The sequence below is a fragment of the Mesorhizobium sp. WSM4935 genome (assembly GCF_029625735.1).
Classification (GTDB): domain Bacteria; phylum Pseudomonadota; class Alphaproteobacteria; order Rhizobiales; family Rhizobiaceae; genus Mesorhizobium.
In genome coordinates this window covers 88,552-143,644 of record NZ_JARTVR010000015.1, presented here as the reverse complement: position 1 = coordinate 143,644, position 55,093 = coordinate 88,552, and the positions used below count along the sequence as shown (strand labels likewise).

At 63.7% G+C, this 55,093-nt stretch carries 57 protein-coding genes and 1 tRNA gene (2 of these 58 running past the window's edge); 36 read left to right on the top strand and 22 right to left on the bottom strand.

Features of this window, described 5'->3' with window-relative positions; translation table 11 throughout:
• From P9273_RS26700 to tkt, 4 genes are all read right to left on the bottom strand, one after another.
• Positions 1–818, bottom strand: the 5' portion of a protein-coding gene (locus P9273_RS26700; RefSeq protein WP_278051452.1) for a phosphoglycerate kinase. Its footprint begins 379 nt before the window's first position; the window shows 818 of its 1,197 coding nt (coding positions 1–818); the start codon lies at positions 816–818; the stop codon falls past the left edge of the window.
• Between the two features lie 103 nt (positions 819–921).
• Positions 922–2,811, bottom strand: a complete 1,890-nt coding sequence (locus P9273_RS26695) for a potassium/proton antiporter (protein ID WP_278051451.1) — start codon at positions 2,809–2,811, stop codon at positions 922–924.
• 157 nt (positions 2,812–2,968) lie between these two features.
• Positions 2,969–3,979, bottom strand: coding sequence for a type I glyceraldehyde-3-phosphate dehydrogenase (gap, locus tag P9273_RS26690; protein ID WP_278051450.1), 1,011 nt, complete (start codon positions 3,977–3,979; stop codon positions 2,969–2,971).
• A 155-nt stretch (positions 3,980–4,134) separates the two neighbouring features.
• Positions 4,135–6,126 (bottom strand): transketolase, encoded by a 1,992-nt coding sequence (gene tkt / locus P9273_RS26685; protein ID WP_040998789.1) that lies wholly within the window; start codon positions 6,124–6,126, stop codon positions 4,135–4,137.
• Positions 6,127–6,388: 262 nt separating this feature from the next.
• On the opposite strand from tkt, the gene P9273_RS26680 reads away from it, so the two are divergent.
• From P9273_RS26680 to P9273_RS26670, 3 genes are all read left to right on the top strand, one after another.
• Entirely contained in the window at positions 6,389–6,661 is a 273-nt protein-coding gene (locus P9273_RS26680; protein WP_023763725.1) for a DUF4164 domain-containing protein, read from the top strand.
• A 4-nt stretch (positions 6,662–6,665) separates the two neighbouring features.
• A complete protein-coding gene (locus P9273_RS26675; RefSeq protein WP_040998786.1) occupies positions 6,666–7,031 on the top strand; it encodes a cell division protein ZapA in 366 nt (121 codons plus the stop codon).
• A 177-nt stretch (positions 7,032–7,208) separates the two neighbouring features.
• Complete coding sequence (locus tag P9273_RS26670; RefSeq protein ID WP_278051449.1) at positions 7,209–7,868, top strand: peroxiredoxin; 660 nt, start codon at positions 7,209–7,211, stop codon at positions 7,866–7,868.
• Positions 7,869–7,991: 123 nt separating this feature from the next.
• On the opposite strand, the gene rpoH is transcribed toward P9273_RS26670, so the two are convergent.
• Together rpoH and P9273_RS26660 are read right to left on the bottom strand one after the other, a co-directional pair.
• Positions 7,992–8,903 carry an RNA polymerase sigma factor RpoH gene (gene rpoH / locus P9273_RS26665; RefSeq protein WP_040998783.1) on the bottom strand — a complete coding sequence of 304 codons (912 nt, stop codon included), beginning with the start codon at positions 8,901–8,903 and terminating at the stop codon, positions 7,992–7,994.
• A 215-nt stretch (positions 8,904–9,118) separates the two neighbouring features.
• Complete coding sequence (locus P9273_RS26660; RefSeq protein WP_278051448.1) at positions 9,119–10,183, bottom strand: RluA family pseudouridine synthase; 1,065 nt, start codon at positions 10,181–10,183, stop codon at positions 9,119–9,121.
• Positions 10,184–10,209: 26 nt separating this feature from the next.
• Between P9273_RS26660 and P9273_RS26655 the strand changes: the two genes are divergently transcribed.
• From P9273_RS26655 to P9273_RS26630, 6 genes are all read left to right on the top strand, one after another.
• The gene (locus P9273_RS26655) at positions 10,210–10,593 is read left to right on the top strand and encodes a fimbrial protein (RefSeq protein WP_278051447.1); all 384 of its coding nucleotides are present in this window, start codon (positions 10,210–10,212) and stop codon (positions 10,591–10,593) included.
• Positions 10,590–10,997, top strand: coding sequence for a VOC family protein (locus tag P9273_RS26650; RefSeq protein WP_278051446.1), 408 nt, complete (start codon positions 10,590–10,592; stop codon positions 10,995–10,997). The genes P9273_RS26655 and P9273_RS26650 overlap by 4 nt, the downstream gene beginning before the upstream one ends.
• A 90-nt stretch (positions 10,998–11,087) precedes the next feature.
• Positions 11,088–11,162: transfer RNA gene (locus P9273_RS26645), tRNA-Glu, on the top strand.
• Between the two features lie 216 nt (positions 11,163–11,378).
• Positions 11,379–11,960 carry a VOC family protein gene (locus P9273_RS26640; protein ID WP_278051445.1) on the top strand — a complete coding sequence of 194 codons (582 nt, stop codon included), beginning with the start codon at positions 11,379–11,381 and terminating at the stop codon, positions 11,958–11,960.
• A 22-nt stretch (positions 11,961–11,982) separates the two neighbouring features.
• Positions 11,983–12,888 (top strand): glutathione S-transferase family protein, encoded by a 906-nt coding sequence (locus tag P9273_RS26635; protein ID WP_278051444.1) that lies wholly within the window; start codon positions 11,983–11,985, stop codon positions 12,886–12,888.
• Between the two features lie 259 nt (positions 12,889–13,147).
• On the top strand, positions 13,148–13,513 hold the full coding sequence (locus tag P9273_RS26630; RefSeq protein WP_278051443.1) for a hypothetical protein: 366 nt from the start codon (positions 13,148–13,150) through the stop codon (positions 13,511–13,513).
• Positions 13,514–13,613: 100 nt separating this feature from the next.
• Here the strand turns inward: P9273_RS26630 and P9273_RS26625 are convergent, their stop codons facing one another.
• A complete protein-coding gene (locus P9273_RS26625; RefSeq protein ID WP_278051442.1) occupies positions 13,614–13,829 on the bottom strand; it encodes a hypothetical protein in 216 nt (71 codons plus the stop codon).
• Positions 13,830–14,165: 336 nt separating this feature from the next.
• Here P9273_RS26625 and P9273_RS26620 point away from each other — a divergent pair, with 336 nt between their 5' ends.
• Positions 14,166–15,032: a DUF2865 domain-containing protein gene (locus tag P9273_RS26620; protein ID WP_278051441.1), complete on the top strand. Its 867-nt coding sequence runs from the start codon at positions 14,166–14,168 to the stop codon at positions 15,030–15,032.
• Positions 15,033–15,112: 80 nt separating this feature from the next.
• Here P9273_RS26620 and P9273_RS26615 read toward each other — a convergent pair whose 3' ends face one another.
• Positions 15,113–15,460, bottom strand: a complete 348-nt coding sequence (locus P9273_RS26615; protein ID WP_278051440.1) for a hypothetical protein — start codon at positions 15,458–15,460, stop codon at positions 15,113–15,115.
• A gap of 197 nt (positions 15,461–15,657) precedes the next feature.
• On the opposite strand from P9273_RS26615, the gene P9273_RS26610 reads away from it, so the two are divergent.
• From P9273_RS26610 to phoB, 7 genes are all read left to right on the top strand, one after another.
• A complete protein-coding gene (locus P9273_RS26610) occupies positions 15,658–19,005 on the top strand; it encodes a response regulator (RefSeq protein WP_278051439.1) in 3,348 nt (1,115 codons plus the stop codon).
• 493 nt (positions 19,006–19,498) lie between these two features.
• A complete protein-coding gene (gene pstS / locus P9273_RS26605; RefSeq protein WP_278051438.1) occupies positions 19,499–20,557 on the top strand; it encodes a phosphate ABC transporter substrate-binding protein PstS in 1,059 nt (352 codons plus the stop codon).
• Positions 20,558–20,620: 63 nt separating this feature from the next.
• Positions 20,621–21,607: a phosphate ABC transporter permease subunit PstC gene (gene pstC / locus P9273_RS26600; RefSeq protein WP_278051437.1), complete on the top strand. Its 987-nt coding sequence runs from the start codon at positions 20,621–20,623 to the stop codon at positions 21,605–21,607.
• Positions 21,608–21,610: 3 nt separating this feature from the next.
• Complete coding sequence (gene pstA, locus P9273_RS26595; RefSeq protein WP_278051436.1) at positions 21,611–22,462, top strand: phosphate ABC transporter permease PstA; 852 nt, start codon at positions 21,611–21,613, stop codon at positions 22,460–22,462.
• Positions 22,459–23,262 (top strand): phosphate ABC transporter ATP-binding protein PstB, encoded by an 804-nt coding sequence (pstB, locus tag P9273_RS26590; protein WP_201412077.1) that lies wholly within the window; start codon positions 22,459–22,461, stop codon positions 23,260–23,262. Before pstA ends, pstB begins: the two co-directional genes overlap by 4 nt.
• Positions 23,263–23,282: 20 nt before the next feature.
• Positions 23,283–23,990, top strand: a complete 708-nt coding sequence (gene phoU, locus P9273_RS26585; protein ID WP_278051435.1) for a phosphate signaling complex protein PhoU — start codon at positions 23,283–23,285, stop codon at positions 23,988–23,990.
• A gap of 16 nt (positions 23,991–24,006) precedes the next feature.
• Positions 24,007–24,696 carry a phosphate regulon transcriptional regulator PhoB gene (gene phoB, locus P9273_RS26580; RefSeq protein WP_010911896.1) on the top strand — a complete coding sequence of 230 codons (690 nt, stop codon included), beginning with the start codon at positions 24,007–24,009 and terminating at the stop codon, positions 24,694–24,696.
• A 168-nt stretch (positions 24,697–24,864) separates the two neighbouring features.
• Here the strand turns inward: phoB and P9273_RS26575 are convergent, their stop codons facing one another.
• On the bottom strand, positions 24,865–26,109 hold the full coding sequence (locus P9273_RS26575; protein ID WP_278051434.1) for an ROK family protein: 1,245 nt from the start codon (positions 26,107–26,109) through the stop codon (positions 24,865–24,867).
• A 368-nt stretch (positions 26,110–26,477) separates the two neighbouring features.
• Between P9273_RS26575 and xylF the strand changes: the two genes are divergently transcribed.
• The 4 genes from xylF to P9273_RS26555 all read left to right on the top strand — a co-directional run bounded on the left by xylF (position 26,478) and on the right by P9273_RS26555 (position 31,663).
• A complete protein-coding gene (xylF, locus tag P9273_RS26570) occupies positions 26,478–27,518 on the top strand; it encodes a D-xylose ABC transporter substrate-binding protein (RefSeq protein WP_278051433.1) in 1,041 nt (346 codons plus the stop codon).
• 219 nt (positions 27,519–27,737) lie between these two features.
• On the top strand, positions 27,738–29,090 hold the full coding sequence (locus P9273_RS26565) for a sugar ABC transporter permease (RefSeq protein ID WP_278051432.1): 1,353 nt from the start codon (positions 27,738–27,740) through the stop codon (positions 29,088–29,090).
• An 18-nt stretch (positions 29,091–29,108) separates the two neighbouring features.
• The gene (locus P9273_RS26560) at positions 29,109–29,909 is read left to right on the top strand and encodes an ATP-binding cassette domain-containing protein (protein ID WP_278051431.1); all 801 of its coding nucleotides are present in this window, start codon (positions 29,109–29,111) and stop codon (positions 29,907–29,909) included.
• A gap of 131 nt (positions 29,910–30,040) precedes the next feature.
• Complete coding sequence (locus P9273_RS26555) at positions 30,041–31,663, top strand: CHASE domain-containing protein (RefSeq protein WP_278051430.1); 1,623 nt, start codon at positions 30,041–30,043, stop codon at positions 31,661–31,663.
• Between the two features lie 93 nt (positions 31,664–31,756).
• Here P9273_RS26555 and P9273_RS26550 read toward each other — a convergent pair whose 3' ends face one another.
• The 6 genes from P9273_RS26550 to P9273_RS26525 form a co-directional block, all read right to left on the bottom strand.
• Complete coding sequence (locus P9273_RS26550) at positions 31,757–32,002, bottom strand: YMGG-like glycine zipper-containing protein (RefSeq protein WP_027166589.1); 246 nt, start codon at positions 32,000–32,002, stop codon at positions 31,757–31,759.
• 83 nt (positions 32,003–32,085) lie between these two features.
• A complete protein-coding gene (locus P9273_RS26545) occupies positions 32,086–32,412 on the bottom strand; it encodes a hypothetical protein (RefSeq protein ID WP_040998749.1) in 327 nt (108 codons plus the stop codon).
• A 112-nt stretch (positions 32,413–32,524) separates the two neighbouring features.
• The gene (locus tag P9273_RS26540; protein WP_278051429.1) at positions 32,525–32,692 is read right to left on the bottom strand and encodes a hypothetical protein; all 168 of its coding nucleotides are present in this window, start codon (positions 32,690–32,692) and stop codon (positions 32,525–32,527) included.
• Between the two features lie 191 nt (positions 32,693–32,883).
• Positions 32,884–33,915, bottom strand: coding sequence for a sensor histidine kinase (locus P9273_RS26535; RefSeq protein WP_040998748.1), 1,032 nt, complete (start codon positions 33,913–33,915; stop codon positions 32,884–32,886).
• Positions 33,916–34,083: 168 nt separating this feature from the next.
• Positions 34,084–34,248: a DUF1328 domain-containing protein gene (locus tag P9273_RS26530; RefSeq protein ID WP_040998746.1), complete on the bottom strand. Its 165-nt coding sequence runs from the start codon at positions 34,246–34,248 to the stop codon at positions 34,084–34,086.
• Positions 34,249–34,416: 168 nt separating this feature from the next.
• Positions 34,417–35,211: a response regulator gene (locus P9273_RS26525; protein ID WP_040998744.1), complete on the bottom strand. Its 795-nt coding sequence runs from the start codon at positions 35,209–35,211 to the stop codon at positions 34,417–34,419.
• Positions 35,212–35,430: 219 nt separating this feature from the next.
• On the opposite strand from P9273_RS26525, the gene P9273_RS26520 reads away from it, so the two are divergent.
• Positions 35,431–35,634: a NepR family anti-sigma factor gene (locus P9273_RS26520; RefSeq protein ID WP_040998743.1), complete on the top strand. Its 204-nt coding sequence runs from the start codon at positions 35,431–35,433 to the stop codon at positions 35,632–35,634.
• Between the two features lie 3 nt (positions 35,635–35,637).
• Positions 35,638–36,189, top strand: coding sequence for an RNA polymerase sigma factor (locus P9273_RS26515; protein WP_040985057.1), 552 nt, complete (start codon positions 35,638–35,640; stop codon positions 36,187–36,189).
• Between the two features lie 34 nt (positions 36,190–36,223).
• On the opposite strand, the gene P9273_RS26510 is transcribed toward P9273_RS26515, so the two are convergent.
• Entirely contained in the window at positions 36,224–36,604 is a 381-nt protein-coding gene (locus P9273_RS26510) for a response regulator (protein WP_040998740.1), read from the bottom strand.
• A 165-nt stretch (positions 36,605–36,769) separates the two neighbouring features.
• On the opposite strand from P9273_RS26510, the gene P9273_RS26505 reads away from it, so the two are divergent.
• The 4 genes from P9273_RS26505 (at position 36,770) to P9273_RS26490 (ending at position 38,825) form a co-directional block, all read left to right on the top strand.
• Entirely contained in the window at positions 36,770–37,531 is a 762-nt protein-coding gene (locus tag P9273_RS26505) for a Crp/Fnr family transcriptional regulator (RefSeq protein ID WP_278051427.1), read from the top strand.
• A gap of 76 nt (positions 37,532–37,607) precedes the next feature.
• The gene (locus P9273_RS26500) at positions 37,608–37,934 is read left to right on the top strand and encodes a DUF883 family protein (protein WP_278051426.1); all 327 of its coding nucleotides are present in this window, start codon (positions 37,608–37,610) and stop codon (positions 37,932–37,934) included.
• 6 nt (positions 37,935–37,940) lie between these two features.
• Positions 37,941–38,405 (top strand): phage holin family protein, encoded by a 465-nt coding sequence (locus tag P9273_RS26495; RefSeq protein ID WP_278051425.1) that lies wholly within the window; start codon positions 37,941–37,943, stop codon positions 38,403–38,405.
• A 198-nt stretch (positions 38,406–38,603) separates the two neighbouring features.
• Positions 38,604–38,825: a hypothetical protein gene (locus tag P9273_RS26490; RefSeq protein WP_040998731.1), complete on the top strand. Its 222-nt coding sequence runs from the start codon at positions 38,604–38,606 to the stop codon at positions 38,823–38,825.
• Positions 38,826–38,840: 15 nt separating this feature from the next.
• Here P9273_RS26490 and P9273_RS26485 read toward each other — a convergent pair whose 3' ends face one another.
• Positions 38,841–39,761: a diacylglycerol/lipid kinase family protein gene (locus tag P9273_RS26485; protein WP_278051424.1), complete on the bottom strand. Its 921-nt coding sequence runs from the start codon at positions 39,759–39,761 to the stop codon at positions 38,841–38,843.
• 245 nt (positions 39,762–40,006) lie between these two features.
• On the opposite strand from P9273_RS26485, the gene P9273_RS26480 reads away from it, so the two are divergent.
• A complete protein-coding gene (locus P9273_RS26480; protein WP_040998913.1) occupies positions 40,007–41,374 on the top strand; it encodes a PRC-barrel domain-containing protein in 1,368 nt (455 codons plus the stop codon).
• Between the two features lie 137 nt (positions 41,375–41,511).
• Here the strand turns inward: P9273_RS26480 and P9273_RS26475 are convergent, their stop codons facing one another.
• Positions 41,512–43,053, bottom strand: coding sequence for an alkaline phosphatase family protein (locus P9273_RS26475; protein ID WP_278051423.1), 1,542 nt, complete (start codon positions 43,051–43,053; stop codon positions 41,512–41,514).
• A gap of 226 nt (positions 43,054–43,279) precedes the next feature.
• On the opposite strand from P9273_RS26475, the gene P9273_RS26470 reads away from it, so the two are divergent.
• The 4 genes from P9273_RS26470 to P9273_RS26455 all read left to right on the top strand — a co-directional run bounded on the left by P9273_RS26470 (position 43,280) and on the right by P9273_RS26455 (position 46,341).
• On the top strand, positions 43,280–44,212 hold the full coding sequence (locus tag P9273_RS26470; RefSeq protein ID WP_278051422.1) for a VOC family protein: 933 nt from the start codon (positions 43,280–43,282) through the stop codon (positions 44,210–44,212).
• 3 nt (positions 44,213–44,215) lie between these two features.
• Positions 44,216–44,854: an alpha/beta hydrolase gene (locus P9273_RS26465; protein WP_278051421.1), complete on the top strand. Its 639-nt coding sequence runs from the start codon at positions 44,216–44,218 to the stop codon at positions 44,852–44,854.
• Positions 44,847–45,146 (top strand): GNAT family N-acetyltransferase, encoded by a 300-nt coding sequence (locus P9273_RS26460; protein WP_040998912.1) that lies wholly within the window; start codon positions 44,847–44,849, stop codon positions 45,144–45,146. Before P9273_RS26465 ends, P9273_RS26460 begins: the two co-directional genes overlap by 8 nt.
• Before the next feature lie 136 nt (positions 45,147–45,282).
• Positions 45,283–46,341: a dipeptidase gene (locus P9273_RS26455; RefSeq protein ID WP_278051420.1), complete on the top strand. Its 1,059-nt coding sequence runs from the start codon at positions 45,283–45,285 to the stop codon at positions 46,339–46,341.
• 151 nt (positions 46,342–46,492) lie between these two features.
• Here the strand turns inward: P9273_RS26455 and P9273_RS26450 are convergent, their stop codons facing one another.
• From P9273_RS26450 to P9273_RS26435, 4 genes are read right to left on the bottom strand one after another with little or no spacing between them, the layout of a single operon-like run.
• Complete coding sequence (locus tag P9273_RS26450) at positions 46,493–46,747, bottom strand: hypothetical protein (protein ID WP_278051419.1); 255 nt, start codon at positions 46,745–46,747, stop codon at positions 46,493–46,495.
• Between the two features lies 1 nt (position 46,748).
• Positions 46,749–47,987: an aminomethyltransferase family protein gene (locus tag P9273_RS26445; RefSeq protein WP_278051418.1), complete on the bottom strand. Its 1,239-nt coding sequence runs from the start codon at positions 47,985–47,987 to the stop codon at positions 46,749–46,751.
• 52 nt (positions 47,988–48,039) lie between these two features.
• The gene (locus P9273_RS26440; RefSeq protein WP_278051417.1) at positions 48,040–49,614 is read right to left on the bottom strand and encodes a phytoene desaturase family protein; all 1,575 of its coding nucleotides are present in this window, start codon (positions 49,612–49,614) and stop codon (positions 48,040–48,042) included.
• Positions 49,601–51,220 (bottom strand): phytoene desaturase family protein, encoded by a 1,620-nt coding sequence (locus P9273_RS26435; RefSeq protein ID WP_278051416.1) that lies wholly within the window; start codon positions 51,218–51,220, stop codon positions 49,601–49,603. The genes P9273_RS26440 and P9273_RS26435 overlap by 14 nt, the downstream gene beginning before the upstream one ends.
• A gap of 255 nt (positions 51,221–51,475) precedes the next feature.
• Here P9273_RS26435 and P9273_RS26430 point away from each other — a divergent pair, with 255 nt between their 5' ends.
• The 4 genes from P9273_RS26430 to P9273_RS26415 form a co-directional block, all read left to right on the top strand.
• Positions 51,476–52,270, top strand: a complete 795-nt coding sequence (locus tag P9273_RS26430; RefSeq protein ID WP_278051415.1) for a class I SAM-dependent methyltransferase — start codon at positions 51,476–51,478, stop codon at positions 52,268–52,270.
• Positions 52,271–52,276: 6 nt separating this feature from the next.
• The gene (betI, locus tag P9273_RS26425) at positions 52,277–52,963 is read left to right on the top strand and encodes a transcriptional regulator BetI (protein ID WP_278051414.1); all 687 of its coding nucleotides are present in this window, start codon (positions 52,277–52,279) and stop codon (positions 52,961–52,963) included.
• 80 nt (positions 52,964–53,043) lie between these two features.
• Complete coding sequence (locus P9273_RS26420; RefSeq protein ID WP_278051413.1) at positions 53,044–54,126, top strand: ABC transporter substrate-binding protein; 1,083 nt, start codon at positions 53,044–53,046, stop codon at positions 54,124–54,126.
• On the top strand, positions 54,123–55,093 hold the 5' portion of the coding sequence (locus P9273_RS26415) for a flavin monoamine oxidase family protein (protein ID WP_278051412.1). Its footprint extends 328 nt past the window's final position; 971 of the gene's 1,299 nt are visible here — the first part of the coding sequence; it begins with the start codon at positions 54,123–54,125; the stop codon falls past the right edge of the window. The genes P9273_RS26420 and P9273_RS26415 overlap by 4 nt, the downstream gene beginning before the upstream one ends.

Here is a 55,093-nt window from a genome sequence, read left to right as displayed (position 1 = left end):
TCCCTGGCGACCACGCCGTCGGCGGGCAGGATGATGGCGCAGCCGGCTTGCGCGGCCTCGATCATGATCTGTTTGGCGGTGCCGGCGAGGTCATGCTCGCAGAGCGACTTGCCGACATCGGTGCCGCGCGCGGCCAGGAAGGTGTTCGCCATGCCGCCGCCGATCACCAGCGCGTCGACCTTCTTCACGAGATTCGTCAAAAGGTCGATCTTGGTCGAGACCTTGGCGCCGCCGACGATGGCCACCACCGGCCGGACCGGATTGCCGAGGCCCTTTTCCAGCGCGTCGAGCTCGGCCTGCATGGTGCGGCCGGCATAGGCCGGCAAGTGGCGCGCCAGGCCTTCGGTCGAGGCATGCGCCCGATGCGCGGCCGAAAAGGCGTCGTTGACATAGATGTCGCCATTGGCGGCGAGCTTTTCGGTGAAGGCCGGCTCGTTCTTTTCCTCGGCTTTGTGGAAGCGGGTGTTCTCGAGCAGCAGCACGTCGCCGTCCTTCATGGCGGCGACGGCCTCGGCAGCCTTGTCGCCAATGCAGTCGGCGGCGAAGCCGACCGGACGGCCGAGCACTTCCGCCGTGGCGCGGGCGATCGGCTCCAGCGAGAACTCGTCCGAAGGTCCGTCCTTCGGCCGGCCGAAATGCGCCAGCAGGATAACCTTGGCGCCCTTTTTCGAGAGCTCGGCGATGGTCGGCGCGATGCGCTCGATACGGGTCGCGTCGGTGACCTTGCCGTCGGCGACAGGCACGTTGAGGTCGACGCGCACCAAGACGCGCTTGCCGCTGACGGCACCGATATCGTCGAGTGTCTTGAAGCCGGCCATGATCCGTTCCTTTCGCGAAAACGCGGCGACCTTACCCGGCGCGAACCACGATGCAAGCGCTGCGTTGACGGCGGGGGCGCAAAAATGATGTCGGCGTGAGACATCAGCCTTCGCCGGCTGTCTTCCGCCCGTCCGGTGCCGGCGCCGCAGTGTCGCTCGGCACGTCCTCGGCCGGCTGTTGTTCCGCGGGCTTGCGCCAGCTGCGGATCATGGCGGCTATACGATCCGCGATCTCGCCGGCGCTCAGGAAAACCGGCACGCGCGCCACCGGCGCGGTCGGCTCGAAGGACAGGCCGAGCCCGGTGATCCTGCCTTTCTCGTCGACGTCGCGCACGATGAGCTCGATCGGGCCGATCATCACACGGTCGGCATATTCGGGATGACCGCCGAGCCGCTCGGTAACGAGCGCGGCGACCGTGAGCTTCTGTTCGGCCTCGGTCAGGCCCGGCGCATAGGCTGCCTCGAGTTCCGCCGCCGGGCGGGCAGGATCGACGGCGAAGGCGCCAAAGAAATCGGCATCCTCCGGATCGACCACGGCGCGGCTGGCGAAAAGCTTGTCGAGCAGGCGCGGATAGCGGTCCGGCACGAAGATGTAGACCTGATCGCCGGCCGCCAGCCGGCCCATGTCCTGGAAGCGCATGGATCGGCCGTCACGCAGCACCAGCGACGGCCTTGCCCAGCGGGGAATGCGCTCGCCGCGCGCCACCGGGCTGCCGGGTGCTACGCGATAGGCAAGCAGCTCATGATGCGCCGAGCCCGGCAGTTCGAGCTCCACCTTGTCGAGCGGCCCGAGACGCGCGGGGACGATAAGGCCCAGGCGCCGCGCCAGCGGCCCGACCGTCCAGCCCTGCACCACCAGCGATACGAGCACGATGATGAAGGCGGCGTTGAAGATCAGCCGGCCATGCTCGAGCCCGCCGAGCAGCGGCGTGATGGCAAGCAGGATCGAAACCGCGCCGCGCAGGCCGACCCAGGAGACGAAGGCGACCTCGGGGCGCGGCAGGCGGAACGGCATCAGGCAGAGCCAGACGGCCAAAGGCCGCGCCACGAAGATCAGGAACAGACCGAGCAGGACCGCCGGCACCAGGATCTCGGGGAATTGCGAGGGCGTTGCGAACAGGCCGAGGATCAGGAACATGATGATCTGCGCCAGCCACGACATGCCGTCCTGGAAGCGCTTCAGGATGGTGACGGCGCGGATGTCCGAATTGCCGGCGATCAGCCCGGCAAGGTAGACGGCGAGGAAGCCGGAGCCGCCGATGGCGCCGGCCGCCGCGAACACCATCAGCGACAGCGTCAGCACGAAGATCGGCAGCAGGCCGTGGTCGAGGTTGAGCCGCTCGACGAGGCGCACGATGCCGAAGCCGCCGAGCACGCCAACAATGGCACCGACCCCCATATTGGCGAGGAAGCCGAGCAAAAGGTTGGTGACCAGCACATTGGCTTCTGGGTCGGCGTGCGCGGCGATGATCTCGACGAGCGTGATGGTGAGGAAGATTGCGATCGGGTCGTTGGTGCCGGATTCCACTTCGAGCGTCGAACGCACGCGCTCGCGCAGATGGATTTCCCCGGCGCGCAGCAGGAAGAACACGGCCGCCGCATCCGTCGAGGCGACAGCCGCGCCAAGCAGCGAGGATTCGAGCCAGTTGAGATCGAGCAGATAATAGGCGGCCACGCCAAAAATGCCGGTGGTCAGGATGACGCCGACCGTGGCCAGCGACAACGCCGGCCCGGCCGCCTGGCGCAGCGCGTTGAGCGGCGTGCCGAAACCGGAATCGAACAGGATGATGGCCAAGGCCAGTGAGCCGGCAAAATAAGCCAGCCGCGCATTGTCGAATTCGATGCCGAGACCGTCGACGCCGGTGGCAAGGCCGATGCAGAGGAAGAGGAGCAGCAAAGGAGCGCCGAAGCGGAAGGCGATCAGGCTCGAAAACGCGGCGGCGACGATGAGCGCCGTGCCGACCAGCGTCACGAGATAGATCGCATGCTCCATCCGCCAGTGCCCCTCAAGTCCCTCTCATTTGTCGATTTACGGGAGAGTGGGGCGAAGACATGACCAGTGCAAGGCAACAGCATGTTTTTTGGCTCAGCCGGCCAATAAAAAACGCCCGGCCAAGCCGGGCGTTTCAAAACCTGAAGCGAGCCTACAATCAGGCGATGGTCTTGCCGAAGGCGACGGCGGTGTCGCCCATGCGGTTCGAGAAGCCCCATTCGTTGTCGTACCAGGACAGGACCGAAACGAAGTTGCCGTCCATCACCTTGGTCTGGTCGAGCGCCACGATCGAGGAATGCGGATCGTGGTTGAAGTCGATCGACACGTTCGGGTGATGGGTGACCGACAGCACGCCCTTCAGCTTGCCCTTGGACGCGGCGATGACCGCTTCGTTGATCTCCTGCGCGGTGGTCGAGCGCTTGGCGATGAATTTGAAGTCGACGAGCGAGACGTTCGGGGTCGGCACGCGGATCGAGATGCCGTCGAGCTTGCCCTTGAGATCGGGCAGCACGAGGCCGATCGCCTTGGCGGCGCCCGTCGAGGTCGGGATCTGCGACAGCGCCGCGGCGCGGGCGCGGTAGAGGTCCTTGTGCATGGTGTCCAGCGTCGGCTGGTCGCCGGTATAGGAGTGGATCGTCGTCATCATGCCCTTCTCGATGCCTACGGTCTCGTGCAGCACGGCCGCCAGCGGCGCCAGGCAGTTGGTGGTGCAGGAGGCGTTGGAGATGACGATGTGGTCCTTGGTCAGCTTGTCGTGGTTGATGCCGTAGACGACGGTGAGGTCGGCGCCTTCGGCCGGGGCCGAGACGATGACGCGCTTGGCGCCGGCGGTCAGGTGCGCGGCGGCCTTGTCGCGGGCGGTGAAGATGCCCGTGCATTCGAGCGCGATGTCGACGCCGAGGTCCTTCCACGGCAGCTGGGTCGGATCCTTGATCGCAGTGACCTTGAACTTCTCCTTGCCGACCGAGATCTGGTCGCCGTCGACGGTCACCTCATGCGGGAAGCGGCCATGCACGCTGTCGAAGCGCAAGAGGTGCGCGTTGGTCTCGACCGGGCCGAGGTCGTTGACGGCGACAACCTCGATGTCCTTGCGGCCGGATTCATGGATGGCGCGCAGGATGTTGCGGCCGATCCGGCCAAATCCGTTGATGGCAACTCTGACGGTCATTGTTCTCTCCCTTGGGGGCTGGAAAGCGGATGGGTCCGCAGTTTCATAACGGCGGAAGGCGCAAGAATCCAGCCGCAGAAGGTCGCATCTAAATCGATTAGGTTGGTCCAGCCCGGCGGAGCCGTCGATCGGAGCTGCCGGGCCCGAGCCAATTCCTACTTGCCGTGCAGGCGGGCTTCGACCGCCTTGGCCGCGGCCTCGGCGGTGATGCCGAAATGCGGATAGAGCTGCTCGATCGAGCCGGAGGCGCCAAAACCGTGCATGCCGACGAAAATGCCGTCGGTGCCGATCAGGTGATCCCAGCCCTGGCGGATGCCGGCCTCGATCGCGACCTTCACCTTGGCGTTGCCGATGGTCTTCTTGCGATAATCGTCGCTCTGCCGGTCGAACAGTTCGAAGCAGGGCACCGAGACGACGCGGGTCGGATGGCCGTGCTTTTCCAGCAGGTCGCGCGCGCCGAGAGCCACCTCGACTTCTGAGCCGGTGGCGAAGATCGTCACCACGGCCTCGCCGCTGGCGGCGGCAAGCTCATAGGCGCCCTGGCTGGAAAGGTTCTTCGCCGAATGCTCGGTGCGCACGGTCGGCAGGTTCTGGCGGGTCAGCGCCAGGGTCGAGGGCGTCTTTTCCGATTCCAGCGCGATCTGCCAGCATTCGGCGGTTTCGACCGCGTCGGCCGGACGGAAGACATTGTGGTTCGGAATGGCGCGCAGCGCGGCCAGGTGCTCGACCGGCTGGTGGGTCGGGCCGTCCTCGCCGAGGCCGATCGAGTCATGCGTCATGACGAAGATCGAGCGGATGCCCATCAGCGAGGCAAGGCGCATCGAGGGGCGGGCATAGTCGGAGAAGCACAGGAAGGTGCCGCCATAGGCGATCAGGCCGCCATGCAGCGTGAGACCATTGATGGCGGCCGCCATGCCGTGCTCGCGGATGCCGTAATGGACATAACGCTGGCCGTAGTCGTCCGGGGTGATGTTCTTGGTCTGGCTGGTCTTGGTGTTGTTGGAGCCGGTGAGGTCGGCCGAGCCGCCGATCGTCTCCGGCACCGCGCCGTTGATGACCTCCAGCGCCATTTCCGACGACTTGCGGGTGGCGACCTTCGGCTTATCGGCCGACAGCTTCTTCTTGTAGTCGGCGATGATGGCGTCGAAATTGGAGGGCAGCTTGCCGGCGAGACGGCGCTCGAACTCGGCCTTGAGCTTCGGCTCGGCCTTGGCCAGGCGGCCTTCCCAGTCGGCGCGGGCCTCAGCGCCCTTCTGGCCCACGGCGCGCCAGGCGTCGAGGATGTCGGCCGGAATTTCGAAGGGCGGCGAGTCCCAGTTGAAGAATTTGCGTGCACCGGCGATTTCCTCGGCGCCCAGCGGCGAGCCATGCGCCTTGTTGGTGCCGGCCTTGGTCGGGGCGCCGAAGCCGATGGTGGTCTTGCAGGCGATCATCGTCGGCTTGTCGGAATGGCGCGCCGCCTCGATGGCGTAGGCGATCGCTTCCGGATCGGTGCCGTCGATGTGGCTGGCGTTCCAGCCGCTGGCCTGGAAGCGGGCGACCTGGTCGGTGTTGTCGGCAAGCGAGACCGGGCCGTCGATCGAGATGTTGTTGTTGTCCCAGAAGACGATCAGCTTGTTCAGCTTCAGATGACCGGCCAGCGCGATGGCTTCCTGGGAGACGCCTTCCATCAGGCAGCCGTCGCCGGCCAGCACATAGGTATAATGGTTGACGAGGTCGTTGCCGAAGGCGGCGTTCATGATGCGCTCGCCGAGCGCGAAGCCGACCGAATTGGCAAGGCCCTGGCCGAGCGGACCGGTGGTGGTCTCGATGCCGGCGGCATGGCCGTATTCGGGATGGCCGGCGGTCTTGGAGCCGAGCTGGCGGAAATTCTTGATCTGGTCGATCGTCATGTCCTCATAGCCGGTGAGGTAGAGGAGCGAATAGAGCAGCATCGAGCCGTGGCCGGCCGACAGGATGAAGCGGTCCCGGTCGGCCCAATGCGGCGCCTTGGCGTCGAATTTCAGAAAGCGGCTGAACAGAACCGTGGCGATGTCGGCGCAGCCCATGGGCAGGCCGGGGTGACCGGAGTTCGCCTTCTCGACGGCGTCCATGGAAAGGAAACGGATCGCGTTGGCCATCCGATCATGTTGTTCACGCGAGGTCATGCTTCCTCCGGAAGTGGGTTGGAGCCTGGGGAGAACCCTTGGAAAAGGATGCCGCGACACATAGCAGGCGCGGCCTTTTAGTCAACAAATCGGGGCGGATTTTGCCGGGCTTGTGATGGGATCGGGCGCCTTACATTAGCGATAGCGGGGGACAGTCGCGAGAGCTTTGTTGACGCGCCCTTCACCCGGTGCCTAATCTTTCCGAGGTAACGCGTTCTGAACGCGTGCGATTCGGTGATGGGCAGGGCATAGGACGAAGGCCATGACCGGGGAAACGACCCTCAAGGAAGTCATCGCCAGGCTGGGCAAGGCCATGGAAGGGCTGGAAAACGCCGTGGCGGCGAAGCTCGAGCATGAGCGCGATTATTCGGAAGCCGAGGCCGAGGTGCAGCGCATGAACGCCGACCGTTCGCGCCTGGCGCAGGAGCTCGACAATTCCGAAGCGCGCGCCGAGCGTCTGGAAGACGCCAACAAGGAAGTGTCGCGGCGGCTAGTGACTGCCATGGAAACCATCCGCGCGGTTCTGGACAGGTAGGGCAATGGCACAGGTCACCGTTTCGATCGACGGCAAGCAGTACCGGATGGCCTGCGACGAGGGCCAGGAAGAGCATCTGATCGACCTTGCCGAGCGTTTCGACCGCTATGTCTCGCACCTGAAGGATTCCTTCGGCGAGATCGGCGACCAGCGGCTTACCGTCATGGCGGGCATCATGGTGATGGACGAGCTCTCGGAGCTCACCAAGCGCGTCAAAGGCATGGAGAGCGAGGTGCTCACCTTGCGCAAGACGCGCGACGAGGCGCTTACCAAGGCCGACAAAAGCGACAGCGTGCTCACCACCGCGCTCGCGGCGCTCGCGCAACGCATGGAAGATCTCACGGCGACGCTGGCGATAAAGAAAGGCTGAGCGGCGCTCCCTTCTCTCAGATGCGGAATCCAGCCGCTTCTTGCCCGGCGGCGAAAAAAATCGCCTTGCAAGGCCTCGGCTGCGCCTCCAGACGTTTGACCGGCACCGCGATAGTGCTAGCTTAGGCCCGCGCCGGCCAGGCCGGCCACCGTTTCTCAAAAAGGGTAGGGATAGGCTATGAGTCTTCGTATCAACGATGTCGCGCCGGATTTCACGGCCGAGACCACGCAGGGCACCATCAACTTCCACGACTGGATCGGCGACGGCTGGGCGGTGCTGTTCAGCCACCCGAAGAACTTCACGCCGGTCTGCACCACCGAGCTAGGCACGATGGCCGGCCTGGAAGGCGAGTTCAAAAAGCGCAACGTCAAGATCATCGGCATCTCGGTCGATCCGGTATCGAGCCACGACAAGTGGCAGGCCGACATCAAGACTGCTACCGGCCAGACGGTGAACTATCCGCTGATCGGCGATAAGGACCTCAAGGTCGCCAAGCTTTACGAGATGCTTCCGGCGGGCGCCGGCGAGAGCTCGGAGGGCCGTACGCCGGCCGACAACGCCACGGTGCGTTCGGTCTATGTCATCGGCCCGGACAAGAAGATCAAGCTGGTGCTGACCTATCCGATGACGACGGGCCGCAACTTCGACGAGATCCTGCGCGTCATCGATTCCATCCAACTGACGGCCAAGCACCAGGTGGCGACGCCGGCGAACTGGAAGCAGGGCGAGGACGTCATCATCACTGCCGCGGTCTCCAACGAGGACGCAGTCAAGCGCTTCGGGGCGTATGAGACGGTGCTGCCGTACCTAAGGAAGACGAAGCAACCGACGGCCTGAGCTTTCCTTCTCCCCGTGTAGTAAGGGGGAGAAAGGGCTGGTCCGCTATTTTCGCAATCGCAGACGTTGCAAAACAAAAAGGCGGCGCCGAAACGCCGCCTTTATTCATTGATGCCTTGAGCTTTAAGCCGCGGGCTGCGCCTCGATGGTGCGCAGCGCCTGGGTCTGGCGCTTGGCGGCGGCCTTGACCGCGTCCTGCACCTTCTCGAAGGCGCGCACCTCGATCTGGCGCACGCGCTCGCGGCTGATGTCGAACTCTGCCGACAGCTCTTCCAGCGTCAGCGGCTCTTCGGCGAGGCGGCGCGCCTCGAAGATGCGCCGCTCGCGGTCGTTGAGGACCGACAGAGCGCCCGACAGCATGGCGCGCCGGTTTTCCAGCTCGTCCTGCTCGATCAGCATCTCTTCCTGGCTTTCGTGGTCGTCGACCAGCCAGTCCTGCCATTCGCCGGACTCGCCTTCGCTCGCCCGGATCGGGGCGTTGAGCGAAGCGTCGCCCGAAAGGCGGCGGTTCATCGAGATCACCTCAGCCTCGGAAACATTGAGGCGGGTGGCGATCTCGGCGATCTGGTCGGGCTTCAAGTCGCCTTCATCGAGCGCCTGGATCTTGCCCTTCACCTTGCGCAGGTTGAAGAACAGACGCTTCTGGTTGGCGGTGGTGCCCATCTTGACCAGGCTCCACGAGCGCAGGATATATTCCTGGATCGAGGCCTTGATCCACCACATGGCATAGGTGGCGAGCCGGAAACCACGCTCCGGCTCGAATTTCTTCACGGCCTGCATGAGGCCGACATTGCCTTCCGAGATCACCTCACCGATCGGCAGGCCGTAGCCGCGATAGCCCATGGCGATCTTGGCGACGAGCCGCAAATGGCTGGTGACGAGCTTGTGGGCAGCCGAAGTGTCCTGATGCTCGGCGTAGCGTTTCGCGAGCATGTACTCTTCCTGCGGCTGAAGCATCGGAAAGCGGCGGATTTCTTCCAGGTAACGGGCGAGACCGCCTTCACCGGAAACAATACTGGGTAATGATTGGGCCATGATAGCGCCCCCTCTCTTGGAGTGAATTGCCCCCGAAACTCGGCGGGCATGCGACGCGGATGCCAAAGGCTCACCCGCGACAACCTGTATATATAGGAACAAAACCAGAAAAGACAGGCATTTGTTCAACGCTAAACAGTCTGTCACGCTGAAGTGAACAACGCCAGTCAGGTTTTTTGATGGCTGGTTTGCAGCTTGTTCGTGGCGGGCAGGGTTCAAAGTTTGCGGAAGCCGCCGACGAGTTCCTCCATGTCTCCCGGTATCGGCGCTTCGAACCTCATCGTTAGATGGGTGGTCGGGTGCCGGAATTCAAGGAGCCAGGCGTGCAGGGCCTGTCGGGGAAAGGCGTTGACCTTGGTTTTCAAGGGTTCCGGCAGCCGGTTGGCCTTGGTGCGGAAGGCCTGCCCGTAATCCGGGTCGCCGACTACCGGGTGGCCGATATGGGCCATGTGGACGCGGATCTGGTGGGTGCGGCCGGTCTCCAGCCGGCATTCGAGGAGGCTGGCGGTGGCGAAAGCCTGCTGTGCCTCGCCGAAACGCTCGACGACGCTGAAATGCGTGACGGCATGGCGGGCATCGTCACGGTTTTCCGGCACCACCGCACGGCGCACGCGATCGGCGGCACGGCCCAAGGCAGCATCGACCGTGCCGGTCGGCCGCTGCGGGATGCCCCACACCAGCGCCAGATAGGCGCGTTCGAGGTCGCCCGTGCGGCCGTGGTCGGCAAAGGCTTCCGACAGGGCCTTGTGGGCGGGGTCAGTCTTGGCCACGACCATGACGCCGCTAGTTTCCTTGTCCAGCCGGTGGACGATGCCCGGCCGCCTGACACCGCCTATGCCGGAGAGGCTGTCGCCGCAATGATGGATCAGCGCATTGACCAGCGTGCCGGTCCAGTTGCCGGCGCCGGGATGGACGACCAGTCCCGCCGGCTTGTTGATGACGATCAGCTCGTCGTCTTCGTAGAGGATGTCGAGGGGGATGTCCTCGCCCTGCGGCTCGGCCGGCTCGGGCGCGGGCACCAGGACTTCGACACGCTCACCGGCCGTCAGCTTGCGCTTGGCCTCCAGCACCGCCTTGCCGGCGATGGAGACCGCGCCTTGGCGGATCAGCGCCTGCACGCGGCTGCGCGAGAGCTCCGGCCCGAGCCTGGCGGCGAGCCACTGGTCGAGGCGCTGGCCGACGGCGTCCGCACCGGCTTCGAGCACGACGGCCTCGCCGGTTTCCTCGTCCGCCAATTCGTCCTCTATCAATATCGGGGTCTCTTCGTTATGAGCGCTCATCGAAACCCGTTGCGGATTGTTTAGCCATGGCCCGGCCGATCGCCGAAGAAGATGAGGAAAAGCCGCTCGACCCCGCGGCCGAAAAAGTGCGCCGCAAGCTCGTCCGCTTCATGATCGTCAATCTCGGCCTTCTGTTCCTCGCCCTTATGGTGGTGATCGGCGCGCTTGTCTACAAAGCCCGCAATGCGCCGGCGGCCGGCCCTGCGCCTGCCGGCGATGTCCAGGCCCCGGCCGGCACGCCGCTGTCGGGCGACATCGTGCTCCCCGTTGGCGCCAAGGTGATCAGCCAGTCGCTCTCCGGCAACCGCCTGTCGATCGGTGCCGAGCTTACCGACGGCAGCCATTCGATCTTCGTCTACGACATCGCCGAGCGCCGCATCATCGGCCAATTCGCGATTCGCAACAAATGAGCGGCTTTGCCGAACGCCGCAGCGTCGCGACCGTCGCGCTCGTCGTCGCCGATTACGACGAGGCGGTTCGCTGGTATGTCGAGCGGCTCGGCTTCGTGCTCACCGAGGATGTCGATCTCGGCGGCGGCAAGCGCTGGGTCACCGTCGCGCCGGCGAAGAGCCAGGGTGCGCGGCTGCTCCTGGCGCAGGCATCCGGCGAAGAGCAGGCAAGCCGCATCGGCAATCAGACCGGCGGCCGGGTCTTCCTGTTCCTCGAGACCGACGATTTTTCCCGCGACCATCAGGCGATGCTCGCCAAGGGCGTCGAGTTCCGCGAGACGCCGCGCCATGAGGCTTACGGCACGGTCGCCGTTTTCGCAGATCTCTACGGCAATCTCTGGGACCTGATCGAGCCGAAACGATAGGGCTGAACAAGTTACTCGTTAAGCACGGGAAGCAGTCGAAACCCCAGTTGCTTTTTCCCCGCCGCCAGCCTATGTAGCCGGTTCTTGAGCGCGCCCATCGTCTAGCGGTCAGGACACCGCCCTCTCACGGCGGGAACAGGGGTTCGATTCCCCTTGGGCGTACCAAGCTTCTTCCCGCTCACCGACCGCTGAGGGCACTGTGCTTCTGGCGCATCGCCGCGGATTGAATTAGCATCTCTTCATGAATGCGCATGCCGCAATCGAACATAGTGCGGAACAAGAAGCGCAGGGGAAACGGGCGGCGGTCGCGCCGAGCGCTAACCCAATGGCGGCTAGGCATCCGAATTCCTGCCGGCCGGCAAAAGCAGGCGGGAGAAGCCAATGCGGAAACTGCAGTCGCAAGGCGTTCATCACATCACGCTGGTCGGCGCCGGGCGCCAGACCTCGATCGACTTCTGGGAGGGCGTGCTCGGCATGCCTTTCATTTTCGAGCAGCCCAATCTCGACAAGGCGAGCGAAAGCCATCTCTATTTCGATCCGGGCGACGGGCGTCTGATCACCGTCTTCACCGACGAGAGCCGCACCCCGGTCAAGCGGCGGACGCCGACCGATATCGGCTGCGTCCATCACATCGCGTTCTCGGTGTCGCGGGTCACCTTCCTGCAGGCCGTCGCGCGGCTCGACGAGCGCGAAATCAAGCACAGCGGCGTCAAGGACCGCGGCTTCATGGACTCGATCTATTTCGAGGACCCGCTGGGGCTGTTGATCGAACTTGCTTCCTACCGCTTCGAGCCGCCGGCCGGCTTCACCCATCCCGACGTGCTGATGGAAGCGCACAAGATCCGTGTGGCGCGCGGCGACTACAACATCGCCGAAGTCCATCTCGCGGATGCCATCCAGGCGCTGGTCGAGCGGTCGCGGGAAACCCTGTCGGAAAACAGGGCGGCAAAAAATCCTTATTAACCGGGTCAGAGGGAGGACCGACATGGCGAAGCCTGCAACGAAGAGCGCGAAGAAACCCGCGGCCAAGGCCGCGGCAAAAACCGCCGCGAAGATGAATACGAAAGCCGCGACCAAGGAGACGGCAAAAACCGGGCCCAAAGCGACCGCAAAAGGCGCGCCTGAAGCGACGGCAAAGGCCGCGCCTAAAGCGATGGCAAAGGCCCCTCCCAAAGCTAAAGCGAAGCCGGCCAGGAAGCCCGGCCTGAACCTCAGCATGCTGAGGCCGAGCGTCAACAACATGACGGTGCGGGTGTTCGCGCGCGCGGCCGGACTCGATCATGCGGAAACCGATGCCTGGGGCCACACGCGTTCGCCCGAGTTCCTGGCGCGCAATCCCGCGCATCTGACGCCGATGATCGAGGACAAGGGCCTGCCGCGCGGCGTGCTGTGGGAAAGCTGCGCCATCATGCAGTATCTCGCCAACAAGCATGGGCTGGAGAAATTCTATCCAAAGGCGCCGGCAAAGCGAGCGATGATCGACAGCGCCATGTTCTACCTGATCGGCACGCTTTATCCTTATGTCGCCCGCGCGACCTATCCGGCGCTCGGCTTTCCGCAATATGCCGGCGAGGTCGGCCACAGCGACGCACATCCTGACAAGAAGTCGGAAGCGCAAAAGGCGGCGATGGCCGCGATCGCCGAGCCGCTCGAGGTGTTTCACTCCTTCTTCCGCAACGGCAAACCATTCATCGGCGGCAACAACCCGTCGATCGCCGATATAAGGCTGGCGGCAACTCTCGAATTCCTCGCCGTCGTCGACTACGTACTGCCCAACTGGGCGAAGGAATACATGGCGGCCATGGAGAAGAAGCTCGGCAAGGCCTATTCGGAGCCGGCAGGCGACGTGCGCGCCTACATCGCGCATGTGAAATCGCAGGCCAGTGCATAGCCCGCCCTCGCGTTAAGGTTTCGTTTACCTAAGATCTGTCTACTGGTTCCAGTCCTCGCCGCGACCACGGATGTACTGGCGCCATGACGAGGCAAGGGAAAGGTCGGCTGCGTGCCGGCCTTTTGCTTTTGCGGCCGTCGCGCCGAAATCACGACAGTATGATTGCGTCGCCGACGGGCGGACTGAAACCCTATTGTCATCCTCGTCATGGATCGTACGATACCGTGAGGGGGCAGAGCGACGGCGACGAGGACCTGCGATGAACACGGCAAGATTTTTGATGATAGCGGGCGTGCTATCGGTTGTGCCCTTTCCATCGGTAGCCGCATCGCTCAACAGCATGAATGACGTCGGCGCCGCCCTGCTCGCCTGCTGGACGCCGCCGGCCAATTCCGACAATTCCTCGGTCACGCTCAGCTTCAGCTTCAAACGCGACGGCACGCTGATCGGACCGCCGAAAACAACCGCCATTCATGTCAGTGGCGACGACAAAGCGCGCAAAGCCTATGTCGACGCGGCGACCAAGGCCATGCAGGACTGTCTGCCGCTCAGCTTCTCGCCCTCGCTGGCGCAAGGCATTGCCGGAAACGTCTTTACACTGCAGTTCAACTCGCCGAAGAAGTAGGCGGCAGCCTGACTATTATTTGGAGGCAATTCCGGACGGAAAGCCACGGTGCAGGCGCCGAGCCTAGAGCGCGTCGCACTTTCCTGGAATTGCGTTCAGGTTAACCGCGTGTGCGCCTGATCTGGGCGTGCTTTTCCAGTTCCGGCATCTCGAAGACGTAGTCGCTCCAGGCGGAGTCCGGGATCTGCCCGGCCAGATAACAATCCAGCAGAAGGCTTTGCTCGGGGGTAAGGGGTCTCGGCGCGCGCTCATGATCCAGGCCAAGCGAATGGATCAGGTTCCTGGTCAGGCCAGAGACGGTGAAGTGAAGGGACATCTTCGGTCTCCTCTTCGCTGCGCGGTCACATCAACGCCAACAACGTCCATCACCGGTCAAAGGTTTCATCGGCGATGCGTGGTCGCGCCGCGGCCTGGCCACGCCCAGATGGTTTTTCGCCTACTGCCTCAATCTTGAGGTGAAAGCGTAATTTTTGCTTCACAAAATCGAGCATAATACTTAAGAGAGCTTCTGGCTAACCTTTCTATACATGAGAATTTTCTCATTTAGCCAGCGGCAATTAAGTCGAACTCGTTTTTCGAACAGGGGTGGCGCCCGATGACGAGGTTACGGTTTCTTAAGGCACCAATTCTGGTGTCCATGGCGATCTTGGCGATGACGCAGGTTTCTTACGCCGATTCTTGCTCGACGCTGAGAAGGCAGATGCTGTCCAGCGGTCGCGACGCGGCAAGCCCCGAGCTTGCGCAACTGCGGCGCCAGCTTGCCGCGATCCAAGGGCTGGAGAGGCAGCGCAAATGCACCGCCAGCAGCGCTGTCGGGGGCTTCTTCAATGCCTGCGCGGATCTCATCCGGAGCCGCACCGAGGTGCAGCGCCGGATCGCCAGCATCGGCAATTCCGGCCGCGATTCCTCCGGGTTGCAGGCAAGATACGTCGCCCTCGGTCGTCAGGCGGCTCCCAAGCGCCAGCCGGCGCCCCAGCAGCAGGCATCCAACACGGAGGCGTTCGGCGGGAACGCGATGCTGTTTTGCGTCCGCCTCTCGGACGGCTATTTCTTCCCCGCGCCGAACTCGCAATTCGCGCGGGCCAGGGACCTCAAGGATATGGTCGATCAATGCCGCTACATCTGCGACGATGCGGGCGTCGATCTCTATACGCTGAGCGATCCGAGCCTCGAGACCGACCAGATGGTGGCGGTCGAGACGCGCAAGCCCTATACCGAGCTGTCAACCGCCTTCCGCTATCGCGATGCCGCCGAGTTCAAGGCCTGCGACCTCAAGCGCTACTCCGAGCGTGTGGCCGAGCTCAGGGCACGCACGGTGACGCCGGGCAACATGGAAAACGCCATCATTCCCTTGCCGACATCGAGGCCGGACCTGGGCACAGTCTCGGATATTCCGTCGGGCAATGCTCATGGCGCGGAAGCGAATGCCACCAACTCGATCGAACGGTCCGGGGCGGTTGCTCCGGCAGGCGCGAAGTCGGTGCGCATCGTTGGGCCGGCCTTCTTCCCGGCGAATTGATCCGGCCGCCATTCCCGGTCTGAGGCATCGGCTTTGAGGCAGGCTGTCGAGCCGGCATCGATCGGCGGATTTAGGGCCAGTTACTCGCAGACGACGCGGTAGCGCTTGCCGCTTTCGCCGACATTCCTGCAGGTGAGGGGGTTCTGCGCGTCGGAAGACTGATCGGGCGGATCCTGGTTGTAGGAGGGCCGCGCCGGAGCGGATCTGGAATGGCGCCGCACCGCAGGGGTCTGCGGCGGGCCCGGCGGCAGAGGAAACACGTCCGAGACGATCTGCCGCGATGCGGTCGTTCCGGGCGGCGCCTCGTCCCAGACACGCCTGACATCCATCCGGCTCGGAACGATGACCGTGCCGTCGTCGCTGCGCGCGCAGCCACCCGCCGCAAGCAGCGCCGGGCACAGGATGAAAGCCGCGATTCGATCAAACATTAGCAACACCTCAGACACCTTATAATGTGTCGTTGCCTTGATCGCCAACGGGCGGATTACCGCAGCCGGCGCGACGATGGGAATCTGCTCAACGGCACCGACGGCAGGCGGTTGCAATCATTATGGTTAGCGGATCGTTAATGCTTGTCGGGCACATTCCGCCGATGAACCGGCACGGTTCGGCCTTGGGGGTAGGAATGGCGGATACGGACGGAATTGTCGGGGCGGACAGCGCGCGGAATTTCGACAAGGCGGATATGCGCGGCAACGGGACCTTTCCCGGCGACATGGCCGGAACCTCGGAGGCGCTCGCCAATCTGAGCCTGATGGTCGATTCGATGCCGATCGGCGTCATCGTTCTCGATGCCGAATTGCGGGCGGAGGTGGTCAACCGGGCATTCTACGACTTCTGGAAGATCGATCCGCGGCGCGCTCCGGCCGGCAGCCGCTTTCGCGACTTTATGGAAGCCAGCCGTGAGGTCGATCCGCTCGGCGGCGAGGAACAGGCCTGGCAAAACCATGTGGCCGAACGAGAGGCCGAAATCCGGGCCGGTGCCGCGGGATCCAGGCAATTGCCGCGAAAGGACGGCCGCACGCTGATCGCCTCGCTGGCGCCCCTTCCCGGCGGCAAGCGGCTGATTTCCTATGTCGACATCACCGACATGAAGCAACGCGAGACCGAGGCCGAGGATGCGCGCAGGAATCTCGCCACCGTGCTGGAGTCGCTGCCGGCGGGCGTCATCATCTACGATCGCGACGACCGCTTCGCCTTCGCCAACCGCAAGCTGCAGGACACGCTGCCGGCGTTGAAGCCGGCCTGGCAGCCGGGCCGCACATTCCGCGAGGCATTGGCTCTCGGCCATTCGGTCGGCTATTTCCGCTCGAGCGGAGATACCAAAATCGACGATCTGTATGGCGTCGACACCGAGCGCTGGCTCGACGCCATGCTGAAGCGGTACCATTTGCCGAACTCTTCCTACGAGCGCCTCAATCCGGACGGGCGTTGGTACCAGGTCTACGACATGCGCACCGACGACGGCACGTTCATCGGCGTGCGCGTCGATATCACCGACATCAAGGTCCGCGAGAAGGCGCTGCGCGACTCCATGCGCCAGATCGACCTCTACCGGCACGTCATGGACGAGCTGCCGGTGGCCGCTTTCATCAAGGCCGACGATCTCAGCATCGAATTCGTCAACAAGGCTTGGTGCGCGCTGACCGGGCTCGCCAAGGACGAGGTGCTCGGCAAGACGGATCGCGAGCTTTTCGCGACGGAAGAGGCCGACGGCTTCAGCAATGACGACATCGAAGTCGTGACGACCGGTGTAGGGCGCGAGGTCGAGGAAGCCGTCACGCACCGCGACGGCACGGTACGGCAGCTGATGACGCGCAAGAGCCGACTGGTGGCGACCGACGGCTCGGTGCATCTGGTCGGCTCCAGCACCGACATCACCGACGTGAAAGCGCGCGAACAGGCGCTCAAGCAAAGTATGAGCGAGAACGAGGTGTTCCGCAGCCTCATCGACAATGTGCCGGTGTCGATCTACGCCAAGCGCTCGGATCTCAGGCAATTCTACGTGAACAAGGGCTGGTGCGATCTCACCGGCTTCAGCAAGGAAGAAGCGGTCGGCAAGACCGACGTCGAGATCTTCGGCGCGGACGGTGAAGCTTTCGTGGCGGGCGACCTCGCCGTGCTGCGCACCGGCGAAACGCAGGAGATCGAGGAGACGGTGACGCTGCCGGACGGCAGCGTCAGGCACCAGTTCGCGCGCAAGGGCGCGATGATCGCCTCGGACGGTTCGCTCTACCTCATCGGTTCCACCACCGACATCACCGAGCTCAAGCAGCGCGAGGCCGAGCTGAGCGAAGCGCGGCGGCGTGCCGTGCTCGCCGATCGGGCCAAGTCGGAATTCCTCGCCAATATGAGCCACGAGATACGCACGCCCATGAACGGGGTCCTTGGAATGGCGGAACTGCTGGCAAAATCGGACCTCGATCCAAAGCAGAAGACGTTCACCGACATCATCGTCAAATCCGGCAACGCGCTGCTCACCATTATCAACGACATCCTCGACTTCTCCAAGATCGACGCCGGCCAGTTGGTGCTCGATCCCGCGCCCTTCAACCTCGCCGAGGCGATCGAGGATGTGGCGACGCTGGTATCGACACGCGCCAAAGAGAAGGATCTCGAGCTCATCGTTCGCATCCAGCCGGGGCTCGAGGGCCAGTTCGTGGGCGATGTCGGCCGCGTCAGGCAGATCGTCACCAACCTGCTCGGCAACGCCGTGAAATTCACCGACGAGGGCCATGTGCTGGTCGACGTCACGGGGGAGCGGGTTCCGGCGGGAACAAGGCTCACCATCTCGGTCACCGACACCGGCATCGGCATCCCGGAAGAGAAGCTGAAGCTGGTGTTCGAAAAATTCAGCCAGGTCGACACATCCTCGACCAGGCGGCATGAAGGCACCGGACTTGGCCTCGCCATCACCTCGCGGCTGGTCGAGATGATGGGCGGCGAGATCGGCGTCGACAGCGCCGAGGGCAAGGGCTCGACCTTCTGGTTCACGGTCACGCTGCCCCGGGCAGAGCAGGGCGGACAGCGCATCATGCCGGTCGACGTCACCGGCGCGCGCGTGCTCATCGTCGACGACAACGCCGTCAACCGCTCGATCCTGAGCGAGCAGATGGCGTCGTGGACGTTCGATTCCTGCGCGGCCGAAAGCGGCGCCGAGGGGTTGAAGGTGCTGATTGCCGCCGCCGCCTATGGCGTGCCGGTCGACTGCGTGGTGCTCGACTACCAGATGCCCGGCATGACCGGCGCCGAGATGGCGCGCATCGTGCGCAACACGGCGGGCCTGGCGCATACGCCCATCATCATGCTGACCTCGGTCGACCAGTCGCTTGCCAACACGACCTATCGCGACCTCGGCATCGATGCGCAGCTTATCAAGCCGGCGCGCTCCTCCATCCTCCTGGAAACGCTGGTTGCGACCATCCAGCGTCATCGCCACAGCAGCGCCGCTGCGCAACCTGCCGCCGGCTCCGGAACCCCGCCGGCCGCGCCGGAGCCAGCGGCGGCATCGGAGCGCGCCATGCTGCAGCCGCCGCCGGTGCGGGCGCGGCCACGCCCAACCGATGCGGAGCGCGGGCTCGACATCCTCGTCGCCGAGGACAATGAGGTGAACCAGCTGGTGTTCACCCAGATCCTGGGCGAGACCGGCTACCGCTTCGAGATCGTCGGCAACGGCCGCAAGGCGCTCGACGCCTTCGGCAGGCTCAATCCGCGGATGATCCTGATGGATGTGTCGATGCCGGAAATGAACGGTCTGGAGGCGACGGGCGCCATCCGCCGGCTCGAGGAAGACATGGGCACGCATGTGCCGATCGTCGGCGTCACCGCGCACGCGCTGAAGGGCGACCGCGAACGCTGCCTGGAAGCCGGGATGGACGATTACCTGCCGAAGCCGATCAGTCCGCGGGCACTGCTCGAAAAGCTCGAGCGCTGGCTGGGATCGGACGTCGAGAGCCGGCGCAATGCCGGTTAGAGCGGATTCGGCGGGCAAGACGGCGGCAAGAGACTGACGCATGCGTATGGTGCGATCGCACCATACCAAAGCAAAAGCCATGCACGGACAATGTGGTCATTGATTCCGCTCTTCGGTTACGGGCGGGAGCAGCGACCGCCAACAAGAAACAGCGTCGACTCTACCCCAACGGACCCTGTTTTCGGCGATGGCCAAGCCATGATCCGCTCTGGCGTTCGGGCAACGCGCTCTCGTCCGGATTTTATTTCCCGGCGGCCGCGACCCGGCCGCCGGGATAATTTTTTATTCAAAAGTCAGACAAGTTACTGATTCCCGGGGCAAACTCCGGCCGGTCTCTCGGGGCCGCCGCGGATCTCCCCGGACATCCCCTTTTCAGGCGTTACCAGGCTGACACGAAACTGTCATGCGACTGTAATAATCGAGGGCTATTGCGCTCACCGGGCGCCGATAGAACGGGTGCCGAAAGACCATCTTCCGAACAGGAGCAGGCCACATGAGACATTTCATCCGCTCGGCGGCCGTTGCGATTGCAATGGCTGCGGCATCAACCCTTAGCATGGCGGCCGCAATGGCTGCCGACATCTCCGGCGCCGGCGCCACCTTCCCCTATCCGATCTATGCGAAGTGGGCCGATGCCTACAAGAAGGAGACCGGCATCGGTCTCAATTACCAGTCGATCGGCTCCGGCGGCGGCATCAAGCAGATCAAGGCCAAGACCGTGACCTTCGGCGCTTCCGACGCGCCGCTGAAGGGCGAGGATCTCAACTCCACCGGGCTCGCGCAGTTCCCGATGGTGATGGGCGGCATCGTTCCGGTCGTTAACCTCGAAGGCGTCAAGCCGGGCGAACTGGTGCTCGACGGTCCGACGCTGGCCGACATCTTCTCCGGCAAGATCACCAACTGGAACGACGAAGCGATCAAGAAGCTCAACCCCGACGTCAAGCTGCCCGACCAGGCGATCGCGGTCGTCCACCGTTCGGACGGCTCGGGCACCACGTTCAACTTCAGCTACTACCTGGCCGACGTCAGCGCCGACTGGAAGTCGAAGGTCGGTGTCAACACCGCGCTCGAATGGCCGGTGGGCATCGGCGCCAAGGGCAATGAAGGCGTCGCCAACAACGTCTCGCAGACCGGTGGCGCGATCGGTTATGTCGAATACGCCTATGCCAAGCAGAACAAGCTCACCTATACCGACCTGATCAACAAGGACGGCAAGAAGGTCGAGCCGACCGCCGCCGCGTTCTCTGCGGCCGCTGCCAATGCCGACTGGAGCTCGCAGCCGGGCTACGGCGTCATCCTCGCCAATCAGGCCGGCGCCGAATCCTGGCCGATGACGTCGGCCACCTGGATCCTCGTCTATAAGAAGCCCGACGACGCGGCGGCCACGACCGAAGCGCTCAAATTCTTCGCCTGGTCCTATGCCAAGGGCGACGAGCTGGCCGCCAGCCTGGACTACGTTCCGATGCCCGACTCCGTCGTGAAGAGCGTCGAGGAAATGTGGGGCAAGGACATCGTCGACGCGAACGGCAAGCCGCTCTACTCCGGCATGTAATTCTTGGCGAATAAGGAGGGCGCTTTTGGCGCCCTCCTGTCTCTTTCGAATGCGAGGGGCTCAATGACGGCCGTTTCCGAAGCTGCGACATCATCCGCCATGCGGACCAGGGAAGCGACAGTGCGCCGCTTCGCCGTCACCGACATGGTCTTCCGGGCAGCCACGCGCGCTTCCGCCATCCTCGTGCTGGTTCTCCTCGGCGGCGTCGCGATCTCGCTGGTCGCCGGATCCTGGGAGGCGCTGTCGAAGTTCGGCTTCTCCTTCCTGACCACCGAATCCTGGAATCCGGTCACCGAGAATTTCGGCGCGCTCGCGCCCATCTACGGCACCATCGTCACCTCGGCCATCGCCATCCTCATCGCCGTGCCGATCGGCATCGGCATCGCCGTCTTCCTGACCGAGCTTTGCCCGCGCCCGCTCAGGCGTCCGATCGGCATCGCGGTCGAGCTGCTCGCCGGCATTCCCTCGATCATCTACGGCATCTGGGGCCTGTTCGTCTTCGCGCCGTTCCTGCAGACGACGATTCAGCCCTTCATCATCAGCATTTTCCACGGCATACCGGGGCTTTCCAGCCTGTTTGCCGGCCCGCCCTACGGCATCGGCCTGCTGACCTCGTCGCTGATCCTGGCCATCATGGTGCTGCCTTTCATCACCTCGATCACGAAGGACGTGTTCGACACGGTTCCCGCCGTGCTCAAGGAGTCGGCCTACGGCATCGGCTGCACGACCTGGGAGGTGACGCGGCGCGTCGTCATCCCCTATACCCGCGTCGGCATCATGGGCGGCGTCATGCTCGGCCTCGGCCGCGCGCTCGGCGAGACGATGGCCGTCACCTTCGTCATCGGCAACGCGCATCGCATCAGCGCCTCGCTGTTCGCGCCGGGCACGACCATCTCGGCGACCATCGCCAACGAATTCACCGAGGCTGACGGCGCGCTCTATACGTCCTCGCTGGTGGCGCTCGGCCTGATCCTGTTCATTATCACCTTCATCATCCTCGCGCTCGCACGCTACATGCTGTTGCGCATCGATAGCCGCACGGGAGCCTGACCGATGTCGACTGCCCAATCGCTTCACCAAAGCCGCAAACGCAAGAATGCCGTGATGATGGCGCTGTGCATCATCGCGGCGGGCATTGGCCTCGCCTGGCTGGCGCTGATCCTCGGGGCCCTGCTCTATAAGGGCCTTTCCGGGGTGAACCTGGCGGTGTTCACGGAAATGACGCCGCCGCCCGGCGATGCAGGCGGCCTGCTCAACGCCATCTATGGCAGCATCATCATGACGATCATCGGTATCGTCGTCGGCACGCCGATCGGCGTGCTGGCCGGCACCTACATGGCCGAGTATGGACGCTTCTCGCGGCTCACGACGGTGGTGCGCTTCATCAACGATATCCTGTTGTCGGCGCCGTCGATCATCGTCGGCCTGTTCGTCTATGAGCTGATGGTGCGGCCGATGGGGCACTTCTCGGCGATCGCCGGCGCCGTCGCGCTGTCGATCCTGGTGATCCCCGTCGTGGTGCGCACCACCGAGGACATGTTGAACCTCGTGCCCAACGCGCTGCGCGAGGCCGGCACCGCCATCGGCGCGCCGCGCTGGGTGGTGATCCGCTCGGTTGCCTACCGCGCGGCGCTGTCCGGCATCGTCACCGGCATCCTTTTGGCGATCGCCCGCATCTCGGGCGAGACGGCGCCGTTGCTTTTCACCGCGCTCAACAACCAGTTCTGGTCGAGCAATCTCAATGCCCCGATGGCCAGCCTGCCGGTGACCATCTTCCAGTTCGCTCTCAGCCCTTACGAGGAATGGCAGCAGCTGGCCTGGACGGGCGCACTCATAATCACCCTGACGGTTCTCGGGCTGAGCATCTTCGCCCGCAGCCTGACCGGACGCAGAGAGGACAGATGAAACCGATGTTGTCCACCGACCTGAACGCACCCGACACCACCGTCGAGAAGGCCAAGATCGAGGTCAAGAACCTCAACTTCTACTATGGCCAGTCGAAGGCGCTGAAGGACATCAACCTGTCCCTGCCCGAGCGCAGCGTGACGGCCTTCATCGGCCCTTCCGGCTGCGGGAAGTCGACGCTGCTGCGCGTCTTGAACCGCATCTACGAGCTCTATCCGAAGCAGAGCGCCGAGGGCCAGGTGCTGCTCGACGGCAAGAACATCCTCGACCGTTCGCAGGACCTCAACCTGTTGCGCACGAAAATCGGCATGGTGTTCCAGAAGCCGACGCCGTTCCCGATGTCGATCTATGAGAACATCGCCTTCGGCGTCAGGCTCTATGAGAAGATCAGCAAGGCCGAGATGGACAACCGGGTCGAGTCGGCGCTGAAGCGCGCCGCGCTCTGGAGCGAAGTCAAGGACAAGCTCAATGCCAGCGGCCAGAGCCTCTCCGGCGGCCAGCAGCAGCGGCTCTGCATCGCCCGCACCGTGGCGGTGAAGCCCGAGGTCATCCTGCTCGACGAGCCGGCCTCGGCGCTGGATCCGCTGTCGACGGCCAAGATCGAGGAACTGATCGACGAATTGCAGGCCGACTACACGATCGTCATCGTCACCCACAACATGCAGCAGGCGGCGCGCGTGTCACGGCAGACGGCGTTCATGTATCTGGGCGAGCTGGTGGAGTTCGACCGGACCGAGAAGATCTTCACCTCGCCCCGCGAGAAGCGCACGCAGGACTATATCACCGGCCGCTTCGGCTGAGCTCATACGAGGACATCATCATGGCCGAACATACCGTCGCCGCCTTCGACGAGGATCTGAGGCAGATCAGCCGGCTCATCAACGACATGGGCGACCTTGCCGGCTCAATGGTCGGCGCCTCGACCAAAGCGCTGCTCGAAAGCGACAATGCGCTGGCGCAGCGCGTCGTCTCCGACGACGCCATCATGGACGCAAGGCAGCGCGAGCTCGACGACCGTGCCATCACGTTGATCGCCAAGCGCCAGCCGATGGCGGACGATCTTCGCAACGTGGTCGGCTCGATCCGCATGGCGGGCGACCTCGAGCGCATCGGCGATCTCGCCAAGAACATCGCCAAGCGCGTCGGCTCGGTCGGCGTCAGCGCCGCGCCGCGGGACCTCACCCACTCGATCGATTCCATGGCGCAGATGGTGCTGATCCAGGTTCAGGGCGTGATCCAGGAATATACGGTGGGCGACGCTACGGCGCTGGCCAAGCTTCGCAACGACGACGAACGCATCGACGTCAAATACACGTCCGTCTTCCGCGAGCTGTTGACCTACATGATGGAGGATCCGCGCAACATCACCGCTTGCACGCATCTTCTGTTCTGCGCCAAGAATCTGGAGCGCATCGGCGATCATGTGACCAACATCGCCGAGAACGCCTACTATGTGCTGACCGGCACGCAATTGCCCGCCAATCGTCCGAAGCAGGACGAGACCGCAATGTCGGCGCCGGCGGCCTGACGAAAAGGTTACCCCGATGATCGCGCCACGCATCATGGTGGTGGAGGACGAGGAGCCGCTGGGGGTGCTGCTCCGCTACAACCTCGAATCCGAGGGTTACCAAGTCGAAGTGGTGACCCGCGGCGACGAGGCCGAAATCCGCCTCCAGGAAAACGTTCCCGACCTGCTCGTGCTCGACTGGATGGTGCCGGCGGTTTCCGGCATCGAGCTCTGCCGTCGCCTCAGGATGCGGCCCGAAACCGAGCGGCTGCCGATCATCATGCTGACGGCGCGGGGCGAGGAAAGCGACCGCGTGCGCGGCCTTTCGACCGGCGCCGACGACTATCTGGTCAAGCCGTTCTCGACGCCGGAGTTCATGGCGCGCGTCAAGGCGCTGCTGCGCCGCGCCAAGCCGGAGGTGCTGTCCAGCGTGCTCAAGGTCGGCGACATCGTGCTCGACCGCGAATCGCACCGCGTCTACCGCAAGAAGAGCGAGATCAGGCTCGGCCCGACCGAGTTCCGGCTGCTCGAATTCATGATGCGGCATCCCGGCCGCGTGTTCTCGCGCAGCCAGCTGCTCGACAATGTCTGGGGCGAGACGATCTATATCGACGAGCGCACCGTGGACGTCCATGTCGGGCGCCTGCGCAAGGCGGTCAACAACGGCCGCATGCCGGACGTCATACGTACCATTCGGGGGGCGGGCTACGCGATCCGCGAGGACTAGGGATATGCTGATATTCAGGTGATGCCGGCCTGCGAATGGCGGCTTCCTGCGCTTCCGGTACTCACGTACCCAAAAGTACGCTCCGTTCCGGTTCTCGGAATCCACCATTCTCGACTCGGCCTGACCTGAATCTCAGGATATCCCAGCGCTCGCATTTTTCGGTCCTACTTAGGCCACGTTCTTCCCGACGGTGCCGGCTCTTGCCTGGCCTCCCGGCGCGAAAATCTCCTGGTCGACGAAGGTCAGCGCGCGCATGGCGCAGCCTTCGCGGATCAGCGGCAGCTCGTTCGGCTCGGTGTCGAAGGAGATCGATTCGGAATGCTGGCCGCCGGCGGTCTGTGCGATCGCCTTCCTCAGCGCGGGCTCGATCAGGTCGAAGGCGGCCGCGCTGACGCCCACCATGGCGACGGGCGCCGGGTCGATCAGGGCGAACAGGCTGCCGAGGCCGAAGCCCAGCGCCTCGCCGGCCCGGCGATAGGCCTCGCGCTCGGGGCCGTCCTGTTGCCGGGCCTTTGCGGCAAGCGCGCGCATGTCGGCGTCGCCGACATCCGTCGGCGCGGCATCCTCGCTTATGCCCATGGCGCTGCGCCAGATGGCGTAATTGCCGGCATAGGCCTCGACGCAACCGCGCCGGCCGCAGCGGCAAAGCGCGCCGCCGGGCCGATGGATCATGTGCCCGAACTCGCCGCCCGAGGAATGTGTGCCGGTGAACAGCGCGCCCTTCAGCACCAGACCCATGCCGATACCGTGCGAGAGCAGGATGGCGATGAAGTCGTCGCGATAGCGTTCAGGATCGCGCCATTGCAGGGCGACCGCCATCATGTTGCAGTCGTTCTCCGTTGTGGCGGGGATGCCGAATTCCTTCTCAAGGATGTCGGCAAAGGGGATGTCGGTCAGCGGCGTGATCGGCGACCACAGCATGGCGCGTGAATGGGTATCGGTGATGCCCTGAATGCCCATGGCGATGCGGGCGACGCTGCCGACGTCAAGGTCGGGATCATGCAGCCGGCGCCGGACGATCGCCAGGCATTCGCCGATCAGCTCGTCGCGGGGCATGACGAGCGTGTCCAGGCGCAGCTGCTCCTCGGCAACCACCTGGCCGGCATAGTCGATCACAGCGACTGACAGGAAGTTCAGCGACAGCACTACTGTCAGCACTGCAGCGGCTTCGGGATTCAGCGCCAAGCCGATCTGCGGCCGGCCGCGTTTCAACGCCGTCGGCTCGCTGGCCTTGCTTTCGCTGAGAATGCCCTCCTGGATCAGGTCGGCGGAGATCGCCGAAATGGTTGAGTGGCTAAGCCCGGTGGTGGCGGCAATCTCCGTGCGCGACGGCTGGCCGGCGCGGCGCACCGCCGAAATCACCATGGCGCGGTTGCGCCGGCGCAAATCGTCGTGGCGGATTCCCACCGACATTGTCTCGCACGTCCTCCCGAGTCACCGCGGCCTTGTGATGATGCCATGGCCTGTCGCTGACACGCTACACGGTTCACCATTTACCGAAAACGGCGAACCGTCTGTCTTTTTGTTCCGACGCAATTCCGGGCGGAAAACCACTGCGTACTTTTCCTGGGATTGCTTGTCGATTGTGGCAGAACCCCGGGTCCATGTCATTATTTATTGCGGACGCCGAAAAAAATACCTGAACCCATCAAAACCCATCAAGATCGCGGTTGACAGCGTCGTTTTACTGGACCACTATTTTTTTGAGGCTCGAAAAAAAGCCTCTGTGCCGGCCTTCGGGCCAGTCTGGGTCGCGCCATACGGAGCGCAGGGAGGATATCATGAAGAAATTCGCAGCCGCCATCCTGGCGGGCGTTGCCATGTCGCTGACGCTGGCGTCGGTCGCCGAGGCGAAGGACAAGGTGATCGGCGTGTCGTGGTCGAATTTCCAGGAAGAGCGCTGGAAGACCGACGAAGCGGCTATGAAGGCCGCCATCGAGGCCGCCGGCGACAAGTATATTTCGGCCGACGCGCAGTCCAATCCGGGCAAGCAACTGACCGATGTCGAAAGCCTGATCTCGCAGGGCGCCAATGCGCTGATCATCCTGGCGCAGGATGCCTCGGCGATCGGCCCGGCGGTGCAGAAGGCGCTCGACGAAGGCATCCCGGTCGTCGGCTACGACCGCCTGATCGAGAACAAGGACGTGTTCTACCTGACCTTCGACAACAAGGAAGTCGGCCGCATGCAGGCCCGCGAGGTGTTCAAGGTGAAACCCGAAGGCAACTACGTCTTCATCAAGGGCTCGGGCGCCGATCCGAACGCCGACTTCCTGTTCTCGGGTTCCATGGAAGTTCTGAAGGACGCGATAGACAGCGGCAAGATTAAGAATGTCGGCGAGGCCTATACCGACGGCTGGCTGCCGGCCAACGCGCAGAAGAACATGGAGCAGTTCCTGACCGCCAACGACAACAAGGTCGACGCGGTCGTGGCGGCCAATGACGGCACCGCCGGCGGTGTCGTCGCTGCGCTGACGGCTCAAGGGTTGGCCGGCACCGTTCCGGTCTCCGGCCAGGACGGCGACCACGCGGCGCTCAACCGCATCGCGCTCGGCACGCAGACAGTGTCGGTGTGGAAGGACGCGCGCGAGCTCGGCAAGAACGCCGCCGAGATCGCCTCGCAGCTCGCCGATGGCAAGAAAATGGGCGACATCGCGGGCGCCAAGGACTTCACGACGCCTGGCGGCAACACCGTCAAGTCGCTGTTCCTGACGCCGGTCGCGATCACCAAGGACAATCTCAACGTCGTCATCGACGCCGGCTGGATCAAGAAGGACGAAGTCTGCGCGGGCGTGGCCGCCGGCAGCGTCAACGTCTGCAACTGAGTTTGCCGACTTTCGACCGACATACCTGCGCCGCAGGCTGGAGCGGTTCAATGAACCGCTCCAGCTCTTTGCTGCCGCAATCCCGGACGGAACCCGCTTACGCGCCTTTCCCGGAATTGCTTTAAAGCCGCGGCCTTTTCTAAAAAGATTTGTGTTTCCGCCTCTGGCGGATAGCTTCTAGACTTGCCAGGCATCCGCGCCAGCCGGCGGGAGGAAATCATGACCGACACGACGTCCATGCAACCGGCGGACACCGCGCGCGCCTCGGAACTCGGCGCCGTCGCCAGGTTCCTGAAGGCGACCGAGCTCGACACCCGCATGCTCGGCATGATCGGCGCGCTGCTCCTGATCTGGATCGGGCTGCATGTGATCTCCAGCCTGCGGCTTGGCGTCAATCCGCTCGACTTCGACAGCCGCACCTTTCTCACGCCGCGAAATCTCTGGAACCTGTCGGTGCAGACGTCGGCCGTGGCGATCATGGCCTCCGGCATGGTTCTGGTCATCGTTATGCGCAACATCGACCTGTCCGTCGGATCGGCCGAAGGCGTGATCGGCATGGTGATGGGCTTTGCCCAGGCGCATTTCCTGGTTCGCTTCGTCGGGCTCGAGCTCGGCAACCCGTGGATCTGGGTGCTGGCATTGCTGATCGGCCTGGCGCTCGGCCTCATCATCGGCGCCTTCCAGGGCTTCATCATTGCCTATCTCGAAGTGCCGGCCTTCATCGTCACGCTAGGCGGACTGCTGGTATGGCGAGGCGCTGCCTGGTGGGTCACCAGCGGCCAGACCGTTGCGCCGCTCGACGCTACCTTCCAGCTGATGGGCGGCGGCCCGGCGGGCTCGATCGGCGCCAAATGGAGCTGGGTCGTCGGCATCGTCGCCTGCCTGGCTGTCATCTTCATGCATTTCAACGGCCGCGTGCAGCGCAAGCGCTTCCGCTTCCCCCTGCGCCCGGTCTGGGCCGAGACGCTGCTTGCCACGGTCACCTGCGCGATCATCCTGGGCGCGGTGTGGCTCGCCAACTCCTATCCGTGGCCGGTCGGCATCGTGAACCGCTACGCCGCCGCCAACAACATCACCGTCCCCGAAGGCGGGCTGTTCATCGCGCATGGCATCGCCATTCCGGTGCTGATGGCGGTCGCAGTCGGCCTGATCATGACCTTCGTCACCAAGCGCACGCGCTTCGGCCGCTATGTCTTCGCCATCGGCGGCAATCCGGAAGCGGCCAACCTCGCCGGCATCAACACGCGCTGGATCACCATGAAGGTGTTCATGATCATGGGCGTTCTGGCGACGATCGCGGCGGCGATCTCGTCGGCCAGGCAGAATTCGGCCACCAATGCGCTTGGAACGCTGGACGAGTTGCTGGTCATCGCCGCGGCCGTTATCGGCGGCACTTCGCTCGCCGGCGGTTCGGGCACCGTGCTCGGCGCCATGCTCGGCGCGCTTCTGATGCAGTCGCTGCAGTCCGGCATGGTGCTGCTCGGCGTGGACTCGCCGCTGCAGAGCATCGTCGTGGGCGCCGTGCTGGTCGTCGCGGTGTGGCTCGACACCCTCTATCGCAAGCGCGTCTGAGCAGGGAGGAAGATGATCATGGCTGACAAGACCGCTCCCGCCGGCGTTCCGCTAGTCGACATGCGCAACATTTCGATCGCCTTCGGCGGCATCCGCGCCGTCGACGATGCCTCCGTCAATCTTTTCCCCGGCGAAGTGATGGCGCTGCTCGGTCACAATGGCGCCGGCAAGTCGACACTGATCAAGATCCTGTCCGGCGCCTATAAGCGCGACGGCGGACAGATCTTCATCAATGGCGAAGAGGCTTCGATCTCCAACCCGCGCGACGCCAAGAAATACGGCATCGAGACGATCTACCAGACGCTGGCGCTGGCCGATAATGTCGATGCCGCCGCCAACCTCTTTCTCGGCCGCGAGCTGATGACCGGCTGGGGCACGCTGGACGACGCGGCCATGGAAGCCGAGGCGCGCAAGGTGATGGGCCGGCTCAATCCGCGCTTCCAGCGTTTCAAGGAGCCGGTCATCAAGCTGTCGGGCGGACAGCGGCAGTCGGTGGCGATAGCGCGCGCGATTCTGTTCAACGCCCGCATCCTGATCATGGACGAGCCGACGGCGGCGCTCGGCCCGCAGGAGACGGCGCAAGTCGGCGAGCTGGTCAAGCAGCTCAAGGCCGACGGCATCGGCATCTTCCTGATCAGCCACGACATCCACGACGTGTTCGAGCTCGCCGACCGGGTCTGCGTGATGAAGAACGGCCAGGTGGTCGGCACCGCCCGCACGACCGATGTCACCCAGGACGAGGTGCTCGGCATGATCATCCTCGGCAAATGCCCGCCCGGCGCGATTCCTGGTCCCGGAGCGCTGAAAATAGCGGCATAAGCCGCATGGATAGCCGGCTAATTGACGGTCGCGTGATGGACCAGCCGGGGTGATGATTTGACCGCGCCATTGTGTTGGCGCGGAGACTTGCCCATAAAGATCGTCGACCGTCCACGGGCCGCATCCTTGATTTGAAGAAGCTTTTTCCCATCGTCGCCTTTGTCGCCGTCGCGCTGATCAGCCTGACGATGGCGGGGTTCGCTTATTTCGCGACGCAGGAGGCGGCTCGGATCAAGTTCGAGGGTATCGCTGATGACGCGCTCAACCGAATCGAGAGCCGCATCGACCTCAATCTGTCGCTGCTGCGCTCGACGCAGGCGCTGTTCGATGCCCGCAACGGCGATATCACGCGCGGCGAATTCAAGGCTTTCTTCAGCGCGCTCGACATCGACGACGATTTCGCGGGGCTTCGCGGCATCGGCTTCCTGAGGCTCGCAAAGGCAGGCGATGAGGCGGCGGTCGAACGCGATATCCTGCACGACCTCGGGTCGGCGCACCCGATCTACCCCGCGACGACCCAGCAATGGCGCACGCCGATCGTGCTGTTCGAGCCGCTCGATACGTCCAACCAGTCGATCATCGGCTTCGACATGTTCACTGAGCCGGTACGGCGCGCGGCGATCGAAAAGGCCATGGCCGACGACCAGCAGCATGCGAGCGGCATCGTCCAACTCGGTCAGGGCGCCGGTGTGGCGCAGACCTTCACCGGTTTCCTGGTTTTCGTGCGGCTGAACGTCGAAACCGCGCCCGAGGTGATCAATGCAAGCCGCTCCTCCACAGCCGGTTTTCTCTACGCTGCCTTCCGCGCGCAGGATCTGTTCCAGGTCGCGCTCAGCCATTCGCCGCTGCTGCCGGTCAATGTCGAGGTCTATGACGGCAAGCCCGAGGACGGCAATCTTCTGTTCCGTTCGGAAGCGCCGCCGGCAGAACGCATCGGAGCGAAGCTTCTGGCGCGTCGCGATATCGTTGTCGCGGGCCGGCCCTGGACCGTGCTGTTCAGGCCGACAAGCGCCTTCGACCCGCCGTCCTCGCGCGCCATTCCGGTAATGCTCGGGCTGTTCGGCCTTCTGCTCGCCGGTGCCATCGCGCTGGTGGCGCGCTACCAGGAACGCGCCTATGAGGCGAAATCGGCGCTGCACGAGGCGACCCAAAAGAGCCTGCTGGAAAAGGACCTGATCCTGCAGGAGATGAAGCACCGCATCAAGAATTCGATCACCCGCGTGCTGGCGATCGCGCGGCAGACCGCCTCGCAAGCCTCCGACGTCAACGAGTTCTCTGCTTCGTTCTCGGCGCGCCTCCAGGCCATGGCGGCATCGCAGGACATGCTGACGCGCTCGCGCTGGCAGAAGGCCGATCTTGGCGACCTGCTGCGCACCGAACTCGGGCAGGTGTTCGGCAAGGATCTTCCCGACGGGGTGCTGTCGGGGCCGGAGGCGCTGCTCGACGAGACGACGACGCAAGCGCTCGGGCTGACCTTCCACGAACTCGCTACCAACGCGCTGAAATATGGCGAAGCCGGCAGTTCGGTAGGCGCCCTCAAGGTCGACTGGAGCATCGAAGGGCACGGTTGCGAGCGGACGCTGGTCTTGAACTGGCGCGAAACGGGTCAGAAGAACCTGGAAGCGCCGGCCAAGACCGGCTTCGGCACCAAGCTGATAGACCTCAATGTCACGCGCGAATTGCGCGGCACGATCGCGCGCGACTATCGCGACGATGGACTGAAGGTGGAAATCAGGATTCCGCTGGCCGGGTGAGCGGGCCAAAAGTCCTCGGCTGGCGAATCAGCCATTTGAATTCAAAGAGAACCGGAGGCCGGCAGCCGGCCTCCGGTCCTTTCAGGCGCTGAATTAGTTGCAGCGAGCCGTGTAGATCCGGCCGCGATGATCGCGATACTGGCAATAGCCGTTGCGCAGGTTGCGAACCAGGAGGCCCGACCCGGCGCCGACGGCCGCGCCGATCAGCGCACCCTTGCCGCCGCCGACCAGGCCGCCCACACCGGCGCCGATCAGGCCGCCGCCGACGACGTCCTGCTCGGTCGTGGTGCAGCCGCTGACGGCGACCACGGCAACCATGGCAATGATCATCTTCCGCATAAATTGCTCCTCACTTTTGTCCTCACTTTCGGCAGTGCCAGCAGCCGTCTAGCATGAAAAAACATGCTTTGCTCTGCCCGATTTCACTGTTGCCTAACGTAGTCTTTTTCGGAACGCTCACCGTTCGAGGCGACGAGCATGCCGGAAACCTCCAGGGATGCGACGAGCGTGCCGTCGGGCCGCACGTTCCAGGCGATCTGGTCGTAGTCGTCCTCCAGCGCCGGATCGACAGTGAGGCATTCGCCGACAATATGAGGGGCCTTGCCCAGCAGGTCGCCGAGGGCGAATGGCCTTTCGGCGATGCAGGCCTGCGCGGTCTCGAAGACGCTGACGGGCACTTCGAGTTCTCGGCAATCGGTCATCGTGCTCGAACAGCCGACGACGAAAAGCAGTGCGGCGATGTGTTCCATGGCTCCAAACCTCTCGCCGCAGACAACGATTGTCGGCGAACGAAAGTTCCGGGCCCGGAGCGTCGAACGGATTACAGGCGACGCTGCAAAGTTTTACTTGATCCCGCACGGGTCAGAACAATTGCCAGGCTGCGGTCAACGCCATGGCGGCCAGAAGCGCGATCGCGCTCAGGCGGAGCGGAAGATGCGACGATCGCGGCACCGGCGGCGGCTCGGCATCCTGGAAGCCGCTCATCGAGACGCGGGCGGCCTGCTCCAGCCTGTTCATGTCGGCGATCATCGTGTTGTCAGTCTCCCAGGTCGCGGTGGGGCGCGGATGGGTCCGGCGCATCTAGCCGGGAGCACAGGATCGGACTTTATGGTGAACAGCCGGTTAAAGACCATTGCCGGCAAGGCTCCGTTTTGCCGTAATTCACACGGAAACCACTACGCACTTTTCCTGGACTTGCTCTCGCGCCATCGGCGGCACGATCAATCCGTCTCGAAATTCCCATGCGGGACGGTGAGGCGGTATTCCATGCGGTCTTTGCCGATTTCCAGGGTCGCGGAGCCATTCAGCGACATCGGCACGACGCGTTCCAGCGCCACGCTGCCGAAGCGCTTCTCATTGCGCGTCGCGTCGCCGATCGCCTCGGTCCAGGTCAGCAAAAGGTTGGGCGGGGTTCCGTTTTCGGGATCAAGCCTGGCGCGCACTTCGACATGGCCGTCCGGCCGGGACAATGCGCCGTAGCTCACCGAATTCACAGCCAGCTCATGAATCGCCAGGCCGATATGCAGGGCGGCGTTGGGATTGAGATAAGGATTTTCGCCTGTGAACCGCAGGCTTTTGGCCAGATCACCGCTGTAGCGGCCGACCTGGCCGGACACGAGCTCCCGCAGCGCGGCTCCGCGCCAGTTGGAGGATGTGACCAGATCCTGCGAGGAAGCAAGCGATTGCAGCCGGCCGCGGAACCGCGCCAGGAAGTCGCCAAGCGTCTCCGTATAGCGCCCCGTCTGCGTGGCGATGCTCTGGATGATGGCCAGGAGATTTTTCGATCGATGACTGACTTCGCGCAGCAATGCCTTCAGCGTCTGCTCGCGGCGTTTCTGCTCCGTCGTCTCCACCATCGTCGTGACGACGCCGAGGACGTCGCCGGCTTCCCCGCGGTCGGCGTCGATCCAAAGCTGGAACCACCGGACGCCCTGGCTTCCCGGAATGCTGAGCTCGAGCTGATCCGCGTTGCCGGATTCGATCACCCTGAGTTTGGCGGCTTCTATTCGCTCGGCCTGCGCGGGCGAAAGCAAATCCTTTCCGTCGGCCGTTTCGGACGCCCAGGGCGCGCTCATGTTACGCGCCCAGACCGTCTTCATCTGCCGGTCCTGGTAGAGAACCGAGATCCCGGCATTGTGGAGGGCATGAAGCAAAGCCCGCCCCAACTGCATCCCGCTTTCCGAGGGATGCATCGCGATCACTTCGCCGTTCTGCTTTTTACCCCTGTCTTTCGTGGGACCCTCGGAAGGCATCGGAAATTATCCCGCGCTCGGTCTTTGAACGGATCAATTTGCAAGTGGTTCCGCGAGTTACCGCAACCGCAGGGCTCTCCAAAAAACGGTCCGCCGGACGGTGCTCTTTCGAGGCGCCGTCCGGCGGGGGCTGGAAACCGTTTGAGGGGTGCGGCTTCCAGTGTTGCGTCAGGCTCTCCTAATGAGACCGGCGATGAGCGAAATCACCAGGAAGGCGAGAAAGACAAAGAACAGAATCTGCGCGATGCCCGCCGATGTACCGGCGATGCCGCCGAACCCAAGCGCGCCGGCGATGATCGCAACTACGAGAAATACGAGCGCCCAGTACAGCATGATGCGTCTCCTTCTTCTGTCGGGGAAAGAACGTGGCTCGGTGTGGTTTGTTCCACCATTTGCCGAAAAAGACGATCCCCCTGGAAGGCTTTTCAAATCGGAAACAGGCAGTCGTCACGCGTGGCAAAAAAACTCGCGTGGCGCTCCAAGAGATTGGGTCCCGCCGGTTCAGGCGGCGGCTTTGGCCTGGCGGTCGAAGAACAGGGCCTGGCTGATCAAAGCCTTGACCATGTCGGGATTGAAGGGCTTTGTGACCAGAAAGGCCGGCTCCGGTCGCTCGCCGGTCAGCAGCCGTTCCGGGAAGGCGGTGATGAAGATCACCGGCACCGGCGTCGAGGATAAAATTTCGTTGACGGCTTCGATGCCCGAGCTGCCGTCGGCGAGCTGGATGTCGGCCAAGACCATTTTCGGCCGCGTCTTGCCGAACAGGGCCACGGCCTCGGCATGCGTGCGCGCCGTACCCACCACGCGGTGGCCGAGACTTTCGACCATCTCCTCGATATCCATGGCGATCAGAGGCTCATCCTCGATGATCAGCACGTCGGTCGCCACCTGGCGGGAAATCTCGTTGCTCGCCTGGGCAAGCAACTCCGAGAACTCTTCCTCGTCGACATCGAGGATCTCCGCTGCCTCATCCTCGCTGAAGCCCTCGACGGCAACCAGAAGAAAAGCCTGCCGGGGACGGGGGGCGAGCGCATTCAGATTGGCCGCGGCCCGCTGCTCCCAGGCGGTCTGTGCCTGTTCCTGCGGCACGCGGATGGCTACCGAGGTGAACAATCTGGCGAAAACCTTGTAGAGCGCGATGCGGTCGCTCGAGGCTTCAGGGAAGATATCGGTGTCGGCGATGATGGCTTCCAGCATCGCGGCGACCAGCGCGTCACCGCTCTCCTGCGATCCCGATACCGCCCGCGAGAAGCGGCGCAGGAACGGGAGATGCGGAGCGATGGTAGCTGACAAACTCATTATTGACGTCTCCCTCAGATGACGTTGGAGGTTCAAGGCCACACTGATTGCAAGCCCCGCGACGTCAAACGCCGGCTTCCGGAAAAAGTTCCGCCAACCGTGGAACTAAATTAGGAAGCAAGCGTTTCGGGGGTTCGGGATGGGCAACCAGACGAGGGTTCCGCTTGCGTTGTGGTTTGCAGTCGAAGAGCGGCTCGGGTGCTGGAAATTAGGGCTATTATGAAAGAAATGTCAAAAAAGCAGATGGCCGATGCCGCAAGCAGGCATCGGAACGGGGACGGCAATCCGTTGGGGGCAAACTCGGAAATCGCGCGCAAGCTCAAGCAGTATTATGACGAGCTGGTCTCGGACCAGGTGCCGGACCGCTTCGCTCAGTTGCTCAGCCAGCTGGAACAGGCCGAACCCGCCCAGAAAAAGGACTGAGGCATGGCGGCGGTATCCCAGAGCTTCAAGACCGAGCTGCTCGGCGCCATCCCGAGTCTGCGCGCTTTCGCCGTGTCGCTGACGCAGAATGCCGACCGAGCCGACGACCTCGTCCAGGAAACGCTGGTCAAGGCGTGGGACAAGCATGAAAGCTTCCAGCCGGGCACCAATCTCAAGGCATGGCTGTTCACCATTCTGCGCAACGAATTCTATTCGCAGATGCGCAAGCGCGGCCGCGAAGTGCAGGACAGCGACGGCATCATGACCGCCCGGCTTGCCGTCCATCCCGCCCAGCACGGCCAGCTCGACCTCAAGGATTTCCGCGGCGCGCTCGAGCAACTGCCCGAGGACCAGCGCGAAGCCATCATCCTGATCGGCGCTTCAGGCTTCTCCTATGAAGAAGCCGCCGAGATCTGCGGCTGCGCGGTCGGCACGATCAAGAGCCGCGTCAGCCGGGCGCGCGCCAGGCTGCAGGAGATCCTCAAGATTTCAGGAGAGGACGAGTTCGGGCCCGACGCGATCTCGGCGCAGGTCACAGGTTCGAACGCGGCTTGAGCCGACCCTTGCCTTGCCGATTGCAAGGATGGCGTCAGGCCCCCTTTGCGCGGCCACAGGCCATGGCCACGGCTTCGATCAGATCATCGCCCGAGTAGGGCTTGGTGACCAGCTGGATGTCCGGGAACGCGTCCTTGACCTCGTCCGAATCCGAATAGCCGGAGGCAAATACGAAGGGTATGCCCTCGCGGCGCAGACGGGCGGCGAAATCCAGGGTCGAAACGTCGCCGAGCATCAGGTCGACCACCGCCGCGTCGAAGCGCGCGGGCAGCGCCTCTCCATCGATCTCGCCGAGCTCGCGCACGATCGTCACATCCGCCGCGCCGTGGTCGCGGCAAAGCTGCTCGACGTCCATCGCGATCAGGAACTCGTCTTCCAGGACGAGGATACGCAGTCCGTCAAGCAGTTCTGGCACTTATCGGTGTCTCCTCGGCAGGGCCGCACTCATGCGCGGAATTCATCGCCATGTCATTTAAAAAAGACGTGGCTAAAAAGACAGGGGCCTTAGCCTCGCGGAACCCTTGACGGTCTCGAGCGTTTCTTTGCGCCTGTATGGGCAGGGTTTCGAAGAGGGGTCGAAATGTCCGGTCTAGTCGCACATCCGGGTGCGAGTCGCCAATATCCTTGCGAAGCGTGCCCATTGCGGCCATTGCCTGCCTTTCGCGCATTTGAAAAGCAGGAGCTGGCGTTCGTAAGCGCTTTCAAGCGCGGAGAACTCGCGGTCGACAAGGGGGCGACAGTTCTGGTGGAAGGCAGCCACAGCGCGCATCTCTACACCATTCTGTCGGGCTGGGCGTTCCGTTACAAGCTCTTGCCCGACGGACGCCGGCAGATCCTCAATTACTCCATGCCTGGCGATCTCATCGGCCTGCAGGGAAGCCTGATGGGCGAGATGCAGCATTCCGTCGAAGCCTTGTCACCGATGCTGCTGTGCCTCTTCGAGCGCGAACAGCTGCAGGAACTCTATCGTAACCATCCTGGCCTTGCCTATGACATCACCTGGATCGCGTCGCGCGAGGAACGCATGCTGGATGAGAACCTGCTCAGCATCGGTCGCCGCACCGCGCTTGAACGGGCGGCCTACCTCATCGCCTTCATCGCCAGTCGTGCGCGCGCCGCCGGACTGAACGGCAAGACATCGGTGGGGATTCCGATCACGCAACAGCACATCGCCGACACGCTCGGTCTTTCGCTTGTCCATACCAACAAGACCATCCGCAAGCTGATGGACCGCAAGCTCGTCATGTGGCGAGACGGTGGCTGCGAAGTGATCGACTATGACGGACTGAAGAAGCTTGCCCGCTGGGAGGGGCTGGGCGAGGAGTGCAGGCCGCTGATCTAGGCCGCCTCGAGCCATTGGATCGGGAACTTTGACGCAGAACGAACGTTGAAATCCAAGCAAACGCAAGGAGTTAGAGATGGCAACCGGCGCAGGCAAATCCGCAACCGATCAAGCGACCACCGCCGACCTGGAAGCTGATATCGAGCAGCTGAAAGCGGATATCCGGAATCTGACGGAGCAACTCGCCAAGACCGGTCAACACGGTTATGGCGCGGCCCGTCGCGTTGCCGCGGACAGCGTCGAACAATTGCGCGCGCAAGGCGAAGCTGCCTTAGAGAGCGTGCGGGGCAGCGCCGAGGACATCGAAGCGCAGTTGATCGCCAAAGTACGCGAGAAGCCGGTGACATCGCTGGCGGTCGCAGCGGGTGTCGGCTTTCTCTTCGCCCTGCTTTCCCGCCGCTAGCCTCAGATGGGGGCGCTTGTCTCGCTGATCTCGGCCCTTGCCTCGGGCGAGGCAATGGCCGCTTTGCAAAGAGCGCGGATGACGGCAATCCTTTACGGACTTGCCGCCATTTTTGCGCTGTGCGGTGTCGGCTTTCTCATCGGCGCCGTCTATATCTGGCTGGCGGCGCGCTATGGACCGCTGGCGACCAGCCTCGGCTTCGGCATAGGGTTCCTGGTGATTGCCGGGCTCATCCTTGTCGTTCATAAGCTGACCAAGAACATGCGCAGCAGGCGGCGCGCGCGGCGGCGGCAGGCCGACATGACCGCGCTGGGCGTCACCGCGGCACTTGCCTTGCTTCCGGCGCTGGCCAAGAGCAAGGGCGGATTGGGAGCCGTCATCGCTCCGGCCCTGGCGGTCGTCGCCTATGCCATCTATCGCGAGAACGCCAAGCCCAAGCCGCGCGAATCGGACCCGGAAGACATGCATTAGGCCTGTCGACAGGCCGGTGTCCGCTTTCAGCATCTGCCTTGACGGTCTGCTCGCCAGCTTCAAACGCATGCTCTGGCCTCATTCGGCCAATGATCGCGAAAAGCGATGCCACGCGGTCGGGAACCTTCACGCAAAGGACCCGTTACCCGACGGTGCCGTGCCTGAAATGCCCGCCGCCGCGTAACATGGAGGCCAATCATGACCAAGACCGTTCCTGAAGACAAAGCCCGTCAGGGACATTGGGGCTGGCACGCTTTGAGGATACTCATCGCCGGCCTGTTGCTGGTGTTCATTGCGTGGGGTGCGGTGGAGATTTACGGGGAATTGATAAAGTCGCCGGATTCTGGCGCGCAGCATGTACCGCAGCCGCCCGGCACCGAGCAGGGTCCCGCTCCCGCCCAACCGACCTCGCAACCCTGAAGAAGCGCTTTCCGTTCAAGCCGCCTTTGCGCTGACGCCGCGCGACGGAACTAGGACGTTCAGAGCGCCGGGGTGAATTTGGATCGTTGTCTCACGCGCCACCTGGATCAACTCGCCGTCCATGACGGCGCGGACCTTTTTGATCGGAGAGTGGATTTTCAGCACCGCCCTGGCAGCCTGATGCACCTCGACATGCGCGCTCTGGCGCCATCTGCCGCGCAGCATGTCCAGCAAAAGCTTTGCCAGATGATGACGACGGCGCGCGACGCTGACATAGATGCCCAGCACGCCGCCGGCCGGATTGTCGGCATAGGGCAGGTGGCCTTCGCCGAACAGGTTGTTGGAAATGCCGATGCCGGTCGTGCGGGTGACGATCTCCGCCTTGCCGACGCTCAGGCTCACTTTGAGCGCCGGCGGGTTCTTGATCGCCTCCCATGCGGCGCGCACGGAGGCTTGCATCTTGCCAAGGCGCGAGCCGAAATCCATTTTTTCGCGCAACTGAACCATCTTGGCATGCATGCCGACAGAGAACTGATGCACGAAAGGCTGGCCGTTGGCGCTGGCCATATCGACGGCGATCACCTCGCCATCGGCAAAGGATCGCAACGCCCCTTCCAAAGTCTGCGGAATACCCAGCCCGCGCGCGAAGAGGTTCATCGTGCCAGCTGGCAGGATGGCTAGGGCCTTCTTCTTATTCATGAGAAGGGACGCCGCGGTGGAAATCGTGCCGTCGCCGCCTCCGGCAAGGACGACATCGATATCGTGCCTGGCGATTGCCTTTTCCAGGGCCTCGGCGAGGTCGCAGCCGGCGACGATGTCGAGCTCGACCGAATGCCCCGCTGCTTCGAGTATCCGACGCAGCTCTTCGGAGAATGCTTCAATGTCGATGGTGCGGAGCGTGCCGCCGTCCTGGTTCAGCACCGCAGCAAACCGCATACACCACTCCGCATTAGCCTCAGGTCACTTTGAGCCGGGCAGACCCCTCAGCCGCAGGCTGAAACGAGATGCGGCCGCAAAAGGTTCCGCCGCGAGCTTAGGCCCCGGCGAGCGCGAACGTGGTGTGGTTGGAACAACACCCCGGTCACAACGTTGTGACCATGTCGACACTGCCGCTCCAGACCCGCCGTTCGGCGGCTGGTCGACATGCGGCATGCACAAATCAGGCACGAGGAGAGACTATGATGATCCGCACTCTTTTTGCGACCACCGCGATCGCGACGCTGCTCGCGACCGGGGCTTTGGCACAGACGACGCCCGCCCCGGCCCAACCGGCCCCGGCAGCCGAAAGCACAGCTCCGGTTCCGCGCGCCGAAGGCGCGCTGATGACCAACATCATAGGCGAATCCGTCTATAATGGCACCGGCGACGACGCCCAGGATATCGGCAAAGTCGATGATGTGGTCTTCGATTCCAGCGGCAATGCCAAATCCGCCATTATCGGGGTTGGCGGGTTCCTAGGCGTCGGCAAGAAGGACGTCGCTTTTGACTACAGCAAGCTGGAATGGGCCGAGAAGAACGGCGACCGCTGGCTCGTAGCGAAGACGACCAAAGACGAGCTGAACGCGCAGGCGGCCTTCGATCGCAAGGCCTATGATCCGGCCCCGGCGCAAACGACCGATGCCACGCAGCCTGCGACCACCGACACCGGAACGGCGCAGGCGCCCGCGCAGCCGGCCCAGCCGGTTAAGAAGGCCGAAGGCAATCTCGCCACCAACATCATGGGCGAGTCGGTCTATAACGGCACCGCCGACGACGCCCAAAAGATCGGCGACGTCAACGACATCGTTCTTGCCAAGGACGGCAAGGCTGAATCCCTCGTGATCGGCGTCGGAGGCTTCCTCGGCATTGGCGAGAAGAATGTTACCTTCGACTTCGCCAAGGCCAAATGGGCAGAAAAGAATGGCGATCGCTGGTTGATCGCCGAAACGACGAAGGAAGAGCTGCAGGCCCAGCCGGACTTCAACCGCAAGGCTTACGATCCGGCGCCGGCCGCAGCCACCGCGGCTTCGAACAATGCTCCGGCGACGACCACTCCCGCCGTGGCCTCGTCCGATACCACGGCCGATAAGGAGGCCAAACCAGCTCAGCCGGCCCAGACGACGGCCGAGAACAAGCCTGCGGCGCCGGCTGCAAATACGACGGCTGAGAACAAGCCGGCCGATACCGGCACAGCCGCCACCGATACGACCAAGACAGCCTCGATCGACAAGTCGACGCTGACCGAGATGCCGATGGGCAACATGCGCGTCGACGACCTCAAGGGCACGACGGTTTATGGCGCCAACGATGCCGAGATCGGTTCGATCGGCGACGTCGTGCTGACGCCGGACAACAAGCCCGACGCGGTCATCGTCGATGTCGGCGGCTTCCTCGGCATCGGCGCCAAGGAAGTGGCGATCGGCATGGACAAGCTCAAATTCATGACCGACAAGAATGGTAAGAAATATCTCTACACCAACTTCACCAAGGAACAGCTGCAGGCGCAGACGGCATATGACAAGAGCAGCTATGCCGCCAACCGCGACCAGCAGCGGATGATGTTGAAGTAAAGTAATGAGTAGGCAGTAGGCAGTAGGCGAAAGAGGAGTTGGCAAACCACAAGGCGTCGGGGATATTCTACTGCCTACTGCCTACTGCCTACTGCCTACTGCCTACTGCCTACTGCCTACTGCCTACTGCCTACTGCCTACTGCCTACTCACGTACCCGACCACGCCATCTTCCGTCAGCTCCGCCAAGGCCAGAGACTGGTCGAGGTGAGCGGCGCGCCAGGCGAGCATCTTTTCCGCGAGCTCCAGCCGTACCGGCAGATAGGCCGGATCGTTTGCCACGTTGTTCAGCTCTCCGGGGTCTTTCGACAGGTGGAACAGAAGCGGCGGCAGGCCGCCGCCAAAATGGACATATTTGAAGTCCGCCGTGCGGATGGCCGCAAGGTTGCAGGCGCGCGATTCGATACCGAAATGGCGTTCGGCCTCGCCTTCGGCGACCGTGCGGAAATCGAACTCCCAATGCGCGGCATCGCGCCAGCTCTCCGGCTCCTTGCGGTCGATCCAGGGCGCGAGCGAGCGGCCGTCGAGATGGAGCTGCGGCGCTGCGCCGATCAGGTCGAGCAAGGTCGGGAAGATATCGACGGCCTCGGTGAAGCGATCGACGGATAGGCCGGCTGTCGCTTTCCGCCGCGGATCGCGGATGATCAGCGGAATGTGGTAGCTGGCGTCGAAGAAGCCGCCTTTGCCGAGCATGAAATGATCGCCCATCATCTCGGCGTGATCGGAGGTCAGCACGATGATGGTGTCCTTCCAGGCGCCCGCCGACTTGATCGCTTGCCAGACGCGGCCGAGCTGGGCGTCGACCTCGGAGATCATGCCGTAATAGATCGCGCGGATGCGGCGGAAGTTCTCCTCGCTCCACTCCGCCACCTTGCCCTCGATGCCGGGGACGAATTTCGTCCGCTTCTGACCGGCGAGATCGTAGGCGAGATAGGGATGGCTTCCGGCTTCGGCTTGCGGATTTGCCGCGCGCCTGAAGGCGGGACCTGCAGCCGGATCGTACATGCTGTTGTAGGGTTCGGGCACGATGAAGGGTGGGTGGGGGCTGATGAAGGAAATATGCGCGAACCATGGCGCGCCCTCCTCCTGCTCGCCAAGCCAGCGAATAAATTCGCCGGCGAGGAAAGCGCTCGGGGTCTGGTCCTTGGAGTAGACCGGCGGCGCATTCGTCACGCCGCCTTGGTCCTGGCCGCTGGCCGGACGGTGGATGCCGGGACTTCCGGCGCCCGTGTCGACGCCTTGTGCCCGCAGCCATGACAGCCACTGCTTCTGATGCTCGGGCAGGGCCTGGCGCACGGTGAAGCCCGGCAGCACGCCCTCATAGCTGCGCAGGCTAGGATCTCCAGCCGCAAGCCGGCGCGGGTCGAGCGAGACATCGGTATAGCCGAACAGGGTCGGGTCGTAGCCCGCCGCGCGCGCAGAAAGCGCGATATTGCCGTGGCGCACATCGAGCGGCGTGCCGTTGCGGCAGACGCGATTGTTCATCTGATAGAGCCCGGTATAGAGGCAGGCGCGAGCAGGAGAACAAGGTGCGGCCCCGCCATAGTGGCGGCGGAAAAGCACACCTTCTGCGGCGAGCGCGTCCACATTCGGCGTCTTCACCACCGGATGGCCGGCGGCCGACAGGCAATCGCCACGCCATTGGTCGCAGGTGATGAGGAGAACATTCGGGCGGCTCATCGGATTGTCCAAGATCGTCTCCCTTGTGGAAGCGCTCAGATGGAATGGAAATCACCGGCATTGCAAGCCTATGTCGGTGATGGTCTGGTGAACATATTTCGAACGGCCGTTCACTTTTATGACACAGTCCATTCTGTGTTTGCCCGCTTTGCCGTCGGCTCGCCCATCTTCATATTGGCGTGGACAGCGGCGAGGGCCGCACAAGAACAAGGGAAGGAGCACGCTCATGCTCAATCAGATCCAGGGGCTGCATCACGTCACCTCGATGGCGAGCGACGCACGCCACAACAATGAGTTCTTCACGAAGAAGCTCGGCCTGCGCCGGGTCAAGAAGACCGTCAATTTCGACGCGCCGGACGTCTATCATCTCTATTATGCAGACGAGGTCGGCACGCCGGGTTCGGTGATGACCTATTTCCCGTTCCCCGATATCGCCAAGGGCAGACACGGCGTCGGCGAGGTCGGCACGACGGTGTTCTCGGTACCGGAAGGCACGCTGGCCTATTGGGAAAAGCGCTTCGCCGACGAAGGCGTGGGCAATGTTGCCCGCACCGAAAGCTTCGGCGAAAAGCGGCTCACCTTTACCGGCCCGGACGGCGACAGTTTTGCCCTTGTCGAGGACAAGGCCGACAGCAGAGCGCCCTGGGTCAAGGGCGGCGTTCCCGCGGACGAGGCGATCCGCGGCTTTCACTCGGTCTCGCTGCGGCTGAAGGATGGCGGCGCCACCGAGGAACTGCTGAAGTTCATGGGCTATGAGGAGGTCGACAAGTCCGGCAATATCCGCCGGCTGGCGATCAAGAACGGCAATGGCGCCGATGTCGTCGACATCGAATCGCTGCCCACTGCCGGCTTCGCCAATCTCGGCGCCGGCTCGGTGCACCATGTCGCCTTCGCGGTCGAGGATCGCGCCAAGCAGCTCGAAGTGCGCAAGGCGCTGGTCGACACGGGCTATGGCGTGACGCCGGTCATCGACCGCGACTATTTCTGGGCGATCTATTTCCGCACGCCGGGCGGCGTGCTGTTCGAGGTGGCCACCAACGAGCCAGGCTTCAACCGCGACGAGGATACCGCGCACCTCGGCGAGGCACTGAAGCTGCCGACGCAGCATCAGCATCTGAGGCCTTACCTCGAAGAGCACCTGCAGAAGCTGGAAGACTGAGCCATGAGCAAGGACGCTTACATCCACAAGGTGCTGCCCGGTTCGCCGGGCGGCCCACTGCTCTTCGTCTTCCACGGCACCGGCGCGGACGAGAACCAGCTTCTCGGTTTCGGCCGTGAGTTATTGCCCGGCGCGACGGTCGTTTCGCCGCGCGGCGATGTGTCGGAGCACGGTGCCCCGCGCTTCTTCCGCCGCACCGGCGAGGGCGTCTACGACATGGACGACCTGGCGCGCGCGACATCGAAGATGGCGGGATTCGCCAAGGCCCATGTCGAAGCGGCGAAACCTTCGGCGGTGTTCGGCCTCGGCTACTCCAACGGCGCCAACATCCTGGCTTCGGTCGTGTTTGCCGAGCCCGGCCTGTTCGACGCCACGGCGTTGATGCATCCACTGATCCCGTTCGAACCCAATGTCCAGGGCAGCCTTGCCGGCCGCCGCATCCTGATCACGGCCGGCAGGCACGATCCGATCTGTCCGCCCAATTTGACATCGCGGCTCGAGGCCTATTTGCGCGCCGACGGCGCCGATGTCACAGTGGAATGGCATGACGGCGGGCATGAGGTTCGGCCGAACGAAAATGAAGCGGTGCGGCGGCTTTTCGCGCCGGCGCCCGTTGCCGAAGGAGGCGAACAAAATGGCTGACCAACTGCCCGAGATCGAACTGGAGGACCACGGTTCCAAGGGGCGCTATGTGCTGCGTGGCCCTGGCGGCGCCGAGGCCGAGATGACCTTCACCAAGATCGGCGAGCACCAGCTGATCATCGACCATACCGAGGTGCCGGACGTCTTTCGCGGCCAGGGCGCCGGGCTTCGGCTCGTCACCCGCGCGGTCGAGGATGCGCGCGCCGCCGGCAAGAAAATCATCCCGCTCTGCCCCTTCGCCAACGCCCAGTTCCGCCGCCACCCGGAATGGGCTGATGTGCTGAAGCAGTAGTGTCGTCTTTCCCTTCTCACCACAAGGGGAAGGGAAGCTTTGGCATTTGCACGGCCCGGTCATCTTGCCTAAGTTGACGGTTCGCTTCGGACGAAACCTGTCGTCCCGCCCGTCACCGATTTGAATGGCTTCCCCGATGACCGATACCGACCTGATCCCCGTTTTCGACGGACATAACGACACGCTGCTTCGGCTCTACCAGTCGAAGGAAGCCGATGTCGAAAAGCTGTTCGTCGAGGGGACGCCGGGCGGGCATATCGACCTGCCGCGCGCCAGGAAGGGGGGCTTTGTCGGCGGCATGTTCGCTATCTTTCCGCCACCGGTCGAAAAGTCGAAGCGCAGCGCGGTGCCGCCGGCACCGAGCGACAACGAGCCGCTGCCGCCGGAGCTGCCGCAGGCCGAGGCGATCACCTCGACCATCGGCATGGCTTCGATCCTGTTTAGGCTGGAGCGCGCTGGCGCGCTCACCGTCTGCCGCAGCGCCGGCGATGTGCGCGATGCGATGGCGAAGGGCTCGATCGCGGCCGTGTTCCATATCGAAGGCGTCGAGGCGATCGACCCCGGGCTTGCCATGCTCGACGTGCTGCATGCCGCCGGCCTGCGTTCGCTGGGCATCGTCTGGAGCCGTCCCAACGCCTTCGGCAATGGCGTGCCGTTCCGCTTTCCGTCCTCGCCCGACACCGGGCCGGGCCTCACCGATGCCGGCAAGGCGCTGATCAAGGTCTGCAACCAGCTCAGGATCATGATCGACCTGTCGCATCTCAACGAGAAGGGTTTTCGCGATGTCGCGGGCTTGAGCGACGCGCCGCTGGTCGCGACCCATTCGAACGTGCATGCGATCTGCGGTCATTCGCGCAACCTGACCGACTGGCAGCTCGGCGCGATCCGCGAGTCGGGCGGCATGGTCGGCCTCAACTTCGCCACCGGCTTCCTGCGCGAGGATGGCCGCATGAATGCCGACACCGGCCTCGACATCATGGTGCGCCACATCGATTCGCTCTTACAGGCGCTTGGCGAGGACGGTGTCGGCCTTGGCTCCGATTTCGACGGCGCCATGATCCCGGCCGTCATCGGCGACGTCGCCGGCCTGCCCAAGCTGATCGACGCGCTCGCGGCGCGTGGTTTCGGGCGCACGCTGATCGAGAAGATCGCCTATCGGAATTGGCTGAGCGTGCTTGAAAGAACGATAGGTTGAGACCCTGTCGATATTCGGGTGATGCCGGCCTGCAAACAGCGGCTCTCTGCGCTTCCGGTGCACGTGCTTTAAGTACGCTCCGCTTCGGTTCTCGAGAGCCACTGTTTTCCACTCGGCCTGACCTGAATCTCGGCAGGGTCTTAGTGCGCGATCAGCCGTAGCCCATGCGCTTCAGCCAGTCCTTGCCGACGCCGCGGTCGCGGATGATCGACAGAGGGTCCTCGTGGTCGAGCCGGGCGCAGATGCGATAGACCTCGAGCGTCTCGGCATTCATCTCGCCGCGTTTGAAGAAGAACATGGCCGCCGCGTAGCGGGTGCGGCCGGACCACATCTCGCCGAGCGGCGTGTTGACGAGCCGCCATTGCTCGGCGGCTTCCGCCTCCAGGTCTTCCGCCTCGCTTGTCATGTCAGAAATCCGCTGGCGGGTTGGCTGTGCGGCGGTCGAGCTTGATGAAGGGCCGCGGCACCACCTTAGCCTTCTTCATCAGCTTCTGGTACTGCAGCTCGCGCCTGGCGTAAATCTCGACCCAGAGGTCGTCGACGATCGTGTCGCCATAGGGTCGCTGCAGCGAGGCGAGAGCTATGTTGCGCTTGGCCATGGGCGACCACATCGCCGCGCTCACCAGCCCGACCTCCTGGCTCTTCTTGTAGTAGACGATGGCATGCTCGGCCGGGATGTTGCCTTCGATCTCCAGCCCGACCAGCACGTGGCGCAGCTTCTTTTTCGACCGGGCTTCGAGGATGGCGCGGCGGCCGTTGAAATGTCCCTTGTCGGGATCGATCATGAAGCCGAGGCCGATCTCGTCGGGCATGCGCAGGCGGTCGGCCCGGATGGCGTGCTCGGACGTGGTGAAGTCGGCATTGGCGACGATCAGCCCAGCTTCCAGCCGGGCGCGGTTCAGCGCCGTATAGCCGATGGCGCGGATGCCGCGCAGCTCGCCCGCCGCCATCAGCCGGTCCCACAGGCTCAGCGCCTTGTCCGCCGGCACGAACAATTCGTAGCCGAGATCACCGGTGAAGCCGGTGCGGGAAATCGTGACGGTTCCGCCGTCATGCGCGAATTCGGCGAGGTCGAAGACCTTCAGCCGCTCGACGCCGGCAAAGCCCGCGTCGCGCAGGACGGCGAAGGACGTCGGGCCTTGCAGCGCCAGGCCGGCGACCGCTTCGGTTTCTTCCGCTACGCTCACCTCATAGCCGATCGCGCTGTCCAGCAGCCAGGGCAGATGCCGCTCCTGCGAGCACAGCCGGAAGCGGGTCGGCGAGAGCCGGAACAACGTGCCGTCGTCGAGCACGAAGCCCTCATCGTCGCACCAGGCGGTGTAATGGACGCGGCCGGGTTTAAGCCTGGTCACGTCGCGCAGCGTGAGGCGGTCGAGATAGGCCTCGGCGTCCGGCCCCTCGATCCGGTACTTGGTCATCGGCGAGATGTCGAAGAGTGCTGCCTGGCTGCGGATGGCGAAATATTCCAGCTCCTCGTCCCACAGCGAATGCGGTGCGCGGTAGCCGGCCCAATTGTACCAATCCTGCTTCAGTCCCAGCGCGTCGATGCGCGGCTGGAAGGGTGTGCCGGGCCTGAGCGTGCGGAAATGCGATTGGGCGAGGGCGCGGGCGTCGGTTGACGGCTTTATGGTGGGATGATGGTTCATGACGGCGTTCCTTCGCCGTAGAGCGCTGCGTTTGTGAATAGCGAAATCATCCTCATGCCCTCATCGCGATGATGCGGCGTGCGGCGTTGAGGCCGGGCGCGCCGGAGATACCGCCGCCCGGATGCGAGCCGGCGCCGGCAAGGAACAGACCTTCGAGCGGCGTGTGGTAGCCCGACCAGCCGGAGACCGGCCGCGACATCAGCATCTGGTCGGCTTGCAATTCACCGTGGTGCCAGTGGCCGCCGGGCATGCGGTAGCGCGCCTCGATGTCGGCGGGCGTCAAAAGCTCGGCGTGGCGGACCGTTGCGCCGATCCCCGGCGCATGGGCTTCGAGCTGCGCCATAACCGCCCCGAGGAAGCGCGGCTTGCCGGCGGTCCAGCCCTCTCTCAGCGCATAGGGCGCGTATTGCACCACCGCCGACAGCACGCAGGCGCCGGAGGGCGCGAGCGATGGATCGACGAGGCTGGGCAGCGTGATCTCCATCACCGGCTCGGGCGAGAACTCGCCATATTTCGACGGGTTGAAAGCGCGCTCGACATGGTCAGGCGAAGGGGCGATGACGAGGCGGCCCTTGTGGCCGGCTGTATCGAGGCCGGTGAATTGCGGCGGCCGGTCGAGCGCAAGATGGAGCTTGGCCGCATCGCCTTTCATACGGATATTCTTCACCTTGCGCACGAAGCCGGTATCGACCTCGCGCGGTCCGACGAGATCGAGGATCGTGGTCGCCGGGTTGATGGCGGAAACGACGGTTCTGGCGCGCAGCGTCTCGCCGCTCTGCGTGACGACACCGGCGGCGCGGCCTTTCTCGACGATGACCCTGGCGACCGGCGATGCCGGGCGTATCGAAACGCCGGCTTTTTCCGCCGCCGCGCGGATGGCGGCGACGACGGCGCCCATGCCGCCTTTCGGCTGCATCTGCGCCCCTGCAAGACCGCCGATCTCGCCGGCAAGCCGATAGTAGAGGCCAAGCAGCGAGGTCGGCGAACGCGGCCCAAGATGCGAGCCGAGCGTCGCGTCGAAGGCGAGCAGGCCCTTCAGCCGGTCGTCCGAAAGCTGCTCGTCGAGCAGGTCGTAGACGTTCATCAGAAGAACGCGCAGGAAATCGCGCATGTCTTCCTTGCCGAGCCGCTTCAGCGCCAGCGCGGTCTGGCCAAGCCCCATCATCTCGGCGAGCGAGATGTTGCCGAGGTCCGGCGGCCGGCGCGACAGGAAAGGTTTCAAGACGCCGGCATAGCGCAGCAGCTGCGCGCGAAGCTCCTTCCAGGCGGACTGTTCAGATGCGCTGGCGCCCGTCAGCACCTCGCCATAGGCGCCGTGCAGCACCAGCGGACCGTCCTTCGACAGCGCCACCGACGGCACGAAATCGCCGCGCTCGATCCTCAGCCCGTGATGTTCCAGCTCCAGCGTCTTCACCACATCGGGATGAAGGCGGTTGAGCAGATGGGCGACAGCGGAAACGCGAAAGCCCGGCGCGAACTCCTCGGTTCGCGCGGCGCCACCGATTTCGTTGCCGGCCTCGAGCAGCAGCACCTTGCGGCCGGACTTGGCCAGCGTCGCGGCGGCGACAAGGCCGTTATGGCCGCCGCCGATGACGATGGTGTCCCAGTTCAGATCAGATGACGTCATGGGCCGGGCTCATATGCAAGATTGGCTTGGCGAGGTCGCGCAGGATCTCGGCGGCGGCGTTGCGCCCCGGCGCGCCCATCACCCCGCCGCCCGGATGGGTGGAGGAGCCGCACATATAGAGCCCGCCGACCGGCGAGCGGTATTGCGCGTAGCCCGGCACCGGGCGGTTGAAGAGCAACTGGTCGAAGGTGAGCTCGCCCTGGAAGATGTTGCCTTCGGTCAGGCCGACCTCGGCCTCGATCTCGCGCGGCGTGCGCACCTCCATGTGGACGATGCGGTCGCGGAAGCCGGGCGAATATTGCGCGATCTGGGAAATCACGCTTTCGGCGAAGCCGTCGCGGTCGGCGTCCGTCCAGTCGCGGCCATTTATCTTGGGCGGCGCATATTGCACGAAGCAGCTCATGAAGTGCTTGCCGGGAGGCGCCATGGTCGGGTCGAGCGTGGTCGGGATCACCATGTCGAGGAAGGGATCGGCCGACCTGCGCCCGGCCTTCCAATCGTCATAGGCGCGCTCCATGCGTTCGATGGAATCAGTGAAGTGCATGTCGGCGCGGTAGACCGATGAGTCCTTGGGCAGAGCCGGGAATTCGGGGAGCGAATCCAGCGCGATGTTGACCTTGCCGGACGAGCCGCGGATTTTGAAATTCCTGACGCGCCTCAGGAAGATGTCGGGCAGTTCCTTCGCCTCGACCAGCTTTAGGAAGGTGCGCCTGACGTCGGCGTTGGAGATGACGAGCTTGCCGTAGATCTCCTCGCCGCCGGCGAGCACCACGCCTTTGGCCTTGCCGTTCCCGATCAGCACATGATCGACCTCGGCGCCGGTGCGGATGGTGCCGCCTGAAGCTTTGAAGGAGGAGGCCAGCGCCTTGGTGATGGTGCCCATGCCGCCGCGCGCGTAACCCCAGGCACCGGCCGAGCCGTCGACCTCCCCCATATAATGATGCAGCAGCACATAGGCCGTCCCGGGCGACATCGGGCCGAGCGCCGTGCCGATGATGCCGGAAAGCGCGAAGTTGGCCTTGATGACGTCGGTCTCGAAATATTCGTCGAGGAAGTCCGAGATCGACATCGTCCAGAAGCGCAAGGTCAGCGCCATTTCTTCGGCGGTGAGACCGGTAAACTTCTTGCCGAGATAGAGCAGCTCGCCGAGGTCGCGCGGCCTGAAGCTGGTCGGGTCGGGCGCGGTGCGCATCAGGAGCGGCTGAATGAAGCGGCACTGCCTCGTGACGTCGCGCGAATAGCGGTCATAGGCTTCGGCGTCGCGCTTCGAAAAACGGGCGAACTCGCGGCGATGCGCGTCGTGATCGCGGTAGTTGGCGAGATAGTCGCCGTCGCGCGTGAACACCGCGCCGCCTTCATAGGAGATCACCTGCAGGCCGAAGCGGGGCAGTTCCAGGTCGCGCATGATCTCGGGCCGGAACAGCGAGCAGACATAGGAGCAGTTGGAATAGAGGAAGCCCGGGGTCAGCTCGCGGCTGGTGGCGGCGCCGCCTACCCAGTCGTTCTTCTCGACCACCAGCACGTCCAGTCCGGCGCGCTGCAGATAACAGGCGTTGACCAGGCCGTTATGGCCGCCGCCGATGACGATCGCGTCCCATGCCTTCATGCGCGCAGAACCTCCATCCGGTTGCCCTATCTTCTTGTTTTTAGCAATTCCGGGACGGAAACCGCTTCACGCTTTTCCTGGAATTGCCCGGTGCGTTTTGTTCCCTGATTGCCCGAATTTGACATGGATCACAGTTTTTTGTCCAGTCATTTTGAATGAATGTTCAACAAATGATGTTGCGTTTTCCTGTTGATGCGCTAGGCTTTGTCTTGATTTCTGGACTGGCCCACATCGGCATTTGGGGTTGAAGATCCGATGATCGAAACGGCTGACGCCGAGCCGGAATATGACGACACCGCCATCCGCTTCCTCGAAGCGCTGTGGGGCGAGGGCTATCTGTCGCCGGGCGGTCCGGACGAGGTCGACCGCGTGGTCGAAGGCCTCTCGCTCAGGGGCAAGACGATCCTCGATGTCGGCTGTGGCGCCGGCGGCGTCACGCTGCATCTGGCGGCAGCGCATGGCGCGGCTCGAGCCACCGGCTTCGACGTCGAAAAGCCGGTGATCGAGGCGGCGAGGCGAGGGGCGATCAGGCACGGCCTCGATGACCGCGTCTGCTTCGTCCAGGCGCCGCCGGGGCCATTGCCTTTCGCGGACGCTTCCTTCGACGTCGTCTTCTCCAAGGACGCGCTGCTGCATGTGCCGGACAAGGACGCGCTGTTCGCCGAGATCTTTCGTGTACTGAAGCCGGGCGGGGTGTTTGCCGCGTCGAACTGGATGATCGGGCATGACGGCGAGCCGTCGCCTCAGATGAAGGCCTATATCGCGGCCGAAGGGCTCTCCTTCGCCATGGCCTCACCGGCGCGCTATGCCGAGGCGATGCGGCGCGCCGGCTTTAACGATATTACGGTGCGCGACCGCAACCCATGGTATCGGGAGGTCGCGCGCCAAGAGCTTTCGCGGCTCAAGGGGCCGCTCTACGCGCAGGCCGTGGCAGCGGTCGGTGCGGCCTATGTCGACAAGAACATCAAGACCTGGGAGGCGATGCAGAAGGTGCTTGACAGTGGCGAGCACCGCCCCACTCATCTGCGCGGTTGGAAGCCGGTCGGATAGCCGGCGATGCTGGAGACCGTCACACCCATGAAGACTGCAGAGGCGAGCGATGCTCTCCCCGAAACGGCGCGAAAGGGCGATGCCGACAAGCGCGGCCGCAAGGCTTCGAAAGAGGTCAGGCAGCTGCAGCTGATCGAGGCGACGATCGATTCACTTGCCAAGCGCGGCTATGCCGAAACGACGATGGCTGACGTGGCCGACGGCGCGGGCCTGTCGCGCGGCATCGTCAACTTCCATTTCGAGAGCAAGGAAAAGCTGCTCATCGCCACGCTGCAGCATATGTATGACGAGTACTCGGCGCATTGGCGCACCGCCCTGCAGAAGGCGGGCGACGATCCGGCGCGACAGCTGCAGCAGCTGGTGTGGGCCGATTTCGACCGCTCGATCTGCAACAAGCGCAAGCTCGCCGCTTGGCTCGCCTTCTGGGGCGAGGCCAAGTCGCGGCCGACCTACCAGGCGCTGAGCAGCTCGCGCGACGCCTATTACCAGCAGGTCTTCATCGATCTTTGCACGACGCTCAAAGAGAGCGGCGGCTACACCTACGACCCTCAGGCCATCGCCCTGGCGCTCAGCGCCATGCTCGAGGGCCTGTGGCTGCGGCTGATGATGGGAACCGAGGACACCACGCGAGAGACCGCATTGCAGGCCGCGAATGCGTTTTTGGCCGCCGCCTTCCCCAAACACTATGGTTAGCGAGAACTGGGGCTAGCAAAAGCCGGGATTAGCAACAGCCGGCCAACAAGACCGGCAAAAACAAAAGAGGATGGAACAGCATGAGGAAATTCAGCCGACGCCTGACACTGACCTTGGCGCTTGGGAGCGCGATCGTGGCTTCGGCGGCCGCGTTCGCCGTCGCCGCCGACAAGGACCTGATCGTGTTCGACTGGTCCGGCTACGAGGATCCGAGCTTCCATGGCAAATATGTCGAGAAGAACGGCGATTCGCCGACCTTCGCCTTCTTCGGCGACGAGGACGAGGCGTTCGAAAAGATCCGCTCCGGCTTCAAATCCGATCTCGGCCATCCCTGCTCGCAGAGCGTCGTGAAGTGGCGTGAGGCGGGGCTGCTGCAGCCGCTCGACACCTCGAAGATCACCGGCTGGAAGGACCTCAATCCCGGCATCATGGCGATGAAGGATCTCGCCACGACGTCCGATGGCAAGGCCTGGTTCATGCCCTGGGACTGGGGCGATACCCAGCTCACCTACAATTCCGATAAGATCGCCGAAAAGGACGTCCAGTCGCTGAAAGCATTCGCCGATCCGAAATATAAGGGCAGGGTTTCGATCGGCGACAATGTCGACGACGCCTATGCTCTGGCCAGCCTCGCCATCGGGCTCAAGGATTGGACCAAGATGACGGACGACCAGTTCAAGCAGGCATCCGATTTCCTGCGCCAGGTGCACAAGAATGTGCGTTCCTACTGGACCGACACCACCGATATCGTGCAACTGCTCAGCGGCGGCGAAGTCGACCTCGCCTGGGCCTGGAACGACGCGACGGTGCAGTCCGTCAAGGCCGGTGTGCCGATCAAATCCAAGAAGGACACCGACGAGGGCATGTCGACCTGGGTCTGCGGTTACGTGCTGTTCAAGGACGCGCCGGGCAACATCGACAAGGCCTATGACTATCTCAACGCCGTCAACGATCCCGAGGTCGCCAAGACGCTGGTCAAGGACTGGGGCTACGGCCAGGCCAATGCCAAGGGCATGGCCGGCGTCGACCCGGCGATCCTGAAGGAAAAGGGCTACGACAGTGTGGAAAAGTGGGTCGACAAGACGCTGTTCCAGCAGCCGCTGCCTTCGGAGCTGAAGTTGAAGATGATCGCCGAGTTCGAGAAGATCAAGGCCGGCTATTGAAGAGCAGCGTTGAAAGAACCGACGTCGTCATCGTCGGCGCCGGCTTTACCGGGTTATGCGCCGCGCTCGACCTTCAGCGCGCCGGCGTCGATTTCCTTGTCCTTGAGGCACGCGATCGCGTCGGCGGCAGGGTGGAGGCTGTCCGCAATGGGCTCGGCGAGCGTATCGACAGCGGCGGCCAGTTTCTATGTGTGGACATGCCCGAAGTGATGGCGCTGGCCAAGGCCTACGGCAAGAGCTTTGTCGAGACCTATGTCGAGGGCGAATTCATCACCTATCCGTCAATGACGCCGGCGCGGGCGGAGCGGACCTATCATGTCTCGCTGGCGATCCGCGAGCGCATGAACCGGATTAATCCGGACGACCCGGCGATTGCCGGGTTGACCGTCGCCGACTGGCTGGAACGCCAGCACGATGAGCCCGATGCCAAGGCCGCTTTCCGCTCGCTGGTCGAGGGTCTGTGGTGCCTGGCGGCGGACAAGGTGCCGCTCTGGTACCTGATCGACAATGATCGCCGCATCACCAACGAGGTGTTCGAGCTGCAGTATTTTCTGGGCGATACCATGCAATCGCTGGCCGACGATCTTGCCGCCGAGCTCGGCGACCGGCTGCGCCTGAACGAAGCGGTGACGCGTGTCGAGCGCGCCCCGCAAGGCGTTCGCGTCAGCACCGGCGCGACCACGATCGAAGCGCGCGAGGTCCTGATCGCACTGCCGCCGGCGACGGCCGCGAAGCTCAGTTTCGCGCCGGCTTTGCCGGCGGAACTCGGAAGCGCGCTCGGCGTCTGGAAAAGCGGCGCGGTGATCAAGATCCTGGTGCGCTACGCAACGCCGTTCTGGCGCGAACGAGGCCTGTGCGGCATGGTGATGTGGCGCGATCAGGCGGGGCTGTTTGCCTGCGACGCCAGCAAGGATATCGACCATGCCGCGCTTGTGGTCTTTGTCGGCGGGCCGCTCGCATTGCGCTG

Excerpts from the sequence above, each read along its gene's own strand:
- P9273_RS26695 (WP_278051451.1), bottom strand. The coding sequence starts at position 2,811 with ATGGAGCATGCGATCTATCTCGTGACGCTGGTCGGCACGGCGCTCATC.
- gap (WP_278051450.1), bottom strand. The coding sequence starts at position 3,979 with ATGACCGTCAGAGTTGCCATCAACGGATTTGGCCGGATCGGCCGCAAC.
- tkt (WP_040998789.1), bottom strand. The coding sequence starts at position 6,126 with ATGACCTCGCGTGAACAACATGATCGGATGGCCAACGCGATCCGTTTC.
- P9273_RS26680 (WP_023763725.1), top strand. The coding sequence starts at position 6,389 with ATGACCGGGGAAACGACCCTCAAGGAAGTCATCGCCAGGCTGGGCAAG.
- P9273_RS26675 (WP_040998786.1), top strand. The coding sequence starts at position 6,666 with ATGGCACAGGTCACCGTTTCGATCGACGGCAAGCAGTACCGGATGGCC.
- P9273_RS26670 (WP_278051449.1), top strand. The coding sequence starts at position 7,209 with ATGAGTCTTCGTATCAACGATGTCGCGCCGGATTTCACGGCCGAGACC.
- rpoH (WP_040998783.1), bottom strand. The coding sequence starts at position 8,903 with ATGGCCCAATCATTACCCAGTATTGTTTCCGGTGAAGGCGGTCTCGCC.
- P9273_RS26660 (WP_278051448.1), bottom strand. The coding sequence starts at position 10,183 with ATGAGCGCTCATAACGAAGAGACCCCGATATTGATAGAGGACGAATTG.
- P9273_RS26655 (WP_278051447.1), top strand. The coding sequence starts at position 10,210 with ATGGCCCGGCCGATCGCCGAAGAAGATGAGGAAAAGCCGCTCGACCCC.
- P9273_RS26650 (WP_278051446.1), top strand. The coding sequence starts at position 10,590 with ATGAGCGGCTTTGCCGAACGCCGCAGCGTCGCGACCGTCGCGCTCGTC.
- P9273_RS26640 (WP_278051445.1), top strand. The coding sequence starts at position 11,379 with ATGCGGAAACTGCAGTCGCAAGGCGTTCATCACATCACGCTGGTCGGC.
- P9273_RS26635 (WP_278051444.1), top strand. The coding sequence starts at position 11,983 with ATGGCGAAGCCTGCAACGAAGAGCGCGAAGAAACCCGCGGCCAAGGCC.
- P9273_RS26630 (WP_278051443.1), top strand. The coding sequence starts at position 13,148 with ATGAACACGGCAAGATTTTTGATGATAGCGGGCGTGCTATCGGTTGTG.
- P9273_RS26625 (WP_278051442.1), bottom strand. The coding sequence starts at position 13,829 with ATGTCCCTTCACTTCACCGTCTCTGGCCTGACCAGGAACCTGATCCAT.
- P9273_RS26620 (WP_278051441.1), top strand. The coding sequence starts at position 14,166 with ATGACGCAGGTTTCTTACGCCGATTCTTGCTCGACGCTGAGAAGGCAG.
- P9273_RS26615 (WP_278051440.1), bottom strand. The coding sequence starts at position 15,460 with ATGTTTGATCGAATCGCGGCTTTCATCCTGTGCCCGGCGCTGCTTGCG.
- P9273_RS26610 (WP_278051439.1), top strand. The coding sequence starts at position 15,658 with ATGGCGGATACGGACGGAATTGTCGGGGCGGACAGCGCGCGGAATTTC.
- pstS (WP_278051438.1), top strand. The coding sequence starts at position 19,499 with ATGAGACATTTCATCCGCTCGGCGGCCGTTGCGATTGCAATGGCTGCG.
- pstC (WP_278051437.1), top strand. The coding sequence starts at position 20,621 with ATGACGGCCGTTTCCGAAGCTGCGACATCATCCGCCATGCGGACCAGG.
- pstA (WP_278051436.1), top strand. The coding sequence starts at position 21,611 with ATGTCGACTGCCCAATCGCTTCACCAAAGCCGCAAACGCAAGAATGCC.
- pstB (WP_201412077.1), top strand. The coding sequence starts at position 22,459 with ATGAAACCGATGTTGTCCACCGACCTGAACGCACCCGACACCACCGTC.
- phoU (WP_278051435.1), top strand. The coding sequence starts at position 23,283 with ATGGCCGAACATACCGTCGCCGCCTTCGACGAGGATCTGAGGCAGATC.
- phoB (WP_010911896.1), top strand. The coding sequence starts at position 24,007 with ATGATCGCGCCACGCATCATGGTGGTGGAGGACGAGGAGCCGCTGGGG.
- P9273_RS26575 (WP_278051434.1), bottom strand. The coding sequence starts at position 26,109 with ATGTCGGTGGGAATCCGCCACGACGATTTGCGCCGGCGCAACCGCGCC.
- xylF (WP_278051433.1), top strand. The coding sequence starts at position 26,478 with ATGAAGAAATTCGCAGCCGCCATCCTGGCGGGCGTTGCCATGTCGCTG.
- P9273_RS26565 (WP_278051432.1), top strand. The coding sequence starts at position 27,738 with ATGACCGACACGACGTCCATGCAACCGGCGGACACCGCGCGCGCCTCG.
- P9273_RS26560 (WP_278051431.1), top strand. The coding sequence starts at position 29,109 with ATGGCTGACAAGACCGCTCCCGCCGGCGTTCCGCTAGTCGACATGCGC.
- P9273_RS26550 (WP_027166589.1), bottom strand. The coding sequence starts at position 32,002 with ATGCGGAAGATGATCATTGCCATGGTTGCCGTGGTCGCCGTCAGCGGC.
- P9273_RS26545 (WP_040998749.1), bottom strand. The coding sequence starts at position 32,412 with ATGGAACACATCGCCGCACTGCTTTTCGTCGTCGGCTGTTCGAGCACG.
- P9273_RS26540 (WP_278051429.1), bottom strand. The coding sequence starts at position 32,692 with ATGATCGCCGACATGAACAGGCTGGAGCAGGCCGCCCGCGTCTCGATG.
- P9273_RS26535 (WP_040998748.1), bottom strand. The coding sequence starts at position 33,915 with ATGCCTTCCGAGGGTCCCACGAAAGACAGGGGTAAAAAGCAGAACGGC.
- P9273_RS26530 (WP_040998746.1), bottom strand. The coding sequence starts at position 34,248 with ATGCTGTACTGGGCGCTCGTATTTCTCGTAGTTGCGATCATCGCCGGC.
- P9273_RS26525 (WP_040998744.1), bottom strand. The coding sequence starts at position 35,211 with ATGAGTTTGTCAGCTACCATCGCTCCGCATCTCCCGTTCCTGCGCCGC.
- P9273_RS26520 (WP_040998743.1), top strand. The coding sequence starts at position 35,431 with ATGAAAGAAATGTCAAAAAAGCAGATGGCCGATGCCGCAAGCAGGCAT.
- P9273_RS26515 (WP_040985057.1), top strand. The coding sequence starts at position 35,638 with ATGGCGGCGGTATCCCAGAGCTTCAAGACCGAGCTGCTCGGCGCCATC.
- P9273_RS26505 (WP_278051427.1), top strand. The coding sequence starts at position 36,770 with ATGTCCGGTCTAGTCGCACATCCGGGTGCGAGTCGCCAATATCCTTGC.
- P9273_RS26500 (WP_278051426.1), top strand. The coding sequence starts at position 37,608 with ATGGCAACCGGCGCAGGCAAATCCGCAACCGATCAAGCGACCACCGCC.
- P9273_RS26495 (WP_278051425.1), top strand. The coding sequence starts at position 37,941 with ATGGGGGCGCTTGTCTCGCTGATCTCGGCCCTTGCCTCGGGCGAGGCA.
- P9273_RS26490 (WP_040998731.1), top strand. The coding sequence starts at position 38,604 with ATGACCAAGACCGTTCCTGAAGACAAAGCCCGTCAGGGACATTGGGGC.
- P9273_RS26485 (WP_278051424.1), bottom strand. The coding sequence starts at position 39,761 with ATGCGGTTTGCTGCGGTGCTGAACCAGGACGGCGGCACGCTCCGCACC.
- P9273_RS26480 (WP_040998913.1), top strand. The coding sequence starts at position 40,007 with ATGATCCGCACTCTTTTTGCGACCACCGCGATCGCGACGCTGCTCGCG.
- P9273_RS26475 (WP_278051423.1), bottom strand. The coding sequence starts at position 43,053 with ATGAGCCGCCCGAATGTTCTCCTCATCACCTGCGACCAATGGCGTGGC.
- P9273_RS26470 (WP_278051422.1), top strand. The coding sequence starts at position 43,280 with ATGCTCAATCAGATCCAGGGGCTGCATCACGTCACCTCGATGGCGAGC.
- P9273_RS26465 (WP_278051421.1), top strand. The coding sequence starts at position 44,216 with ATGAGCAAGGACGCTTACATCCACAAGGTGCTGCCCGGTTCGCCGGGC.
- P9273_RS26460 (WP_040998912.1), top strand. The coding sequence starts at position 44,847 with ATGGCTGACCAACTGCCCGAGATCGAACTGGAGGACCACGGTTCCAAG.
- P9273_RS26455 (WP_278051420.1), top strand. The coding sequence starts at position 45,283 with ATGACCGATACCGACCTGATCCCCGTTTTCGACGGACATAACGACACG.
- P9273_RS26450 (WP_278051419.1), bottom strand. The coding sequence starts at position 46,747 with ATGACAAGCGAGGCGGAAGACCTGGAGGCGGAAGCCGCCGAGCAATGG.
- P9273_RS26445 (WP_278051418.1), bottom strand. The coding sequence starts at position 47,987 with ATGAACCATCATCCCACCATAAAGCCGTCAACCGACGCCCGCGCCCTC.
- P9273_RS26440 (WP_278051417.1), bottom strand. The coding sequence starts at position 49,614 with ATGACGTCATCTGATCTGAACTGGGACACCATCGTCATCGGCGGCGGC.
- P9273_RS26435 (WP_278051416.1), bottom strand. The coding sequence starts at position 51,220 with ATGAAGGCATGGGACGCGATCGTCATCGGCGGCGGCCATAACGGCCTG.
- P9273_RS26430 (WP_278051415.1), top strand. The coding sequence starts at position 51,476 with ATGATCGAAACGGCTGACGCCGAGCCGGAATATGACGACACCGCCATC.
- betI (WP_278051414.1), top strand. The coding sequence starts at position 52,277 with ATGCTGGAGACCGTCACACCCATGAAGACTGCAGAGGCGAGCGATGCT.
- P9273_RS26420 (WP_278051413.1), top strand. The coding sequence starts at position 53,044 with ATGAGGAAATTCAGCCGACGCCTGACACTGACCTTGGCGCTTGGGAGC.